We start from the raw sequence: 57,671 nt of genomic DNA, 5'->3' as shown, positions 1-57,671 counted from the left end.
TTACTCGGAGACCCGGCCGAGGTAATCGGAGGTGCGGGTATCGACCTTCACCTTGGTGCCCTGGTCCACGAAGAGCGGAACCTGGATCTCGTGGCCGGTCTCCAGGGTGGCGGGCTTAGTGCCTGCGTTGGAGCGGTCGCCCTGCAGACCCGGCTCGGTGTAGGTGATCTCCAGGATGACTGAGGGCGGCATATCCAGGTACAGCGGGGTGCCCTCGTGCATGGCGATGGTCACCTGCTGGGACTCCAGCATGAAGTTCGCGGCGTTGCCGACGACGGCGGCCGGGACGGTGATCTGGTCATAGTCGCGCAGATCCATGAAGACGAAGTCATCGCCGTCCTGGTAGAGGTACTGGTAGTCAGAGCGGTCCACCACAGCGAACTCCACTTTGGCACCAGCGTTGAAGGTCTTATCGACCACTTTGCCGGAGAGCACGTTCTTCAGCTTGGTGCGCACGAAGGCTCCGCCCTTGCCGGGCTTCACATGCTGGAACTCCAGAGTGTTCCAAAGCTGGCCCTCGAGTTTGAGGACAGAGCCGTTCTTGATGTCATTTGAAGTTGCCACGGAGAGGTTTTACCTTTGCGTCGAAAGTGGTGAACCGGATACCAGCGCTCTATCCTACAGGGTTACAGCGAGATGGTCGGGCTGGCTGCTTCCCCGATCTCCTGATAGGCGGCGAAGAGGATCGATGCGTCCGGGATCTCCACGGTGGCAGGCTGGCCCTGACCGTTGAGCAGAACGAAACGCAGAGTGTCCCCACGGTTCTTCTTATCTCGCCGGATGCCTTCCAGCAGCTGGTTCCATCGATCATCCCGGTAGGTGATCGGCAGCCCGAGGGAGGTGAGGATATTGCGGTGCCGGTCCACCAGATCGTCATCGATGCGCCCCAGGCTGCGGGCCAGCTCTGCAGCGAAGACCATACCCACGGAGATCGCAGCGCCGTGGCGCCACTGGTAGCGCTCGGCCAGCTCAATGGCGTGACCCAGCGTGTGACCGTAGTTGATGTGCTCGCGAACACCGGACTCGTAGGCATCTTTGCTGACCACATCAACCTTGACCTGGATGGCACGGATGATGAGTTCGCGCAGCTGCTCGGAATGCGGGTTCTGCGCCTGCTCCGGGGAAGATTCGATAATCTCCAGAATGCGCTCATCGGCGATGAAACCGCATTTGACCACCTCAGCCAGGCCGGCCACCAGCTCGTTGCGCGGCAGCGAGATCAGCGTATCCAGATCCGCAAGCACCCCGGCAGGTTGGTGGAAGGCTCCCACCAAATTCTTGCCCTCGGCGGTGTTGATTCCGGTCTTCCCGCCCACAGCGGCGTCCACCATGCCCAACAGGGTGGTGGGCATATGCACTACGCGCACACCGCGCAGCCACGTGGAGGCCACAAAACCGGCCAGATCAGAGACTGCGCCGCCACCCACTGAGACTACGGCGTCGCTGCGGGTGAAGTCGTTCTGTCCCAGAACCTGCCAGCAGAAGGCTGCCACTTGAATGTGCTTGCCTTCTTCTGCGTCGGGGATTTCAGCCACCATGGCCTGATAGCCGGCCTTCTCCAGGTCCTCGCGCACCACGTCTCCGGTGGCCCGCAGCGCACGCGGATGGATGACGAGCACCCGTTCGGCCTGGTGACCGATCAGCTGGGGCAGGCGAGCCAGCAGACCGTTACCGATCACGACGTCGTAACCCAGCTCCTGACCTCCAGTGCCAGCTCCCTCCCCCACGGTGATGATGGTCGGTTCAGTCTGGGTTGTCTCCTGCTCGGGGAAAGTCTCGGTGGTGTCGGGAAAATCTGTCATGAGCGCTCGCTCTGCTCCTTATGTATGGACGAAGCTTCAGGGGTGTTTGCATCGGTAGATAACGCAGCTGGCGCCGATGAGGCGCTGTGCAGGGCTTCGACGATGGTACCGACTCGCGCGTCAATAGTCGCCTCTTCGGCGCTGATCACCACGTTTGCGCATTGACGGTAGAGCGGCTCGCGTTCGGCGTAGATACGTGTCCAGATGCCCACTGGGTCTCCAGCGAGCATAGGGCGGGTACTGGCATCACCGATCCGTGCGGCCGCTTGATCAGCGGTGATATCGAGCATGACGGTGAAATGTCGTTTCAGGAGTTCGCGGGTACGCGGGCTCAGAATAGACCCGCCGCCCAGGCTGATGACAGAAGGCCGCGGTGCATCCAGCAGCTCCGCCACGATCTTCTCCTCTTCCGCCCGGAAGGCCTGCTGGCCGTGGACGGCGAAGTACTCCGGGATCGGTCCATTGCGGGCTACGAAGAAGTGATCGGTGTCCACATGCGGGCGTTCCAACCGGCGAGCAAGGGCTGCCCCCACAGTAGATTTCCCGGATCCCATGGGGCCGATCAGCACAATATTGCGGTGCTCACCACCCCGGATGTCAGTGCCGCGCGGTTCATTCCCACGCGGTTCAAGTCCGCTGGGCATAGCCGCTCATCCCATGGCAGCCGGAGGCTGGAGCGGATCGCCATCACTTCCGGCCAATGACGGGTCCCCGCCCAGCACCGGCAGGTTCTCCAGGTAGGTGGACAGGTTCCGCTGCAGCTCAGCGAGACTGTCGCCGCCGAATTTCTCGATCACAGCCTCGGCGATCACCAAAGCCACCATGGCCTCAGCCACCACACCGGCAGCGGGAACTGCGCAGACATCACTGCGCTGATGGTGGGCAGTGGTCGGCTCGCCGGTAGCGGTATCCACTGTTCGCAGGGCGCGTGGGACGGTGGCGATCGGTTTCATCGCCGCGCGTACCCGCACAGTGCCGCCGATGCTCATCCCGCCCTCAATGCCGCCGGCCCGGTTGGTGCTTCGGATCACGCGGCCCCCGGCGTCGCGCTCAATCTCATCATGGGCCTGCGAGCCGCGGCGGGCGGCAGTGCGGAAACCATCGCCGACTTCAACGCCTTTGATGGCCTGAATGCCCATGAGCGCGCCAGCCAGGCGTGCATCCAGGCGACGGTCCCAATGCACGTAGCTGCCCAACCCAGGAGGCAGCCCCTCAACCACCACTTCAACAACTCCGCCGAGGGTCTCCCCTGCCTTGTGTGCAGCGTCCACCTCAGCGACCATCGCTTGTGAGGTCTCCGGGTGGAAGCAGCGCAACGGGTCAGCGTCCAGGGCATCAACATCAACTGCACTGGGCAGTGCCGCATCCTCGGGGACACCTACTGTGCCCACTGCGGTGGTGTGGGATACGGTGCTGATGCCCAGCCCCGCCAGCAGTTTCTGCGCCGCAGTACCCAGGGCTACCCGGGTGGCGGTCTCTCGCGCTGAGGCCCGCTCCAAGACCGGACGTGCTTCGCTGAAACCGTACTTCTGCATCCCGGTGTAATCGGCGTGCCCGGGACGGGGTCGAGTCAGCGGAGCGTTGCGTGCCAACCCCTCAAGTTCGGTGGGATCCACCGGGTCGGCGGACATCACCTTGTCCCATTTGGGCCATTCGGTGTTGGCCACCTCGATAGCGACCGGCCCACCCATGGTGAGTCCGTGGCGCACACCGCCGAGAATCTGCACCTGATCTTGTTCGAACTTCATGCGAGCGCCACGACCGTAGCCCAGCCGCCGCCGGGCAAGGCGTTCCTGAATATCCTCAGTGGTCAGCTCCACCCCGGCGGGAAGGCCCTCGATGATGCCCACGAGGGATTTGCCGTGTGATTCTCCGGAAGTCAGCCAGCGCAACATGGATTCCATCCTAGTTGAGCGCAGCACCGCCACCGAGCGCGGCCCGCATGCTGTCCACCATCTGAGCGTGTGAACTCTCGCTCAGCGGCCCAGCCGGATGCGCTGTGTCCGCAGTGAAGAGCTCCACCTGGTGCACCGCCTGATGCAGCAGCATCGCTAGGCCACTGACGACGACGCCGCCGGAACGCTCCCAGCCAGTGGCCAGCGCCGAAGGCCAGGGATCATAAGCCACGTCCAGCAGCGCCGTGCCAGCTGGCAGGGTGGGAAGATCAGCTCCGAGCTGATCGGCGGCACGCGGCGGCAAGGTGCTGACCAGTGCCTGCGGTACCAATCCCTTGCTCAAGTCTTGATGGAACAGCTCCAGGGGGCGCAGCAGCAAGACCAGGCCAAGAGCGTCAGCGACTGGCTCCAAGGAAGCCGCCCGCTCGGGAGAGCGGGCATACACTACCGCGGAGCCGAAGCCCATTTCCGCTGCGGCTGCCAATGCTGCAGCAGCAGTGCCGCCGGCTCCTATGAGGCCGAAGATCCGCTCCGTAGCTGGCGGTGTTGGATTCGGCTCGTCCGCGCCGGCAGAGACCTCGGCGAAAGCCTTGATGATCCCATCAACATCAGTGTTCTCTCCGTGCAGGCGCCTCGCGCCATCCTCGCCGGTGCGATGCACCACGGTGTTCAGCACGCCGAGGGTTCGAACGCGGTCCGAGACTGTGGTCATGTGTCCTACCATGGCCGATTTCAGCGGCATCGTCACAGACCAGCCGAGCCAGTCCGGCCCTGTACCAGCTTCCTGGAGAAACTCTCCCAGGGTGGACTCATCCACCTGGACTCGGGTGTAGTCAACGTCCAACCCCAGGTGCCGGTAGGCAGCACCGTGCAGCTGCGGGGATTTCGAGTGGCTGATGGGTGAGCCGAGAACTGCAGCCCGCAGCTTTCCCGCAGCGGCCGGCACCGCGGTAGCGCCGCTCATTCGGAGAGTTCCTCCTCAGCGGACTCAACCTCCGCGGGACTGCAGACTCCCGGGTTATCAGCACAGTACTGGTTGAACTCCGCGACATCTGCGAGGTGCTCGTCATACCACTCGTTGAAGCGGGTCTCCCCCGTCTCGAGGTTGACGGTCACCCAGAAATAGGCGTTGGTGTCCAGGTTCGGATTTGCCGCAGCTCTTATGGTGTCGTGGATAGGCGCCGCGATCGGCCCCGGGGGCAGTCCCGGATGGGCGAAGGTGTTGTACTCATTCGACTCATCACGGCGCTCTTCGTCTGAGAAGTGAACATCGCCGGTGCGGTTGAGTCCGTAGTTGACCGCCGCATCAATCTGCAGGTGTCCCTCGGTGCCTTCATGCTCCGGATTCTCGATGCGGTTATGGATGGCGCCGGCCATAGTCCGGTAGTCGTCCATGCGCTCTTCCTGTGAACGCTCGGGGCTGATGGTGTTATTAGCCTCGGCAGTCAGCAACGACGCCACGATGATGGTTTCATACTGCTCGTCTGGATCTTCCACACCGGCTTCTTCGAGCAAATTGAAGGTGCGGTCCACTAGGGCCTGCAGAACAGTTTCCGGAGATTCAGCCTGTTCCGGAGTGAGTCTGTACTCACCGGCTCCGAGGAAGCCCTCGAGCGTGCGTGCTTCTTCCGGCAGGCCGTACTGCTGGGGATCCTGCGCCGCAGCTTCAAGTTCCTGATAGCTGAAGGGGATCTGACTGTTCTCGCCTTCGGCGACTTCACGCAGGGCATCCTGAATACGTGCGCCCGGCGTGACCGATGTATAGAAGTCCACTTCGCCCTCTCCGAAGAGGATGTTCACAGCATCAGCCGCGGGCATCTGCTCGCGCAGCTGGTACTCGCGCGGGTGGATCGCCGGTTCGCCCTCCATATCGGCAAGCGCGGTGTTGAAGGAATCCGCGCTGGCGATGATCTCTTCATCCACCAACCGGTTCCGCACGGACTCGAAACCTTCGCCTTCATTAATGACGAAGGTGATGGTCTCTCCGCTGGCAGCCTCGTAATCCTGCGGCCCACCGCGTCCCAGCAGGGAGTTGATAATGACGACGACGCCGATGACCATCACGGCGAAGCCCGCCAGTGCGAAGGTCAGTGTGATGTTTCGACGACGCCGCTTGGCCTGGCGCTGCTTCAGCACGCTGAGGCTCACCCGGCCATCCACTGGGGTCACAGTCTGGTAGCCACGGCCGAAGCCGGAAGCCCCCACGAGGACGGGGTGCCCATGCTCGTCATGTTCGATTTCTCCCTCATAGTCCTCGTCCCATTCGCTGTAGTCACCGAAAGGATCGAAGGCGCCCTGCCCATGGTGCTCGCTGTAGTACTCCGCACCGTCATCATGCCCAAACTCTGTGTCTGATGGCTCGGGCGAGATGGGGCTGCCTGCTACGACCTGTTCAAAAGGGGTAGAAGGACTGTTGGAGGCACGTGGCGCCGGTGAGTCTGACGGAATAGGCGCGGGAGTGGGGACTGTGCCCTCAGACGCGGCCGACTTCTGCTGCGAAGTCTGGTGCTGAGTGCGTCGGGAGAGGAATGAAGGCTTGCTCTTTGCTGAGGCCTTTGGAGTGTCCTGCTGGCCAGGAGGTGTTGCTGCTGCGCGGCGGGAAACTGCCGGCATACCGGGCGTCTTTGCTGCGGCGCCCTGCGCTGCACTGCTCTGGGCTGCGCTGTTCTGTGCTGTGCTGTTCTGGGCTGCGCGGTTTTGGGCTGCGCTGTTCTGTGCTGGGCCGTTGCGGCTTGTCCTGCGAGGGTCGGGCTCTTGCCCGCTGGTCTGCTTGGGATCTGAAGCCACCGGTCCGGTTGGGAGGCCCTGCGCTGCGTTGTCCAGATTTGCCGCTTTGCGCTGTGCTTCTTGGTCGAACAGCGGCGGAGAATCTGCGGCCGTCGAGGCGCTACTCAGTCGACGGACCGCGGATTCACGTTCGCGCGCGGCGGCGCGCTCGCGCTCGCGGGCCTCGCGAATCTCGCGGCGACGACGCCGAGAACCCGCCTCGGGGGTCTGTTCATCGCTCACGCAGATTCCTCACAGGACATATCGACGGCAAGTGCAGGTGCAGGTGAGCGCAGGGCCCATCCACAGCTTTCGCCAGTGTAATGCATTCGTTATCTTCAGGAGGACTTCAGCATCTCCAGCCAGCTCTGTCGAGCCGCCAGTGCATCTTCTGCTTCCTTTTGCGCGGTGGCATCACCTGCGGCACGCGCCTGCTCAAGATCCTGTTCCAACTGGGCGATAGTCTCTTCGAGCTGAGTGACCATATCGTTCTGGCGCTCATTCTTCACCGGGTCGGCCCGCTTCCACTGGGCACCCTCCGCCTCCCGGAACGCGTCCTGGATCTCAGTGATAGCCCGTTCCATGCGCTTGACATCGTTGCGCGGCACGCGTCCTGCGGCATCCCATTCATCGAGCAGCTTGAAGTACTGTTCTTTGATGGCCTGGGGCTTGGTGAACGGCATCAGATCGCGCAGTTTTTGAAGAATCTCTTCCTTCGCCACCAGGTTGTTGGCGTATTCGGCGTCGATCTGCTTATTGGCCTCGTCACGGGCGTTGAAGAACACATCCTGAGCGGCGCGGAAACGTGTCCACTGCGCGTCCTCAGTCTTCCGGGGTCCGCGCCCGAGCGCCTTCCAACTGTCCATCAGCCGGTGGTAGGCCTTGGTGGTAGCACCGTAGTCGGTGGAATTCTGCAGGGACTCGGCTTCAGCGATCAGTGCTTCTTTCGCCTTCTTGATCTCGGCTGCTTCCTTATCGCGGCGCACGAAGAAGGCCTTGCGGTGGCGCTCGAAGGTGCTGCGCGCCTCTCGGAATCGCTTCCACAGCGGGTCTTCCTGTGATTTGCTCAGCCGGGGCGGGGTGCGCTGCTCGGTCTTCCAGGTCTGGAAGAGTTCCTCCATACGTGCCTGTGCACTCTTCCAGTGCTGGCTCTCCGGGTCGGCAGCGGCGAGCTTTTCAGCCTCAGCCACAATGTTCTCCCGCACCTGAAGCTTCGCAGCCACGGCCTCGTCGTTCTGCTTCTTCTCGAGTCCGGCGATCTCGTCAATGCCAGCGCTGATCTCGCCCAGCAGGGTTTTCAGACCGTTGACGTCACCAAGCCAGGTGCCGCCGTCGAGTTCCTTCTCCAAAGACTTGAGACTGCCGCGCAGCGCGGAGGACGAGTCCGCCTGAGTGGCCACCCGGGCGCCCAGCAACAGGGCCCGGTTGTAGAGCTCATCGAACTTCCGGGTGAAGTACTGCAGGGCCTCATCTTCGCCACCGCCGGTGGAAAACTGGCCGATATAGGTCTCCTCCCCCTCGGCGGGCGTGAGGTAGACATGTCCTTCGGCATCCACTCGGGCCAGCTGGCGGGCTTCTTCCAGAGAGGTCTGGTGATAGGTGGGCTTCACTGCAGGGCTCATGGCACCAGGGTACCGCTTCACAGCCACCGGCTATGATGGTCAGGTTTGGGCTGCGCACATTTTCGCCCCGAACCCGCCGATCCAATCCCCACCACAGGAGTCCTGCACTTATGGCACGTTCAGCCTCGCTCTCCGGCTATCTTGAGCTTCTTCCCGAGGAGCGTCTTGTGGAGCTGCATGTGCTGGATACGCTGCGCCAGGTCTTCGAATCCCATGGTTTCGCCTCCATCGAGTCCCGGGCCGTCGAGACCATGGAGACCCTGCTGGGCAAGGGCGAAGTTGATAAAGAGGTGTACGCAGTCTCGCGCATTCACGCCGACGACGCCGCCAAAGAGTCGAAGCTGGCCCTGCACTTTGACCTGACCGTTCCCTTTGCCCGGTACGTGGTGGAGAACGCCGGATACTTGGCTTTCCCCTTCCGGCGCTACCAGATCCAGAAGGTCTGGCGCGGGGAACGACCGCAGGCCGGACGCTTTCGCGAGTTCACCCAAGCCGATGTGGACATCGTCGGCGACGGCGCCCTGCCTTTCCGCGCCGATGTGGAGTTGGCCGTCGTGATCGCACGGGCACTTGAGGCACTGAAGATCGGTGACTTCCAGCTGCGGATCAACAACCGAAAACTCTCCCAGGGCTTCTACACCGCGCTGGGGCTCCAGGACGCGCCAGCAGTGCTGCGCATAGTGGACAAGCTGGAGAAGATCGGTGCTGACCGGGTGAAGCAGGAGCTTGCTGAGACCCTGGGGGCCACTGCTGAACAGTCAGCGGCGGCCCTGGCCCTGGCGCAGATCCGCACTGAGGATGTCAGCTTCGCGGACAAAGTCCGAGCCCTTGTACCCGCTGAGGCGCCAACTGAGCTTATGGAAGAGGGTCTTGCTGAGCTCACAGAGGTGATCTCGGCTCTGAACGAGCGTGTTCCGGGGCGCGCGGTGGCCGACCTGTCCATTGCCCGCGGTCTGGACTACTACACCGGCACCGTCTATGAGACGGTGCTCTTCGGTCATGAAAGCCTGGGCTCCATCTGCTCTGGCGGACGCTATGAGTCCCTGGCAACTAAGGGCAAGAAGACCTACCCCGGCGTCGGGCTTTCTATTGGCGTGACCCGTCTGGTGTCGGCCCTGATCGGTTCTGGAGCATTGAGCGCTTCACGGTCTGTGCCTGCGGCTGTCTATGTCACTCTGCGCAGCGACGCCGACTGGAGCGCCGCTGAAGACGTGGCTGACCAGCTGCGGGCGCGGGGGATCAGTGCCGAAGTTGCCTTCAGCGCCGAGAAGTTCGGCAAGCAGATCAAATACGCCGACCGGCGCGGCATTCCCTTTGTTTGGTTCACTGACGACGAGGGCCGCCATCAGGTCAAGGACATCCGCACCGGCGAGCAGGTCGATGCCGATCCGGTGGCCTGGACTCCAGCGCCGGAGGATCTGGCACCTAGAATCATCGGTAACACTGACGCTGTCTGAACAGCTTCAGCACTAGAGTTTGTCCCGCGGGCGGCGAAAACCCGCCACGCTCTCGGCCGTTTGCAGCGGCCGCGGCCTTCACACCTGAAGAACATCACCAAAGTCTGAGAGGACACCGTGCTCCGCACACACACCACCGGCGAAATCAACGCCGAACTCATTGGCCAGACCGTCACTGTGAGCGGCTGGGTAGCACGCCGTCGTGATCACGGAGGCGTGGCGTTCTTGGACCTGCGCGATGCCGCCGGTGTTGCCCAGGTGGTAGTGCGTGAGGAAGAGGATTTTGATCCCCTGCGCAACGAGTTCGTGCTGAAGATCACCGGAACTGTGGAGCGCCGCCCAGAGGGCAACGAGAACCCGAATCTGCCCTCCGGCGAGGTGGAGATCATCGCCGATGAGGTCGTCGTCCTCAATACTGCCGCCCCGCTGCCCTTCCAGATCGACACCCACGTTGAGGTGGGCGAGGAAGCCCGACTGAAGCACCGCTATCTCGACCTGCGCCGCGAAGGTCCCGCTGCTGCGATGCGGCTGCGTTCCGAAGCCAACCGGATTGCACGCGAGGTGCTGCACGCCGAGGGTTTCACCGAAGTAGAGACCCCTACTCTGACCCGCTCGACTCCGGAGGGCGCCCGCGATTTCCTGGTGCCCGCACGCCTGGCGCCGGGATCCTGGTATGCCCTTCCGCAGTCCCCGCAGCTGTTCAAGCAGCTGCTGCAGGTCGGCGGAATTGAGAAGTACTACCAGATTGCCCGCTGCTACCGTGATGAGGACTTCCGCGCGGATCGTCAGCCCGAGTTCACCCAGTTGGACATTGAGGCCAGCTTCGTCGAGCAGGAAGACATCATCGCCCTGGCGGAAAAGATCGTCTCCAAGCTGTGGCAGCAGATCGGCGTGGAGATCACCACCCCGATCCCGCACATCACCTACCGCGAGGCCATGGCCAAGTACGGCTCGGATAAGCCGGATCTGCGCTTCGGCCTGGAGCTCACTGAGCTCACCGAGTATTTCAAGGACACCCCCTTCCGCGTCTTCAAGGCACCCTATGTGGGCGCCGTCGTCATGCCCGGCGGAGCTTCCCTGCCACGCCGCACACTGGACGCCTGGCAGGAGTGGGCCAAGCAGCGTGGCGCCAAAGGTCTGGCCTATGTCCTCATTCAGGAGGACGGCGAACTAGGCGGCCCCGTGGCCAAGAACCTTTCCGAGGCCGAGCGAGAGGGTCTGGCCGAGGCCGTGGGTGCCAAGCCCGGCGACTGCGTCTTCTTCGCCGCCGGTGAGACCACCCCCTCCCGTGCTCTGCTCGGCGCGGCCCGCAACGAGATCGCCTCCCGGGTGGGTCTCATCGAGGATGGCTCCTGGTCCTTCGTATGGGTGGTAGATGCCCCGATGTTCGAACCCGCCGCCGACGCCCAGGCAGCTGGCGACGTCGCCGTCGGATCCGGTGCCTGGACCGCGGTTCATCACGCGTTCACCGCGCCCAAGCCGGAGTTCGCGGAGACCTTCGACAGCGAACCCGGTGAAGCCCTTGCCTACGCCTACGACCTGGTGTGCAATGGCAACGAGATCGGTGGCGGCTCTATCCGTATCCATCGTCAGGATATGCAGGAGCGGGTCTTCAAGGTCATGGGCATCGCCGAGGAGGAGGCACGCGAGAAGTTCGGCTTCCTGCTCGATGCCATGAAGTTCGGGGCTCCCCCGCATGGCGGCATCGCCTTCGGTTGGGACCGCGTGGTTGCTCTGCTGGCTGGAGAGGATTCCATCCGCGAAGTCATCGCCTTCCCCAAGACCGGCGGCGGCTATGACCCGCTGACCGCCGCGCCGGCGCCTATTACAGAGCAGCAGCGCAAGGAAGCCGGCGTGGACGCCAAGCCGGAGGAGAAGCAGGCGTAACCACCGAGGGGCTGAGCAATGCACCCACTAGAGGAGGAATGGAACAACAATGCTCGATCAGGCGCTCTCCGCGCTCATCGCGTTCCTGGCCGGCACCATCCTGGCGCTGGTTCTATTCGTCCCCTTCGTCTTCATCAACTACCGCCGGCACGGCAGACTCAGTCCAACTCGGATCCTGCTGTGGGTGGCGTTCCTGGTCTACGCCATGGCGCTGTGGACCTACACGCTGCTGCCGCTGCCGGACCCGGAGCAGCTGCGCTGCACCACCGCGCAGCTACGTCCCTTCCAGTTCGTGCAGGACATCCAGGCTTATGACATCGCTGGCCCCTCAGCGGTTCTTCACAATCCGGCGGTTATTCAGGTGGCGCTGAATGTGCTGCTCTTTGTTCCCTTGGGGTTCTTCCTGAAGGCGCTATGGGGGCGGGGCATCATCACGACGACGGCGGTGGGATTCGGTCTCACGCTGTTGATCGAAACAACCCAGCTGACCGGGGTCTGGGGGATCTACCCGTGCTCCTATCGGCTCTTCGACGTTGACGATCTGCTGGCCAATACCGCAGGTGCGCTGCTGGGAGCGGCGCTAGCGGGGCTGCTGACCGCTCTGCGTCGCCGGATCTACCCGGACCGGCCCCAGAGCGTCAGCCCACGGATCACCGTTGCGCGGCGTCTGACTGGCATGGTCTGCGATGGACTGGCCATGGTCCTACTGGGCACGGCAGTGGCAGTGGCCAGCAATGCATGGCAACTCTATGTGTTGAGCAGGGACGCGGCTGAACTGGACCAAAATCTGACGCAGCAGCTCGGGCTATGGGTCCCCTTCGTCGTCGTCGGTGTTCTGACGGTGACCACCGGCAGGACGGTGGGAGATCACGCTGTACGGCTGCATTTCAGCGGAACCTGGACCGGTGCTGGGGTGCCGCTGCAGTACGCGCTGCGGTTCGTGGCCGGGATAGGAGGATTCCAGCTGCTGGGGCTGCTCTCGCCTGCGGATCTGCTGTTCGTGGTCCTCAGCGTGGTGGCCGTGTTCTTTACCCGAGATCGCAGAGGTCTCCCCGGGCTGCTCTCGGCCACCACGCTGAAGGATGACGCGGCGCAAGGTTCTTCAGAGCACGTCTAGACCTGGGTGCTGACTCTGCGCATGAATTGCTCAGCATGCAGCTTCAGCGCGGTGATCCGGTCGGCCATGAAGCGATCCGGATCGTGCTTGCCCTCGAAACTTGTGGGTTTGCGTCGTACATGCTGCGAACAGCTGAAATCAGCGTGCAGCAATGTTCCCACAGTATTGCCTGACCGCCCGGCTGCCCCTGCGCGCTTCGCTGTGAACATACGCACCCCGGTGGTCTCAGTGACATCCTCGCACCAGCTGCATAACGCTTGATTCCGACTGGCGGGGGTGACACGCAGTATCGCGCCGATGACCTGCTGGTCGACTGGCACGAATAGATACGCGCGCTGAGGTGATTTCGGGTCGCTGAAGCCCAGGTAGTCCAGCCGCTCCCATGGGACAGTTTCTAGGTCAAAGGGGACTTTGAGGCTGGTTGCTTCTTTTCGGGATGCGTTGATGAGTGCACGTGAAAGGTCTGCAGAGCGAAGTGGCTCCATGGTGGTTGTCTCCATTGTTGATTGGCTGAGTGAGGTGAAACTGGCAGTGGATAGCACAGTTCTTCAGGCATGCCGCCGGATCATTCCGGTCATGCCTGCGGGCCGTCGCTAAGGTGCGCGACGGTTCAGCCAGAGACAGTGGAGGCCATGGAGGCCGCAGACTCCTTTCAGGGCGGAGCGCCCGTCAGTACTTGTCGATGACTACAGGACATTGATACCTGCGGTCCGCTGGATATTCTAGCGCTGCCGTCAGGGATGGATCTACAATGTCAGTGCCCTGGACTACCCTTGAGTGCATGACTGCTGACCTCTTCTCTGCTGATCACGAGGATGATGATCAGCCCAGTGGCAACGCCTCTGACGCGGTAGGGCCATCCGGACGCCGTCATACCCCGCTAGCAGTGCGAATGCGGCCGCGAAGTCTTGATGAGGTAGTTGGGCAGCAGCATCTGATCAAACCTGGTTCGCCCCTACGGGTGCTCGCTGAAGGCACCTCCAGCCGGGCTGGTGCTTCCTCGGTGATCCTGTATGGCCCTCCCGGGACCGGTAAGACCACCCTGGCTCATGTCATCGCGCGCGGAGGAACACGGAAGTTCGTGGAGCTCTCCGCCATCCGCGCCGGCGTAAAGGATGTCCGCCAGGTGATGGATCAGGCTCTGACAGACCGAGACCTGCGCGGTATCACCACAGTGCTGTTTCTCGACGAGATCCATCGGTTCAATAAAGCTCAGCAGGACGCGTTGTTGCCGGGGGTGGAAAACGGCTGGGTGATCCTGGTTGCGGCCACCACAGAGAACCCGTCGTTCTCCGTAGTCGCGCCCTTGCTCTCCAGGTCCTTGCTCCTGACGCTGCAGCCGCTGACTGAAGAGGATCTTGCCTCCTTAATCGACCGGGCCATGGCTGATCCACGCGGACTCAATGATGAGTTCGAGCTCGACCACGAAGCCAAGGACCACATTCTGCGAGTCTCAGGTGGAGATGCCCGGCGAGTACTGACCACTTTGGAGGCCGCTGCCGCGGTGGCAGCAGGACGTGCTGCAGGCGCGGGGGACCTCGAGACTCGAGTCATCAGTATCACCGCAGCAGATGCCGAGCAAGCCGCCGACTTCGCCGTGCAACGCTACGACAAAGACGGTGATCAGCACTATGACATCGTCTCAGCATTCATCAAGTCCCTGCGCGGTTCAGATGTGGATGCCGCGTTGCACTATCTGGCCCGGATGATCGTGGCCGGTGAGGACCCGCGTTTCATCGCCCGACGTTTGGTGATTGCCGCCAGCGAAGAAGTCGCGATGGCGGACCCCACAGCTCTGCAGACTGCCGTCGCGGCGGCACAGGCCGTTCAGCTGATCGGAATGCCCGAGGGGCGCATCATTCTGGCCCAGGCCACGGTGCATATTGCCACAGCTCCGAAATCCAATGCCTCATATCAGGCACTAGATGCTGCCATAGCTGATGTCCGAGCAGGTAAGGGCGCGCCGGTACCGTCGCACCTGCGGGACGCCCACTATTCAGGTGCCCACCGACTGGGTCACGGCAAAGGCTATATCTACGCTCATGATGAGCCGCACCATGTGGCCACCCAGCAGTACGCCCCTGATGACCTCCAAGGCGTCAACTACTACTCCCCCTCACAGAACGGACAGGAGCGCGCCGTGGCCGAGCGTCTGGAGAAGCTGCGGCAGATCATCCGCGGCCGCTGAGCCACTATCGAAAGACAGGCTATACCCCCCCCTCAAGACGGCAACGGCCGCTCACCTGACTAGGTGAGCGGCCGTTCTCGTATAGCGGCGGGGTTTCCCCGCCCGCGGGACTAAGCGGGACTAACTCAGTGGCGTCCGGACTCGATCTCGCCTGCGCCTCCGGGAGCCGGTGCCAGACCCTTGGGTTCGTGGTGGCCGTGCTCGAGTGCTTCGAGGTACTCCTCGCGGGAGACGGGCTCCACGCGGTCCTCGAAGAACATCCGGTTCAGGCGTGCACGGGTCTTCTCTGCCAGAGTGATCTTGCCCTTGGCATTCGGACGTGCCGGAGATGGTGCCGGAGCCTCGTAGGACACCAGGCTCCATGCCTCGTACTCGCTCAGCGGCGTGTGACGCTCATGGAATTCACCATCTGCGCTGACTTCGATCACACCGGCCTCATGACCGTGGAGCACGGTCTCGCGGTCCTTGCGCTGCAGTGCCAGACAGATGCGCTTGGTGAGGATGTAGGCAATGACCGGGCCGACGAAGATCAGCACACGCGACCAGTAGGTGATGTCGTTCAGCGACAGCTGGAAGTGTGTAGCGATCAGGTCGTTGGAGCCCATGCCCCACATGATCATGTAGAAGGTCATCACTGCCATACCGACGGCGGTACGGGTGGGGGCGTTGCGCGGACGATCCAGAAGGTGGTGTTCCTTCTTATCACCGGTGATCCAGGCTTCGATCCAGGGCCAGACGAACAGGCCCAGGAACAGCAGCGCTACGGGGACCATGGGTATCAGCACCGGAAGTGCTAGGGAGTTGCCTCCCCACGGTGTCGGGATAACACGCTCCAGCGAGAAGTCCCCGATCCAGCCCGGCATCAGGCGCAGCACACCTTCGAAGGGACCGATATACCAGTCCGGCTGCGCACCGGCGGTCACTGGCGAAGGATCGTATGGCCCGTAGTTCCACAGCGCGTTGATCTGGAAGGTACCGGAGATCAGGCACAGGATGCCGAACACCACGAAGAAGAAGCCGCCGGCCTTTGCTGCGTAGACCGGTCCCACCGGGTAACCGACCACATTGCGCTCAGTACGACCGGGGCCGGGGTACTGGGTGTGCTTGTGGACGACGACCAGGAACAGGTGGACCGCGATCAGAATCAGGATCAGGGCCGGGATGATGAAGATATGCAGCGAGTACAGGCGAGGAATGACCTCGTTGCCCGGGAACTCACCACCGAAGAGGAAGAAGGAGATGTAGGTACCGACCACCGGGATGGCCTTCATCATGCCGTCGATGATTCTCAGACCGTTGCCGGAGAGCACCTCATCCGGCAGCGAGTAACCGGTGAATCCAGCTCCCAGGCCGAGAATCAGCAGAGCACAGCCGACTACCCAGTTGATCTCACGCGGCTTGCGGAACGCCCCGGTGAAGAACACGCGCAGCATGTGGACGCTCATCGCCAGGATGAACATCAGCGCGCCCCAGTGGTGCAGCTGGCGGACGAACAGACCACCGCGCACATCGAAGCTGAGCTCCAAGGCGGTGGCGTAGGCCATCGACATCTCCAGACCCTGCAGCGGCGCATAGGAGCCTGAGTAGCGGGTGGAGGCCATCGATGGATCGAACCAGAACGTCAAGAACGCTCCGGAAAGAACCACGATGATGAAGCTGTACAGGGCCACCTCACCGAACATGAAGGACCAGTGATCCGGGAAGACCTTGCGGCCGAACTCGCGGACGATACTGGTACCGCCTACGCGCTGATCGACGTAGTTGGCGATCTTGCCGGTGGGGGTTTTCGGCTGATACTTGCCGACCTCGAGGTACTGTTCCTCGGTGTACTTCTCTTTAGAGGCGCTCATGCGTTGCCACGCTCCCAGTAGGTCGGGCCGACAGGTTCAACGAAGTCACTGCGCGCCACGAGGAAGCCTTCCTCGTCCACGGTGATCGGCAGCTGCGGCAGGGGGCGTCCGGCGGGGCCGAAGACGACCTTGAACTCCTGCGAAGCGTCGAAGGTGGACTGATGGCAGGGGCACAGCAGGTGGTGGGTGTGACGCTCGTAGAGCGCCACGGGGCAGCCCACGTGGGTGCAGACCTTGGAGCATGCGATGATGCCTTCGTAGGTCCAGTCCTCGCGACCGGGAGAGACCTGCTTGAAGTCTGCAGGGTTCATACGCATCAGCAGAACGACCGATTTAGCCTTCTCCGAAAGACGCTGGCCGTGCGACTGGATCTCGCGCAGGTTCTCAGGGATCACGTGCATGGCTGAACCGATGGTGAGGTCAGCAGCGCGGATGGGAGTACCGGTGGGGTCGCGGACCAGGCGGACGCCTTCCTCCCAGATGGTGTGGCGCATCCGCTCAACACCGAAGTTCTCGCTGCGGTCGAGGTCGCGGAACATGATTACTGCCGGCAGCGGTGCCAGCAGTGCGGCGCCGATCAGCGTATTGCGCAGCAGCGGACGACGAGCGATCTGTGTCTCATCCACCACCTCGGTGAGGATCTTCTGCGCTTCTTCACGGTCAGCCTCAGCGCGCAGCGGCTTACGGTCTTCAACGACTTCGTGATCGGGCATCAGGGTCTTGGCCCAGTGGACCACACCCAGTCCGATACCCAGCATGGCGAAGGCGGAGCCCAGACCGAGCAGAGTGTTCTGCAGGCGGAGCAGCTGTAGGTCACCCTCGGTGACTCCCACGACGAAGTAGCCGATGAAGAAGACCACGGTGCCGATGATGGAGATGAGGAACAGGACTGAGACCTGGCGCTCAGCGCGCTTGGCCGCCTTCTCATCCACATCTGCGAGCCGCGGACGGTGCGGGGGCAGACCAGGGTTCTCCAGGGCGTATTTGCCTGACTCCCCCTCGCCGGCTGTGATGACGGCGCCCGACTTCGGGTCGCCGTTACCGTGCTCGCCCATATGGTTAACGTCCTTTGCTGTCATTCAGTGCGGTATTTGGTGCTTGTGATTTCTAGTGCTCAGGAGGAGCGCGAGGTCAGCCAGACCATGGAGCCGATCAGCAGTGCGAGGCCGAGAGTCCAGATCAGGAGCCCCTCTGCGACTGGTCCCATGAAGCCCAGAGAGAAACCGCCAGGAGTTCCTTGGGATTCGTAGGTCTTCAGGAAGGCGATGATGTCCCTCTTATCCTCCGGCGGAATGTTGGAGTCGTTGAAGACCGGCATGTTCTGCGGGCCGGTGGTCATAGCCTCGTAGATGTGCCGCTCCTCGACGCCGTGCAGGCTGGGGGCGTACTTACCTTCAGTCAGCGCACCGCCAGCTCCTGCTGCGTTGTGGCACATGGCGCAGTTGATGCGGAAGAGCTCTCCGCCGCGGGCTGGATCGCCCTGATCGATGTCGAGGTATTCGTCATCGGGAACTGCGGGGCCCGCGCCCAGAGAGGCAACGTAGGCAGCCAGCTGACCAGTCTGCTCATCGTTGAACTGACGAGGCTTCTGCTGGGCTTGGGGGCCCTGCATCTGCATGGGCATACGGCCGGTGCCGACCTGGAAGTCCACCGACGCTGCGCCCACGCCCACCAGGGACGGTCCGGCATCGGTACCTTCAGCGTTCATGCCGTGACATGTTGCACAGTTGGCAACGAACAGACGCTGACCCTCTTCAACATCCTCAGTGCTGTAGCCGGTGTGGACATTGGAGGCCTGCGCCTGGTTCACCGTGGTCGCTGCGGCGTAGAGCCCGCCGGTGACCAGCAGCCCCAGGAGCAGCAGTGCCACGAACGCGAACGGGTGGCGGCGCTTCTGTGAGAGTGCCTTCACGTGTGCCGGTTCCTTTTCTTCTCGGTGCGGTATTAAAGCTTGGATGGGTGCGTCGTCGAGTTAGACGAGCAGCGGCAGGATGTAGACCACGCCGAAGAGCGCAATCCACACCACGTCCACGAAGTGCCAGTAGTACGAGATGACGACGGCGGCATGCGCCTCACGGTGTGTGAACTTCACGCTGAAGTAGGCGCGTGCAATCACATAGAGGAACGCAATGAGACCACCGATCACGTGCAGGCCGTGGAAGCCAGTAGTGATGTAGAAGGCGGAGCCAAAAGCGTTGGTCTGAATAGCGACACCGTGGGAGACGAGCTCAGCAAACTCGAAGGACTGACCCGCGATGAAGATCGCTCCCATGATGAAGGACACGATGTACCACTCGACCATGCCCCAGTTCTTGAACTGCAGCAGCCCGCCAGTGCGCCGAGGCTGGTGACGCTCAGCAGCGAAGACGCCGAACTGCGCGGTCACCGAGCTGGCCACCAGGATCACGGTGATGATCGTGGCCAGAACCACGTCCAGTCGGCCGCTGTACTCTGCCCACATCTCCTGCTGAGTGGAGCGCAGAGTGAAGAACATTGCGAACAGTCCGGCGAAGAACATCAGCTCGCTGGTCAGCCACACCATGGTGCCTACGGACACCATGTTCGGCCGGTTCGGCAGCGTGCGTGCCGGTACGTTGGGGGCTTGGGTTGCAGTCGTCACAGAGACATTATGTCCTGAAATGAGACCGCTTTGCCATCGCACCGCCGGGGTGTGGCGCAACCATCGCAGCCTGTCATAGGGCTGTTCCCGCGTATTTATAAGGATGCGGCGACGGCGAGCCAGCTGAAAGTTGCACAAATATTTCTACACGTTGTCGAAGAACTCGACTCTCCCCCTCCTCCAGAGCCTGCTTCAACTGCTTATAGGCTTATGCCATGAGCGCTGAATCCTTCCCTGAGCATCTGAGCTGGCCACAACTTCTGGAGGACCTGCTGACAGGCCTCGACCTCTCTGTGGACACAGCCAGTTGGGCTATGGAACAGCTGATGAGCGGGGACCTCTCCGATGCGCAGATCGCAGGGTTCCTGCTGGCCTTGCGAGCCAAAGGTGAGACAGGTCAAGAGCTACTCGGGCTGAGCGAGACCATGATGTCGAAGGCCGAACCGATCACTGTGACCGGCCCGACATTGGACATTGTGGGTACCGGCGGGGATCGACTGGGGACTTTGAACATCTCCACTATGAGTTCTTTGGTGGCAGTGGGCGCCGGTGCTCGTGTGGTCAAACATGGCAACCGGGGCGCTTCAACCACTGCAGGCGCGGCAGATGTGATCGAGGCTTTGGGCGTGGACCTGAGCATACCCGTGGGCCGCGTTACCGAGGCCGCAGAGCAGGTGGGCATTACCTTCCTCTTCGCCCAGCAGTTCCATCCCTCGATGCGATACGTAGGGCCGGTTCGCAAGCAACTGGGAGTTCGCACGGTCTTCAACTTCTTAGGACCGCTGTCCAATCCTGCCGGGGTGTCCGCCCAGGCTCTGGGATGCGCAAGCGAAGATCTCGCGCCCAGGATGGCTGAGGCCCTTGCAGCTCGGGGTACCCGGGGCATGGTCTTCCGCGGACAGGATGGCCGGGACAAGATCACCACCTCTGCCAGCACTGATCTCTGGGAGGTCCGCGGCTCAGGGGTGACTCATCACGTCATCGATCCAGAGGACTTCGGCATCCCCCGCTGCGCCGTCGAAGATCTGCGTGGAGGTTCGGCGCAGCACAATGCCACGGTGGTTCGTTCCGTGTTAGCCGGTGAGACAGGACCGGTACGAGATGCGGTGCTGCTCAATGCCGCCGCAGGCCTCACCGCCTGGGACGAGACGGCAGAGGGCGATCTTCATCAGCGCCTGCGCCGCAATATGGCTCTGGCAGCACAGTCCCTCGATTCCGGTGCTGCTGCCGCTGTGCTGCAGCGGTGGATTGATTTCAGCCGCAGCTGATCGACACCGCAGTGATGTGACCTCAGTCTGCGTCCTCGCCGTGCCCGAAAGGATCTGGGTCTGTTCCAGGTAGCCAGGAGTTCCCCGGCACCGTCCAACCTTCCTTCTTCAGCGCTTTCTTCCAGCGTTTAGCCCATTTGGGATTTAGCCGGTTGATGTAGAGGTAGCCATCGAGGTGGTCGTACTCGTGCTGCATGATGCGCGCGAACCAGCCGGTCGCCTCAAACTGCAGCGGGTTTCCCTCCCGATCTAGGCCGATGATCTCGACATGGTCGCTACGTTTGAGCGGGTACCCGTAGCCCGGCGCGGACAGGCAGCCTTCGACTTCTTCATCCGGGTCAGGATCTTCCTGGGAGACCTTGCCGATCAGACGCAGGCGGGGATTGATCACCACGCCCCGATGAGGGACGCCGCCGGTGTCCCCGTCGTACTTCCAGTTGAAGATGCGCAGTCCCACGCCGATCTGCGGCGCAGCAAGACCCACCCCGTGCGAGGCATCAAGTGTGTCATCCATATCCGCAAGAAGTGCGCGGATCTCATCATCGATGCTCTGAACGTCCTGGGCACGGGTATGCAGCACGGGCTCGCCGTGGATCACGATCGGTCTGATGGCCATGTGTTGAATCCTATCTAGACAAGAAAGAAGCCCGCCGGTCCTCAAGACCTGGCGGGCTTCTTTCTTGGAGTCTCAGCTGATCAGTGCGCGTAGCGCTTCCGGTTGAACTCCATGACCCAACCGGTCACGAAGAAGAGACCGGGAATCAGGCCGAGGAAGAACACCCACCAGTCAATGGCCAGGCCAAAGAACAGGAAGGCAGCGGAGGCGCCGAGACCGATCGGCCACCAGCTCCAGGGAGCGAACTCCCCGTATGTGCCGGCCATATCGGCAATCTCGCCCTCAGGGTTATCACCGTCCATCACACCGTGGTGCTTGTCAGTGGAGCGCAGGTACCACCAGAGCATGAACCCCAGGCCCGCGGTCAGCAGCAGCAGCGGGAAACCCGCGAGCTCATCAAATCCGGTGACGAAACCGTAGATGAAGGCCACCACCAGACAGAACAGTCCGATGCCGCCGAAGAGTACAACGGAGGATTTCATCAGATACCTTCCTTGTCCTTCTGATCAGCCGGGCCGAAGATCTTACCGGCAGGTGAGTGCTCACTGTGACGCTCAGAGAGCTCAGGGTGGTGCAGATCCAGCGCGGGGCGCTCGGAACGGATCCGCGGCAGCGAGTAGAAGTTGTGGCGTGGCGGCGGGCAGCTGGTGGCCCACTCGAGCGATCCGCCGAAGCCCCATGGATCGTCCACAAGGACCTTCTTGCCCTTGCGGGCGGTGATCCAGACATTCCAGAAGAACGGAATCAGCGACGCACCAAGCAGCATGGAGAAGACGGTGGAGAACTGGTTCATTCCGGTGAATCCGTCCTCGACCATGTAGTCCGCGTAACGACGCGGCATACCCATCACGCCCAGCCAGTGCTGGATCATGAAGGTGCCGTGGAAGCCGATGAACAGCATCCAGAAGCTGATCTTGCCCAGCCGCTCGTTGAGCATCTTGCCGGTCCACTTCGGCCACCAGAAGTAGAAGCCAGCGAACATCGCGAAGACCACGGTGCCGAAGACCACGTAGTGGAAGTGCGCCACCACGAAGTAGGTGTCAGAGAGGTGGAAGTCCAGCGGCGGGCTGGAGAGGATGATGCCGGTGAGTCCGCCGAAGAGGAAGGTCACCAGGAAGCCGAGGCTCCAGAGCATCGGTGTCTCGAACGTCAGCGAGCCTCGCCAGAGCGTACCTATCCAGTTGAAGAATTTCACTCCCGTGGGAACGGCGATCAGCATGGTCATCAGCGCGAAGAACGGCAGCATGACGGCGCCGGTGACGTACATGTGGTGCGCCCACACGGTGACAGACAGCGCAGCAATGGCGATGGTTGCGTAGACCAGGCCCTTGTAGCCGAAGATCGGCTTGCGGCTGAAGACCGGCAGGATCTCGGAGACGATGCCGAAGAACGGCAGCGCGATGATGTACACCTCGGGGTGGCCGAAGAACCAGAACAGGTGCTGCCACAGAATGGCACCGCCGGACTCGGGATCAAAGATATGGCCGCCGAAACGACGATCAAGGGCCAAGCCGAAGAGCGCTGCAGCCAGCGGCGGGAAGGCCATGAGCACCAGGATCGAGGTGATCAGAGTGTTCCAGGTGAAGATCGGCATACGCCACATGGTCATACCGGGGGCACGCATACAGATGATGGTGGTGATGAAGTTGACGCCACCCATGATGGTGCCGAAACCGGTCAGCGCCAGGCCGAGCACCCAGAGGTCTCCACCAACACCCGGTGAATATGTGGTGTCCGATAGCGGCGCGTAGGCAAACCAGCCGAAGGAGGCTGCACCCTGAGGAGTGAGGAAGCCAGCAAGCGCCACCAGGGAGCCGAAGAGGAACAGCCAGAAGGCCAGCGCGTTCAGACGTGGGAAGGCCACATCGGGAGCACCGATCTGCAGCGGCATCATCACATTGGCGAAGCCTGCGAACAGCGGGGTGGCGAACATCAGCAGCATCACCGTGCCGTGCATGGTGAACAGCTGGTTGTACTGCTCCTTGGTCTGCAGGAACTGCATACCCGGCTCGAAGAGCTCGGCGCGAATGATCAGCGCCATCACGCCGCCAATGCAGAAGAACAGGAAGGAGCTGATCAGGTACATGTACCCGATGACCTTGTGGTCGGTAGTAGTCAGCCAGTTGACCACCACCTTGCCCTTTGAGACCGGGACAGCGCGGGAAACAGCCCGCGAATCCTCGGCGGTGTATTCAAGGGTCGTCATGCTCAGTGATCCCCTCCGGTCAGAGTCTCGCGGTCATGCAGGTTCGGGTTGCGGTTGTACTCGTCACCGAGGTGTCCCTCATCGAGAGTCTCGAGGTAGTCGACGAACTCGTCGGCTTCCACGACCTCGACGTTGAAGAGCATCTCAGAGTGGTACTCACCGCACAGCTCGGCACATTTGCCGTCGAAGCTGCCCAGCTCCTGCGGGTTCAGGTACATGTAGTTGGTACGTCCCGGGACCATGTCGCGCTTCTGCAGGAAGGCAGGCACCCAGAAGGAGTGGATGACATCACGAGACTTCAGCTCGAAAGTGATGTCATGATCCACCGGCAGATAAATAGTGGGCAGCGTCTCGCGCACGCCCTCCTCACCCGTCAGGTGGGCCTGAATGCCGGTGTCATGGACTTCGTATTCAGTGCCGTCATCGGCGGTGTAGGTGTAGTTCCAGTCCCAGGACCACTGCTTGCCGTAGACCTCGACGACGAGGTCCGGCTCGGCGTATGGCTCGTCCACTGAACGCTGGACCTGGTCGGTCCAGAAGAAGAGCACGCCCACCATGACCAGCGGCACGATGGTGTACATGATCTCCAGCGGGATGTTGTAGGCCAGCTGGCGCGGGTAGCCGGTCTCGCCCTTGCGACGGCGGTAGGCGATCATGCACCAGAGCATCAGCCCCCAGGTCAGCACGCCGACAACCAAGGCAGCGATCCAGGAATTGACCCACAGGTCGGTCAGCTCAGCGGTGTTGCTGGTGGTGTCCCGATCGCCTGGCAGCCAGCCGCGACGTGCGGGATGGTCCTCGGCGCAGGCGGTGAGCACCAGCAGCGCCACTCCGGCCAGGGCGGTTGCCTTGACCGCAGGACTGAAGCTGCCGGTTCGTTTCTGCGAACTCACAGACGGCCCTTCCTCTTCACAGATTTTGGTGTGCGAGCGATTCACGCACGTAACACTTGGGTACTGCCCCAAGACTACTACGTCTTGTAGTAGCCCGGCAGGACAGACACTCAGCGCGATCCGGGCCACACAGGCCGGTGATGAGGCACGGAAGGGCGTAGAAAACAGCGAAACCCCGCTTCTACACGCTGTAGAACAGCATGCAGAGCGGGGTTTCGCAGGAACGCGTCTCCACTGCGCCGTCGTCGTTTCATGTCACATTTGTGACGACGGCGGCCTGGCCGGCCAGGTCACTCCAGTTCGGTGGAGAGAACTCCGGCTTCAGGGCATTGTTATCAGTGGAAGGAGTCGCCGCAGGCGCAGGAGCCGCCGGCATTGGGGTTATCGATAGTGAAGCCCTGCTTGGAGATGGAGTCTTCGAAGTCGATGCTGGCACCATCGAGGTAGGGCACGCTCATCTTGTCGACGACGACCTGCACGCCGTCGAACTCGCGGAGCGCGTCGCCCTCGAGCAGGCGCTCGTCAAAGTAGAGCTGGTAGATCAGACCACTGCAGCCACCGGGCTGAACAGCCACGCGCAAGCGCAGGTCCTGACGGCCCTCCTGCTCAAGCAGGGAGGCGACCTTCTGAGCAGCCGTCTCTGACAGCTGAACCTGGTGGGTCTTGAAATCCTCCACGGCGTTGCCGCGGATCTCGGCGGTCTCGTTCACTTCCTGAGTGGGAGTGCTCATGCCTTCTTACCTTTCGCCGATGCGAATTGATGTCCTGTGCAGACTACCAACGCCTGCTGGCACAGCATCATTCCCATGCCCAGTAGACTGGCGTGGTGCTTGGACGTAGCAAAAAGACCCAGAACCAGATCCTCGACGCTGAGGCGCGCAGCGCTGCGCAGCCCGAAGCCCCCAGCCAGCCTGCCCGCAAGCTGCCGGAGAAGAAGGGGGTGCCAACACCCACCCGCCGACAGCAGGAAGCAGCGCGGAAGCGACCGCTGGTTCACAATGATCGCAAAGCAGCCCGCGCTGCCCAGCGCAAAGCCGTTCAGGACCAGCGCGCAAAGATGCGCATGGCCATGGAGACCGGCGATGAAAAGTATCTGCCTGCCCGTGACCGCGGTCCCCAGAAGCGCTTCGCGCGCGACTACGTGGACGCCCGTTGGGGCATCGGCGAGTGGCTGCTGATCGTTGTGCTGATTTTCCTCTTCGCATCCTTCCTGATGACCGAAGAAGCCCGCGCCTTGGTGGCCTTCTCCCTCTGGGCCTTGATGATCGCCGTCATCATCGAGTGCTGGTGGGTGGGCCGTCAGGTAGCCAAGCGGATTGATGCCAAGTTCGGGCGCGAGAACCGCGAACGCGGGCTGCGCTTCTACACTGCCATGCGTTCGCTGCAGATGCGCCGGCTTCGTCTGCCCAAGCCGCTGGTATCGCGCGGTCAGTACCCCAGCTAGACCCGGCCCTGCCGGCGCAGGGCTGCCAGTCCGCGGTTGATCCTGCGTACCCAGAAGGGGCCTTCATAGATCAGCGCGGTATAGCCCTGAACTAGATCTGCACCCAGCCTGAGCCGCTCAGCGACGTCTTCTGCTGTGCTGACTCCGCCTACGGAAATGATGGCGATGCTCTCCGGCAGCTTCTTTCGCAGCCGGACCAGGACTTGCTTGGAACGTTCTGCCAGCACCGGGCCGCTTAAGCCTCCCGCCCCCTTGGACTCAACATCTGCGGCGTCGGTGCGCAGACCGTCCCGGGAGATCGTGGTGTTGGTGGCGATGATGCCATCCAGTTTCAGCTCCAGGACAAGCTCGGCCACCGTATCGATATCCTCGTCGGCCAAGTCCGGGGCGATCTTCACCAGAAGCGGGACGTGTCGGCCCGCCGCGGCGTCAGCTTCCTCCCCGACGGCGCGCAGCAGCGGACGCAGCGCCTGAATATCCTGCAGCTGACGAAGCCCCGGGGTGTTCGGTGACGAGACGTTGACCACGAGATAGTCAGCTACCGGTGCCAGTGCCTTGGTCGAGACCAGATAGTCCTCAACCGCACCCTCCAGCGGCACGATCTTCGTCTTGCCGATATTGACTCCCACTACCGGCACGTGACGCCCGGCGCGCGTGAGTGCACGACGGCGTGCGCGGATCTGCTGAAGGCGCTGGCGAACAGCCGTTGCGCCGTCGTTGTTAAAACCCATCCGGTTGATCAGCGCTGCGTCCTGTACCAGGCGAAAGAGCCGAGGCTGTTCATTGCCTGGCTGAGCCTGACCGGTGACGGTGCCGATTTCAATATGCCCGAATCCCAGCTGCGCCAGCGGCAGCACTGCGGTGGCACCTTTGTCGAAGCCTGCAGCGAGCCCGAAGGGTGAGGGCCACTCCATGCCCAGCGCCTGCGTCTTCAGCACAGGATCGGGCTTGCTGAGCAGCTCAAGGACACGACCGGCACCGCTTTGGTGTGCTGCACGAAGTCCGGTCACCACAAGATGGTGGGCCCGCTCCGGGTCCATTCGAGAGAACACGTGCCGAAAGACGAACTGATAGACCGGAGCAGGGGTTGGCATGGTCTTCATCCTAGCTTGCAGATTTCGCTCAGGAGCAGTTCATAGACTGCTGCCTATGCCAGAATCTGCACCGCTCTCCCCCAGCACTGAAGCAGCGGAGTCGACGATCAGCCCGGACCACTCCAACGGGCAGCTCACAGAAGAGTTCCTGGAAGACTCACCGGCCAGGACGTGGGTGGCTGATTATCTGCCCGGATGCTCGCGCCAGTCCTTGCCCCTGGAAGCTGATGACGAGGGCCCGCTGAGTGCCACATTGGTGCGCCTTGACCAGCAGCCGGCCAGCCAAGGCGCTGCGCCAGTGCTGCAGATCCACGGCTGGTCAGACTACTTCTACAACCTGCCCATTGCCCAGAAATGGGTGGGAGCCGGACACCGCTTCTACGCCCTAGACCTGCGCAAATACGGCCGAAGTCTCCGCGCTTGGCAGAGCCCCGGGCATATTGAGGACCTGGCAGAATACGACGCCGAGATCAACGCAGCCCTGGAGGTCATCCGGGCAGAGAATCCCGATGCACCATCGCCTATTCTTCACGCTCATTCCACCGGCGGACTTATTGCCGCGCTCTATACGCAGCGCCATCCTGAATCGGTGGGGGCGCTGGTGCTTAACAGCCCGTGGCTGGAGGTTCCCGGTGATGTGGCAGCTCGGACGGCGGCCGAGGGTCTGGTTTCCCCGGTCAATGCCCTTAACCCCACCGCCACCTTGAAGCTCCCCAGGGTGGATACCTATTGGGAGTCGCTCTCGAGTCAGGCCTATGGCGAATGGCAGCTCCACCCGCTATGGCGTCCGCGCCAGCCCTTCCCTATGACAGTGGGTTGGCTGAAGGCAGTCTTCGCTGGTCATCGCCAGGTGCACAAGGGCTTGGACTTAGAGCTCCCGGTACTGGTGCTGATCTCCTCAGGCACCGTCTACCGCAGGCACTGGACTCCGGAGTACCAGGAGAACGACGGGGTGCTCGATGTGGAGCTGCTGGCCCGGCGGGCAGTGAAGCTGGGCCGCTGCGTCACAGTAGTCCGGGTGCCGCGAGCCATGCATGATGTCTTCGCCTCGGAGGAAAGCGTACGACTAAGCGCCTTTGCCGAAGTCACCCGCTGGCTGAAGGCTTACGCTCCGGTGACCTGATCGACGGCTCCACCGTAGCGACGGTCACGTTTGGCATAGATCTCAATCGCCTCCCACAGTGTGGTCCGATCAACATCTGGCCAGAGCACATCCAGGAAGACCAGCTCTGCATAGGCAGACTGCCAGAGCAGGAAATTGCTGATCCGCTGCTCCCCGGAGCTGCGCAGGAAGAGGTCGACGTCGGGCAGGTCCGGTTCATCCAGATACGCAGCGACTGTAGCTTCACGGATATGTTTGGGGTTGATCTCGCCGCGGGCCGCCCGCTCAGCGATCCGGCGGACCGCGTCGGTGATCTCGGCGCGTCCGCCGTAATTGACGCACATGGTCAGCGTGCAGCGGGTGTTCTCCTTGGTCAGCTCTTCTGCTGCTTCCAGCTCTTTGATCACTGATCGCCAGAGTTTAGGGCGGCGTCCGTTCCAGCGGATGCGCACTCCCCAGGAATGGAGCACATCGCGCTGGCGACGCAGCACATTGCGCGAGTAGCTCATAATGAAGCGCACCTCTTCCGGTGAACGCTTCCAGTTCTCAGTGGAGAATCCATAGACGCTGACATGCTTGACGCCGGCTTCGATGGCCCCGGCGACGACCTCCATCAGCGAATGCTCGCCTGCCCGGTGGCCTTCGGTCCGCGGAAGCCCACGCTGGTTGGCCCACCGTCCGTTTCCGTCCATCACTACCGCCACATGTCCTGGAATCAGTTCTGCGGGCAGTGCCGGCGGCTGCGCTCCCTCTGGGTGCGGCCAGGGATCGGCGTAGTTGTCGGGGCCAAAGCTGTGGTGCGTCATCGTCTTCATTCTCTCAGGCGGTGAGCATTGCGGAGCACTGGATCAGCGCAGCGTGTTCAGTGAGGTCAGCCGGCGCTCCAAGTGGTGCTGCGCGTAGTCAGATGCCACTGCTACGGCCTCATGTCTGATATCTGCTGAGACTCCGGTGGTGTGTTCCCATGCCCCGTGCTGCAGGGCATGGAGGAACTCTGCAGTTCCTGCCGGGATGGTGCGGCTGCCTGGTGGTCGACAGTCGGCGCATACGGGTCCCCCGGCTCCGGAATGGAATCCGAGGTGCCCGCCGGGTGCACCGCAGGAGACACAGGCCGACCAGGTCACCGCCCATCCGGCCGCGCTCAGGGAGCGCAACAGGTATGAGCTCAGGATCAGGTCCGGGGCATGGGCATCACGGGCCAGTGCCGCAAGAGCCCCGTGGAGCAGGTCGAACTGCGGTCCGCTGCTTCCTGCGTTGCGGTGGCCGCCCCGGCGCGGGTCCCCCGCAGTGGATCCGCTAGGCAGAACGACGTCGTGTTCAGCGATCCGTTCAGCAGCCTCGGCCATCGCGCTGGCCGCCATGTACTTCTCGTAGTCTGCTGCGATCACGGTCCCGTAGGCGGCCCGGCCTTGAGCCTGGGTGATGATCTCTAGGCTGCGTCCGTGGACGAACTGGACATCGGCCATCATGAACGGTTCAAGGGTGGCGCCGAACTTTGACGTTGTCCGGCGCACGCCCTTGGCAACCCCGCGGATTAGTCCGTTGAACGCGGTCAGCACGGTAATAATCCGGTCAGCCTCGCCCAACTTTTGGGTGCGCAGAACTATCGCAAGATCACGGTAGCTGCGCGAGGCGAAGGTGGAACCGGCCATGAGGCCTAAGACTACTCCTGGCAGTGCTTAAGCATCACGAATGGCGCGGTTGACCGCGGAGATCACCGCCTGCAGCGAAGCCAGAGTGGTGTTGTGATCAAGGCCCACACCCCAGAGAACACGTTCGCCGATGGCAAGCTCCACGAAGCTGGCTGCCTGGGCATCGCCGCCCTGGCTCATCGCATGCTCGGTGTAGTCCAGCAGTCGGACGTCCACACCTTCCTCGGCGAAGATCTGCAGCAGTGCTGCGATCGGACCATTGGCCTCGGCGTGCTTGGTGCGCACGCTGCCACCGGATTTCAGTTCCACCTCCATGGAGAACTCGCCAGCGGCAGTGGATGAGGTGTTGACCTCTCCCAGCCGGTAGTAGCCCCACTGGCGGTCCTCGGCATCCACCGGAAGGTATTCGTCCTGGAACATCCGCCAGATCTCTGCTGGGGAGACCTCTCCCCCGCCGTCGTCGGCCCGGCGCTGGATCACCCCGGAGAACTCCACCTGTGCCCGGCGCGGCAGATCAATGCCGTGTTCGGTCTTCAGCACATAAGCCACCCCGCCCTTGCCGGACTGGGAGTTCACACGGATCACCGCTTCATAGCTGCGCCCGATGTCTTTGGGATCGATGGGCAGGTACGGCACGGCCCAGGTGATCTCATCGCGGTCTGCGCCCAGTGCCTCGGCCCGGGCATCCATATGGTCGAAGCCCTTCTTGATGGCGTCCTGGTGGGAGCCGGAGAAGGCGGTGAAGACCAAATCCCCACCATAGGGTGAACGCTCGGGCACTGGCATCTGATTGCAGTACTCCACGGTGCGGCGGATCTCGTCCATATTGCGGAAGTCGATTTCCGGGTCGACTCCCTGGCTGAAGAGGTTCATGCCCAGGGTGATCAGGTCCACGTTACCGGTGCGTTCACCGTTGCCGAAGAGGCAGCCCTCAATCCGGTCTGCCCCGGCCAGGTAGCCCAGCTCGGCGGCCGCAACCCCGGTGCCGCGGTCATTATGCGGGTGCAGGGAGAGGATGATGGAGTCCCGGTTGCGCAGATTGCGATGCATCCACTCGATGGAATCGGCGTAGACGTTCGGGGTGGCCATCTCCACGGTGGCCGGCAGGTTGACGATCACCGGCTTCTCCGGGGTGGCCCCGAAGATCTCCACAACCTCATCAGAGATATGCGCGGCGAAGTCCAGCTCCGTGCCGGTGAATGACTCTGGCGAGTACTGATAGACGATCTGCGTGTTGTGGGTGAGGTTCTCCTCGAACTTCTTGCACAGCCTTGCCCCACTGGTGGCGATATCGACGATGCCGTCCTTGTCCTGTTTGAACACCACTTCCCGCTGCAGTACCGAAGTGGAGTTGTACAGGTGGACGATGGCGCGCGGGGCGCCGTCGATCGCTTCAAAAGTTCGCTCAATCAGGTGTTCGCGGGACTGCGTGAGCACCTGGATGTAGACATCCTCAGGGATCTTGTTCTGCTCGATGAGCTGACGCACGAAGTCGAAGTCAGTCTGCGAGGCCGAGGGGAAGCCCACTTCGATCTCTTTGTAGCCCATGGCTACCAACAGATCGAACATCCGGTGCTTGCGTTCAGGGCTCATCGGATCGATCAGTGCTTGGTTGCCGTCGCGCAGATCCACGGCGCACCAGCGCGGCGCTTTGCTGATGACCTTGTCCGGCCAGGTGCGGTCCGGCAGCGTGACGCTGATCTGGTCCTGGAAAGGGGTGTACCGCTGGTAGGACATCTGGGAGGGCTTCTGGAGCTTTCGCATGGATCTTCCTTCAGGTGAGAGGTGAAGTTCAGTGTCTGCGGGGCCGATGAACCGGTGAGTGACCGGTGACTCCGCAGCGGGGATTCGACCTGGAAGATTGCCCGCGGTGTGCTACTCGCGCACAAGCTCTTCCCCGCTGCGGCGGAGAAGCTCTAGTAGTAGTGCGCTGTGATGAATGCTCTGCACGTGTGAGAACCTAGCACGGGCGACGACGCCGAGAAACTCCCCTGCCCAGCCGGTCCAGGATGTGGACAGCCCCCGGCGGGACTAGCTCAGAACCCCAGGCGGTTGAGCTTCTTGGCATCGCGCTGCCACTCTTTGGTGACCTTGACATGCAGGTTCAAATACACCGGGGTGCCCAGGAGCTTCTTGATGCCTTCTCGCGCCTGACTGCCGATGGCCTTCAGCCGTGAGCCGCCGCGACCGATAATGATGGCCTTCTGCGAATCGCGCTCCACGTGGATGGTGGCGTGGACATCCAGCAATGGCTTGTCCTCGGGCCGGTCCTCACGCGGCAGCATTTCCTCCACGGTGACGGCTATGGAGTGCGGCAGCTCATCACGCACGTCTTCGAGGGCGGCTTCGCGGATCAGCTCAGCGATCATCACGGTTTCTGGTTCATCGGTGAGTTCGCCGGTGGGATACAGCGGCGGGGACTTCGGCATCATGGCAATGAGTTCCTCAGCCACCACCTCGACCTGCTTGCCTTCGACGGCGGAGACCGGAATGATCGCGGCGAAGCCTTCAGCCTGTTTTCCCTCTTTGGCCAGGTGTTCCCGCCCGAGCTGGTCTACGGCGATGAGTTGTTCAGGGAGTTGATCGCGTCCAACTTTGTCGGTTTTGGTCACCAGGGCCACCACCGGCTTATGCGAGACTTTGGCAAGTTGGGAGGCAATGAACTTGTCTCCGGGTCCGATCTTCTCATCGGCTGGGAGGCAGAAGCCCACGACGTCGACCTCGCTCAGGGTGTCGATGACCAAATCGTTGAGTCGGCTGCCCAGCAGGGTCCGCGGCCTATGCAGACCGGGGGTGTCCACCAGCACTAATTGGGCATTCTCACGGTGCACAATGCCACGGATGGTGTGCCGGGTGGTCTGCGGCTTGGAGGAGGTAATAGCAACCTTCTCGCCCACCAGGGCGTTAGTCAGCGTGGACTTCCCTGCATTGGGGCGACCCACAAAGCTGGCAAATCCCGCTCGGTAGTCCTCGCCGTATTCGGGGAACAGCGACGCCGCTGAAGCCGGATCGGTGGTCTCATACTCGCTCATGGGCGTACTCCTCATGCAGGGAAGGTTGTTCGTCTTCAGTGCCGACGCCGCCTCTGGCGCCGCGATACTCCTCTACTTCCCAGGCCAGCACATGGCTGACCCGGTTGCGCCGGCCGGTGAGACGGTCAGCGCGCAGCACCACGCTGCTGGACTCCTTGCGCCCGCGGATCTGGACCTCGGATCCGGCGATGGGCACTCGCCCTAGAGCTTTGGCCAGCAGTCCGCCAAGGGTATCTACTTCTTCCTCGTCCTGGAGATCGAGGTCGTAGAGTTCAGCAAAGTCATCAATGCTCATTCGTGCCGAAAGCCGACGCTGACCGTCCTCGAGGTCCTCGATCTCGGCGTCCTCGTGGTCATATTCATCCACGATTTCACCGACCAGCTCTTCGATCAGGTCCTCCAGTGTGACCAGGCCTGCGGTGCCGCCGTACTCGTCGATCACCACCGCCACATGGGTGGACTCGCGTTGAAGTTCGGAGAGCAGTTCGCTGACTGGTTTGGATTCGGGCACATAGCGAACATCACGCTGGAGCTCTTCAACGGCGATGGCGGTGGAGTCCCGACCGGCAAAGGCCTGTGGTGCCCTGCCGATGCGCATCATGTGCTCTAAGAAGGCCACGTCTTTGAGGTAGACCATTCCGGTGATGTCATCAGCAGACCCTCTGGTGACCGGCACCCGGGAGTAGCCGGAGCCGAGGAAGAGCATCATGGCCTCTTCCAGGCTGGCGTCGGCGGCTACGGTGACCATATCGGTGCGCGGGACCATCACCGCGCGCACACGGGTGGCGGAGAAATCGAAGACCGACTGCAGCAGCTCGGCTTCGCTGTCTTCAATCAGGTCCGATTCGTTGGCTCGGGCCACGAACTCGCGGAGCTCGTCGTCGTCGAAGAATCCCTGGTCCGCTCCTGCGGTCCCCGGCAGCAGCTTCGCCCCCATTCGGGACAGCCACTCCGGCAGGGGGCCTAGGCTCAGCCGCAAGCCGCGGACCATACGGGCGGTGGTTGCGGAAATCAGCAGATGGTGGGCACGCCCGATCTTCCGCGGGGAAATCGCAGCGCTGACCAGCCCAGAGACAGCGAGGGCGACGGCGGCCACCACCGCTCCGAGCACCAGCTCACCTATGGCAAGCACGGCAGTGACAGTGGTCAGCACCACCACGGCGGTAGTCAGCACCCATCGCCAGGACTGCAGCGCCAGGGTATGTGGCACCGGATCGGCCAGGATCCGTTCCACCGCGCGGGAACCGTGACGCTGGGCGATGTCCTCCGCCTCGCGTCGGCTCAGGCGGATGAAAGCGGCCTCAGCGGTGGACAGCAGGAAGGCAAGCACTGCAGCGGTCACCGCAGCCAAGATCAGTATCGTGATGGTCATGATCAGTCAGTAGTGGGCACAGGAGCTTCCCTGCCCAAAAACTGCTCGAGGAGCTGCTTCTGCAGCCCGAACATCTGCGCGCGCTCGGCGGCGTCGTCGTGATCATAGCCCAGCAGATGCAGTACCCCGTGGGTGGTCAGCAGGCATAGCTCATCGGTGATGGAGTGTCCTGCGGCTTCGGCCTGGGCCTGGGCCACTGCCAGGCAGAGCACGATATCGCCGAGGGTACCTTCGCTGACCGGAGCTTCGGGACTCCCCGGACGAAGTTCATCCATCGGGAAACTCATCACATCGGTGGCGCCGGGCAAGTCCATCCACTCCAGGTGGAGGCGCTCCATTTCTGCTTCGTCCACCAGGCTCAGAGACAGCTCCACGGCTGCGCTCAAGCCCAGCTGCGCGTAGAGGTAGGCGGTGAGATCGGTCAGCTCCGCAAGATCCTCAGCGCTGACCAGACCGGAGGCTGAGACATCTTCAATGCTGATGCTCACCGCCGACCTCCGTCCCGCCGGGGCCCGCGGGCTCCTCCGGAGGTCAAGGCCTGATGCTTCTCATAGGCATCCACAATCCGTCCCACCAGCGCGTGGCGGACAACGTCTTCACTGGTGAGGCGGCACACGCTGATGTCCTCGACGTCTTCAAGGATCTCCAAGACAGTGCGCAGCCCGGAATCGGTGCCGCGCGGTAGATCCACCTGAGTGATATCGCCGGTCACCACGATCTTGGAGTTGAATCCCAGTCGGGTCAGAAACATCTTCATCTGCTCAGCGGTGGTGTTCTGGGCCTCATCCAGAATGATGAAGGAGTCGTTGAGGGTACGTCCGCGCATATAGGCCAGCGGTGCCACCTCGATGGTGCCCGATTCCATCAGCCGCGGAATCGATTCGGGATCCAGCATGTCGTGCAGGGCGTCGTAGAGCGGCCGCAGATAGGGGTCGATCTTCTCGCTGAGTCCGCCGGGCAGGAAGCCCAGTTTCTCACCGGCCTCCACTGCCGGTCGGGTCAGAATGATCCGATTAATCTCCTTGGCCTGCAGGGCCTGAACGGCTTTGGCCATCGCCAGATAGGTCTTACCGGTACCTGCGGGGCCGATGCCAAAGACCACGGTGGACTCATCAATAGTGTCCACATAGCGCTGCTGATTGGCGGTCTTGGGGCGAATGCTGCGGCCGCGATGGGAAAGGATATTGGTGGCCACGATTCGCGCAGAGGCGCGGGCTGCCTGGGCGCGGACCATCATGGCGATCTGCTCGATGATCTCTTCGGTGGCGGTAGTGCCTGATGCCGCAAGGGTCTTCAGCTGGGTCAGGATCTCGACGATCTGAGAGACATCAGTGGCGGGACCGGAGACCGTGATGAGCTTTTCGCGCAGCCCGATGCTGGCATCGGGATAGAGCCCCGCGAGAATCCGCAGGGCCATGTCCTGGGCCCCGAGAGTGCGGAACATGGTCTCGGCGTCGGCGAAGTGGACTTCGCGCTCGGTGACGTTGGCAGTGGTTGCCTCAGTAATGAGAACCTCGCTAGTTCAGTGCGGATGGTGGTGTCAGTTTAGTCCCATTCCCAGCGACCTAGCAGCAGCTGGGTCCCGGCAATTGCAGCAGGCCCGGCAGTGGAGGATCTCAGCACGTGGGCTCCGAGCCGGGCGGGGTATGCCCCGGCGGCCGTCAGCTGCTCGATTTCCCGCTCACTGATCCCGCCTTCGGGTCCGACCACCAGGTGCAGTTCCTGCACTGCGGGGCTAGTCTCCAGTGCGCCTAGATCGGTGAGACAACTGCGTAGAGAGCGTTCCTGGACTTCATGAAGAACGACGACGCCGATCTCTTGTGTCCCAGCGATCTGCTGGCAGTACTGCGCTGTGGTGCAAAGCTGCCGGACTTCTGGGATGGAGGTGCGCCGGGTCTGTTTGGCCGAGGCAGTTACCAGGTTCACCCATTCGGCGTGCTTCTTCTCCTCGCGTCCGGGTTTCCAGCGCGCCACGGAACGCTCGGCCTGCCAAGGGATGATCGCATCCACCCCCAGCTCGGTGGCCGATTCTGCGGCTTGCAGGTCGCGTTTGTCCTTGGCCAGTGCCTGCACCAGCACCAGGCGCGGCAGCTGAGCAGGCTGAATCTCCAGTTCGCTGAGCTGGATGGTCAGTTCACCACTGCCCACTGCCACGACGACGCCGATCGCCTGGGTCTGCTGGGTATCGGAGAGCAGTACCTGCTCACCAACACCGAGGCGCATCACCGTGGCAGCGTGGTGTCCCTCTGCTCCAGTGAGGGTGATGGAGGATCCCACCGCAGCACCCTCGAGCGCTCCGGGACTTAAGTGGAACAGCGGTGCGGTCATACTCTGCTCAGAGCTCCCGCCAGGCTTCGCGCAGCTTGGAGAAGACTCCGCGGTGCTCAGTGGAGGATTCCCCCGGCTTCTCGCCGCGCTCCTCTGCCAGCATGCGCAGCAGTTCGCGCTGCTTATCGCTGAGCTTTGTGGGGGTCTCCACCTTCAAGTGGACTTTAAGGTCACCGCGGCCCATTCCGCGCAGGTGGGCCACGCCCTTGCCGCGCAGGGTGATGACCTCACCGGATTGCGTGCCTGGACGGACCTCGATCTCCTCGGTGCCGTCGAAGGTCTCCAGGGTTACCGTGGTGCCCAGGGCGGCTGAGGTCATCGGAATGGTGACTGTTGCGTGGAGGTCATTGCCGCGCCGGGTGAACACCGGGTGCTGGCGGATATCCACTTCGATGAACAGGTCACCGGCGGGGCCACCTGCCAGACCGGCTTCGCCTTCACCGGCGAGGTGGATGCGGTTGCCCTTGTCCACACCGGCAGGGATCTTGACCTTCAGGGTCTTGCGCTCGCGGACCCGCCCCTGGCCGTCGCACTCCTGGCAGGGGTCTTCGATGATGTTGCCGAAGCCAGCGCAGCGGGAGCAGGTCTGGGTCTGGATGACGGTGCCCAGGATTGAGCGCATGGGGCGCTGGATCTGGCCTTGACCGTGGCAGTCAGGGCACGTGGTGGGTGTGGTGCCGGGGCGCATGCAGGAGCCGTTGCACACACTGCAGGTCACCGCTGTTTCGACCTCGATCTCCTTGGTGGTGCCGAAAACGGCATCCTGGAGGTCGATGCGGACGCGGATCAGGGAGTCTTGACCTCGCCGGGTGCGGGAGGCCGGTCCACCTGCGGAACCGCCTCCGAAGAAGGTCTCGAAAATATCGCTGAAACCACCGAAACCGCCGCCACCTGCACCGCCGAAGCCTGCAGGGCGGCCATTCTCGTCGCCGGTGGTGTCATAGTTGCGACGCTTCTCCGGGTCAGAGAGCACCTCATAGGCCCGGCCCAGCATCTTGAACTGCTCAGCAGCATCATCGGAGGGGTTCACGTCGGGGTGAAGCTTGCGGGCCTTCTTACGGTAGGCCTTCTTGATCTCGTCAGTGGAGGCACTGCGCTCAACGCCCAGCACCGAGTAGTAGTCAGAGCTCATGCGAACTTTTTGGTCACCCTTCGGAGAGTATTCGGGACAGGTATCGGGCCATGGCGCGCACGGCGGACATCGTGGTGCCGTAGTCCATTCGGGTGGGTCCCACAACGCCGAGTTTGGCGCCGTCGGCCTCCCCGTAGGCGGCAGCCACTACGGCGGTTTCGGCCAGGGAGTCATGACTGGTTTCGCGGCCGATCCGCACCGAGAGTCCGTGATGTTCCTGCTGCATCTCATGCAGCAGTCTCAACAGCACCACTTGCTCCTCGAGCGCTTCGAGGATGGGAGCAATAGAGGGACCCAGGTCGCCGCCCGACTTGGCGAGGTTAGCAGTACCGGACATGATGATGCGATCTACGCGCCCTGCCTCCAGGGTGGCTTCCACGGCCTGAGCGATCACCGCCATAGCCGGCTGGGCGGCCGGCTCGATGGAGCCGATCAGCGAATCGATGGGCAGCGGAAGCGCTGAGACGGACCGGCTGTAGAGCTGCTCCGAGAGCCGCTGGCCGATCCTGGCCAACATTTCTTCCTCGACCTCGTCGGAGAGCGTGACCATACGCTGTTCCACTCTCCCCGAGGAGAGGATCACGATGGTCAGCGCCTTATGCGGGTGCATCTTCACTACATCGATATGCCGGATCTTGGCGGTGCTGTGCTGCGGATACTGGATCACCGCCACCTGATTGGTGAGCATCGCCAGCAGCCGCACCGTCTGCTCCAGCATGGCCTCGTGGTCATCTGCGGTCTCCAGCAGTGTGTCCATGGCGCGTCGCTCGGCGCGGGTCAGCGGGCGGACTTCGGTGATTTTGTCCACAAAGACGCGGTAGCCAGAATCAGTGGGGATGCGGCCGGCAGAGGTATGCGGGGCTGCGATGAGCCCTTCCTCTTCCAGGTGGGCCATGTCATTGCGGATGGTAGCTGGTGAGACTTCCAGATTGTGGCGCTCTACCAGGGCCTTTGAGCCCACCGGCTCCCTGGTGTGGACATAGTCCTCCACAATCGCGCGCAGCACCTGCAGCCGCCGGGTATCCGACATCCTCGCACCTCCCCTGGCTGATGGATCAAGCACCGGGACTCCCGGTGCTTAGCACTCACGATCTTCGACTGCTAATTCTACAAGGTGCTGATGGCACCAGAGGCGAGGATTGAGCTGTCCACGGTGTTTCTCAGCCCATAGCTGAGCCCACGGTTGCTAGGCTCCGGTGCTTGTGACGCCCAACTTCCCCACAGACTATTCCTCCTGGGGTGCCCAGGACCTCTCGGCACGACGACGCCAGCAGATTCGGCAGGTGCGCCAGGCCCCCGCAGAAGCAGGCACTGTAGTAGAAGAGCGAGCAAGCGGCTGGGTGGGGGCTGTGATCGGCGTCGAGGCCTCCGGCGGCATGAAAGTGGTGCGCCTGGAGGACCGCCGGGGCAAAGTGCGCGCCTTCCCGCTGGGCTTCGGTTTTCTGATCGACGGCGAACCCGTGGAGCTCGTGCCTCCGGTGCCGAAGAAGCCGGAACCAGGCCTGCGCCGCACCGCTTCTGGCTCCGTGGCAGTGGAGCGCCAGCGGGCCCGCACCGCACGGGCCTCGCGCATCTGGGTGGAGGGCACCCATGACGCAGAACTGGTGGAGAAAGTCTGGGGCGAAGATCTGCGCCACGAGGGCATAGTGGTGGAGCCGCTGCACGGTGCTGATGATCTGGTGGCTGCCATCGCAGAGTTCCAGCCCGGTCCGCAGCGGCGCATCGGGGTGCTGTTGGATCATCTGGTCCCCGGTTCCAAGGAGAGCCGGATCGCGCAGCAGGCGATGTCCCTTCCCGGGGCGCCGGGCAATGTTCTGGTCCTGGGTCATCCCTATGTGGATGTCTGGCAGGCGGTGAAGCCTCAGCGGGTTGGTCTGCAGCGTTGGCCGGATATCCCACGCGGCACGGACATCAAGGTCGGGACGCTGCGGGCACTGGGGCTTCCGCATGCCAACCAGCGCGATATCGCCCATGGTTGGAAGCAGATTCTGGGGCGGGTTCGCAGCTATGCGGATCTGGAGCCAACGCTGCTGGGGCGCGTGGAGGAACTGATCGATTTCGTCACCGTGGACTAGCCCTGACGGCCGGCCCCACCGGGGGCGTGTTCACTGACACACCGCGCCGGGCCAGGGTATTTCAAGCTACCTTGCGTAAAATCTAGAGGCGTAGGCGGAGCGTCTCCGCATAATCCACCCCCGGAACCAGCAGAAAGCGCAGGTGTCAGTTGGCTCAGTCGCACGGCAAGCAAGGGTCCGCAGGTCGCGACCCGCGCCCAACCTCATCTGCGCAGTTGAGGGGTTCGGATGCTGCTGCGCCCCCGCTGACACCGGCTGAGGACCGCCGCTGGGCTACTCTGGCGCATTTTGGCGGCGTTTCTGGGTGCGTGCCGGCACTAGTGATTTGGCTGGTGTTCCGGGATCGCGGGCCATTCACCGCGCAGGAATCGAAGGAAGCGCTGAACTACACGCTTCCGCTGACCATCATCATGCTGTTGTTCTACGGGCTGGCTTTTATTCCGGTGATCGACTGGATCGGCGGCTTAGGCGCCGTCTTCATCTGGGCTTTCATGGCGATCTCCGGGCTGATCGGCGGTATTGAGTGCAATAAGGGCCGCCCCTACCGCTACGCCATGAACTTCCGCTTCATCCGTTAGCCCAGCAGCCGCCGGGTCACCGCGTCGGCTAACAGCCTGCCTTTCAGCGTCAAGACGGCCCGGCCTTCGGGGGCCGACGACGACGGGCGCGCCGGCTCCTGTTCGATGAGCCCCTCGCGCACCAGGTTCTGCAGGTCAGCTGCGCTGATCGCCGCGGTCCCGGACGCAGTTCGTGCAGGCAGCCCGTTGTACTCAGCAATATCCAGCCCCTCTGCGATGCGTAGCCGAAGCATTAGGTGCTCGAGGACTTTGGCTTCAGCATCGAGAATCTCCCGCCCATGCCCGGGAGAGGTATCCGCATGCAGACGCTGAGCGTAGGCGGCCGGGTGTTTGACGTTCCACCAGCGCAGCCCGGCTACGTGCGAATGCGCCCCGGGGCCGGCGCCCCACCAGTCCGAGTCCAGCCAGTAATTGAGATTGTGCTGGGAACGGGTAGCCCGTGCGGTGGAGAAGTTGGACACTTCGTACCAGTGGTAGCCGGCCTGCTGGAGCAGTTCGTCGGTGAGAAGGTATTTGTCCGCCTGGTCATCGGGGTCAATATCGGGCAGTTCGCCGCGGCGGATCTTGGCGGCCATGGCAGTACCGTCTTCCACAATCAGCGAATACGCCGAGATGTGGTCTGGCTGCAGGGCAATCGCGGCTTCGAGGCTGCTGCGCCAATCCTGCAGGGACTCCCCCGGGGTGCCGTAGATCAGATCTACTGAGGTCTGCAGACCTGCCGCACGGGCGGCGTCGTGGGCAGCGGGCACATTCTGCGGATTATGTGTACGGTCCAGGGTGGCCAGCACACTGGGCACCGCAGACTGCATCCCTAGGCTGACCCGGGTGAATCCCGCCTGAGCCAGCACTTCAGCTGAGTGCTCAGTCACCGTATCCGGGTTGGCCTCGGTAGTGATCTCAGCACCTGGTACGAATCCGAAGAGCCGTTGCGCGGTCCCCAGGATTCGGGCCAGCTCTTCTGCTGGCAGCAGGGTGGGTGTGCCGCCTCCGAAGAACACCGTGGAAAGCTGTCTGGCGGGTGCACCGGAGGCCTCGAGCACACTGGCGGCGAACTCCAGTTCGGCAATCAGGGTGTCGGGATATGACTGTCGGGAGGCACCAGGGCCGAGGTCTGAAGCCGTATAGGTATTGAAGTCGCAGTAGCCGCAGCGTACCGAGCAGAACGGAATATGAACGTAGAGCCCTAGGGGCTTGTCCGCGCGGGTCGGCAGTTCCTGCAGCACCGAGGGCGGAAAGCCGCCGTCGGCAGGAACAGGGTCACCCAGGGGCAGGACAGAAGGCATGGATCTCGTTCTCTGCCGGTGAGTCGAATCTCACCGACGGACTCATTTCTTGGCTTTTTCCTTGCCGTTGCCCTCGTCAGAGCTCAGTGCGGCGATGAATGCTTCCTGCGGAACCTCTACAGTTCCGACCATCTTCATCCGCTTCTTACCTTCCTTCTGCTTCTCCAGCAGCTTGCGCTTGCGGCTGATGTCACCGCCGTAGCACTTGGAAAGCACATCCTTTCGGATGGCGCGAATGTTCTCACGCGCGATGATCCGCGAACCGATGGCAGCCTGGATGGGCACTTCGAACTGCTGGCGCGGGATGAGCTCTTTAAGCTTCGAGGCCATCCGCACACCGTAGGCATAGGCGTGGTCACGGTGGGTGATGGCACTGAAGGCATCAACCTTGTCACCCTGCAGCAGGATGTCCACCTTCACCAGATCGGCTGCCTGATCACCTGCAGCCTGCCAGTTCAGCGAGGCATATCCCTTAGTTCGGGATTTCAGCTGGTCAAAGAAGTCAAAGACGATTTCGGCCAGCGGCATCTTATAGCGGATCTCCACCCGGTCCTCGGAGAGGTAGTCCATGCCTTCCATGGTGCCGCGCCGGGACTGACACAGTTCCATCACTGCACCGATGTAGTCGGCGGGGACGATGATGGTGGCATCCACAACTGGTTCACGGATCTCGTTGATCTTGCCCTCGGGGAACTCGGAGGGGTTGGTCACGGTATGCAGGCCGCCGTCCTCAGCGGTGACTTGGTAGATCACATTAGGTGCGGTGGAGATCAGGTCGAGGTTGTACTCGGATTCCAGCCGTTCGCGGGTGATCTCCAGGTGCAGAAGCCCCAGGAAGCCCACCCGGAAGCCAAAGCCCAGGGCCGTGGAGGTTTCGGGTTCGAAGTTCAGGGCGGCGTCGTTGAGCTGGAGCTTCTCCAGCGCTTCGCGCAGCACCGGGAAATCGCTGCCATCAATGGGGAACAGCCCGGAGAAGACCATGGGCTTGGGTTCTTCATAGCCACCGATGAGATCAGCAGCGGGTTTGGCCGCGGTGGTGACGGTATCGCCCACTTTGGACTGCCGGACATCCTTCACACCGGTGATCAGGTAGCCCACCTCACCCACACTGAGCCCCTTGGTGGCCTCCGGCTCCGGTGAGGACACCCCGATTTCCAGCAGCTCATGAGTGGCGCCGGTGGACATCATCTGGATCTTCTCGCGGTGTCCGAGCCTGCCGTCCACCACACGGACATAGGTCACCACTCCGCGGTAGGTGTCGTAGACGGAGTCAAAAATCATGGCGCGGGCGGGGGCGTCGACGTCGCCTACTGGGGCGGGGATCTCCTCGACGATCCGGTCGAGAAGTGCCTCAACGCCTTCTCCGGTCTTTCCGGACACACGGAGTACATCGTCTGGGTCGCAGCCGATGAGACCGGCGAGTTCGGCAGCGTATTTCTCCGGCTGCGCTGCCGGCAAGTCGATCTTGTTGAGCACCGGAATGATAGCCAGGTCGTGCTCCATGGCCAGGTAGAGGTTCGCCAGCGTCTGGGCTTCGATGCCCTGAGCAGCGTCGACAAGCAGCAGGGCGCCTTCACAGGCGGCCAGCGATCGAGAGACCTCGTAGGAGAAGTCCACGTGACCAGGGGTGTCGATCATGTGGAAGGCGAAGGTCTGATCTTCCTTCTCCCAGGGCATGCGCACCGCCTGGGACTTGATGGTGATGCCGCGCTCGCGCTCGATATCCATCCGGTCCAGGTACTGGGCCTTCATATCCCGCGGTGTGACCACCCCGGTGAGCTGCAGCATGCGGTCCGCGAGTGTGGACTTGCCGTGGTCGATGTGGGCGATGATGCAGAAATTGCGGATCGCGCCAGGATCAGTCTTGGCGGGCACCAGCGGGGTGCGGGCCTTTGGTGACACGGTGGAGAACGTCCTTTGCTCGCGTACAGACTTGTTGACCCTCAATACTACGACGAAGGTCCCGCACGTTTTATCGTGCGGGACCTTCGTGCCGTCTGAGCTTGCCGCGGGTGGGCCTTCCCCGTCCACGGAACTACCTTCAGTCGTGAGGGCGGGCAACACCTTGCCCGCCGAGGGTGGACGGGGTTTCCCCGTCCAGGGAACTAACTCAGAGGGAGTTGACGAGGTTAGCGATGCCCGACTTGCGGTTCGCTGCCTGGTTCTTGTGGATGACTCCCTTGGAGACAGCCTTTTCCAGCTTGCGTGCTGCCTCACGGTTTGCGGCAACTGCAGCGTCCTTATCACCTGCGGCCACGGCGTTGCGGACCTTCTTCACGGCGGTCTTCAGCTCAGACTTCACAGCCTGGTTGCGCTGACGGGCCTTCTCGTTGGTGAGGATGCGCTTCTTCTGGGACTTAATGTTTGCCACGTGTTGTCTTTCCTTGTCTCGGGTTCACTGGTGAGAGCTCTCCCTTATGACGCGGCGACGTCAGAGACTTCAGTGGCGTGGGGTGCCATGGCGATTCGCTCGGCTCGTCGGGTAGAGGGCCCCATAAGCTTCGCGCTGTATTTGCCGCCGCAGGGAGTGCATGGTCCTTCACAGACCAATAGACACTGCGTGCAAGTCTAGCATCTGCAGCAGTTATCTGCCCACGCCGGCGGCGATCAGGGCGATGGCCTTCTCCACTGCGTACTCCGGTGTCCGGGAGACGCCTTTGACCTCAGCATCGGCCTGCGCCACGGCCTCCACGGCGTCAGCCGCCCGAGAAGGTGTCCAGCGGCGCGCGGTCTCGGCGGCCTGCTTCAACTGCCACGGCGGAACCCCCAACGCTGAGGCTAACTGGTCGTGACGGCCGCGGTGATCTACTAGGGCAGCGATCTGGCGGGCTTTGCGCGCCAGAGCCGCCGTGATGGCCACCGGGGAGACACCTGTCGCCACGGCGTGACGGTAGAGTCGGGCCGCTGCTTCAGCTCTGCCCTCAAAGGCCGCATCAGCAACCTTGAATGCGCTGGCTTCGACCCGTCCGCCAAAGTAGCGGTCGACCTGTTCAGCAGTGATATCTCCGGGCACATCTCGCATCAGCTGCTGACTCGCGCTACCCAGGTCGGACAGGCTGCCACCTGCTGCTGCCACCAGGGCACGTGCGGCATCGGGCAGGATAGTGCGGCCAGCAGCACGGAACTCCTGGCGGAGGAAGTTCAGCTTGTCAGAATCGCTCTTCACCGGGGAGCAGTCAACGACGACGGCTCGTCGACTCAACGCGTCCAGCAGCTTCTTTCCCCGGTTCCCCCCGGTATGCCGCATCACCAGTGTCACATCCGGATCCCCGCCTTCCTCCAGATAACGCAGCGCGTCAGCGAGGAAAGCCTCGCTCATCTGGGCCAGATCCTCGGCGAGAATAAGCCGCGGCTCGCCAAACAGTGAGGGCGAGGCGAGGGTGGACAGCTCTCCCGGACCAGCCTCGGCGACGTCGAGGCGGGTGTATTCCAGGTCTGCGTGCTCAGCGCGCAGCGCGGCTTTGATCCGGTCCAGTGCCCGGGCCGCCACATAGTCCTCCGAGCCTTTGAGCAGCATCAGCGGGGCAGGCTCTACTGAGCGGAAGTCAGCTCCGGACTCGGCCGGAGAACCCTTTGCCCGCGACGCACCGCGCGGCGGATTCATCGCTTCTCCTGGGCAGCCAGGTGCACGCCAGCAGGCGGCTGAGGGGGCGTCATCGTCATAGGTCCAAACCTAGCAAGTCGCAGGGACATTGATCTGCCGGGCATGCAGTCCAACGCACAACTTCAGTCCAGCCGGATGCTGCGGCCGGCCAGCAACCCCATCCCGGCCTGTGCCAAGCACAGCCCCAGGGCCGCCCACAGCACCGGTGTCCAGGACCCGGCGGCTTGGAACAGCGCACCTGCCAGCACCGGACCGGCGGCGGCAAAAAGATAGCCGACTCCTTGCGCCATTCCCGAAAGCTGTCCCACTTGGGCGGTGGTGCGTGCTCGCAGCGAAATAAAGGTCAGCGCCAGCAGCAGTGCCGAGCCCGTGGAGATTCCTGCTAACAGGGCCCACAGCGGCATGAGCGAGGGCGCGAAGATCATACCCAGCAGGCCAACCACCATGAACAGCGCGACCACGGAGGAGACCCGTCGCTGGTCGGGGGCGCGCTGCATGATTTGACCGATGATCAGGCTGGCGAGGATTCCTACCGCTTGAAAGGCCCCTAGCCACAGTCCGGCAGCTGCCTCGTGGGCACCATGTGAGGTCTGGATTGCCGGCAGCCAGGTCAGCAGCATGTAGAACAGCCCGGACTGCAATCCGAAGTAGGCGGTGACCTGCCAGGCCAGCCGGGAACGCCATACGTTCACCGGGGCAGCGGCGGGCACCCCGGTCAGCAGCGCAGCCGGTTTCACCGCGGCACGTGCCGGGGCACCAGTGCTGGGCAGCAGCCGCAGGGACCAGATCGCCGCAGCCAGGATCGCCAGCACTGCTGCTGAGCCCAGGGCCGTCTGCCAGCCGGTCCACTGGGCCAGCGGCACAGCTGCTGCGGAGAAGACGGCAGCCGAGCCCACAAGCGCAGCCGTGTAGAGACCGGTCATCATCGGCACATGGTCGGGGAAGTCCCGCTTGACCACCGCAGGGACCAGCACATTACCCACACCAATGGCTGCCGAGAGCAGAGCGGTCCCCAGATACAGGCCGACTTCATGCGGAATCAACGAGCGTAGCGCGGTGCCCACGGCAAGGACCGTCAGTGCCATAGCAATAGTGAGATCAGGTCCCCACCGGGTCCCCAGCCGGTGAACGAAAGGGGCAACAACCCCGAAGGCCAGCACCGGCACCGCACCGAGAACTCCCAGCGCGGTGGGACTGAGTCCCGTCTCGGCGCCGATCTGTTCGATCAACGGTCCGACCACGGTGATGGCTGGCCGCAGGTTCGCGGCCACCACCATGACCGTGAGGATCAGCAGCAAGCCCTGTGGCCGCTGACCGCGCTGGGACCAGGCTCCATGCCCGTTCATCCGCGCTCAGTCATCGCTGCTGGTCTGCGGGTGCGGACGTGCAGATTTGATGATCTTCATCGGGAAGGCAGAGTTAGTCTCGCTGACTCCGGGGATAGTCAGCAGCTTCTTGGTCAGGAAGCGCTCATAGGCGTTGAGATCAGCCACCGCCACGCGAGCGTAGTAGTCCGGGGTGCCGAAAAGGCGCAGCAGCTCCAGGACTTCCTCGAAACCGGCCATAGTGGACTCGAAGCGCTCCACGGTCTCCTGGTCCCCCTGCTTCAGCTCGATGGAAACACCGACTTCAAAGGACTGCCCCAGGATCGCCGGATTGATCTGAGCGGCATAGCCGAGAATGACGCCGTCGGCTTCAAGTCTCTGGACCCGACGCAGGCACGGTCCAGGGGTCAGGCCAACGCGCTGAGCCAGCGCAGCATTAGAAATACGCCCCTCAGTCCGCAGTACCTCGATGATTGCACGGTCCACACTGTCCACGTTCAGATTCTTTCATCGGCTGCCGTCACCGGCCCACTCCGGCGCGAAGATCTTCCACATGATGGACCGCACGGGAGGGGGTCTTCACTCCAAACGGCGCAACCGGTGCAGGATCTGGTCAAAATCTCTGGCGTCGCCGTCGTCAGCTTCGATCACCTCACGCACCACCAGCTGGTCATCCAACAGGTAGCTCACCCGCGACGGCGCCCCCGTCACCGGGTTGAATACACCGTAGTTCTGCGCGATCTGACCGTGGGGCCAGAAGTCACTGAGCAGGCTCAGCTCTGCCCTGCCGGGCCCGCCTGAGCTCGCAGCTGCAGGGAGGCTGCCTAACTGCAGATGCTCCGCATAGGCGCGCAGAGTGTGCACCGCATCGCAGGAGATGGCCAGGACACGTACTCCAGTGGGTTCCAGCTCAGACCAGCGGCTGACCATTTCATGCAGCTCGGAACCGCAGACTCGACTGAAGGCGAAGGGATAGAACATCACCAGCACCGGTCCTGCAGCCAGCGCAGAAAGCTGCAGGTGCTCCCCGTGGTGGGTGCGCGCGGTGAAGTCGGGCGCAGGTGCCCCGTGCGCCGGGCGCAACCCCAACGGTCGCGGCGGTACCGGCTGAGGCAGCCCGGGAACCGCCACGCTTAGGACTTCCGGGGAACCAGACGGGTCGCAGCCCAATGCGGGCTGACTCCCGCCGAGCTGGTCACGTGCAGTCCCGCATTGGGCGCAGCATCCTGGATCTCCACCGGAGGCACGTAACCATCACGCCCCGAACGCGGGGTCAGCAGCCACACCACTCCGCCGTCGTCCAGGGTGGTCAGCGCGTCCACCAGTGCGTCGGTGAGATCGTCATCCCCGGCGCGGAACCACAGCAGCACCGCGTCGACTACCTCTTGCTCGTCCTCATCAATGAGCGGTTCATCGAGCTGGTCTTCCAGGGCATCACGCAGATCGTCGTCGACGTCGTCGTCCACTCCGATCTCCTGCACCAAGGCATCGGGTTTCAGCCCGAGCTCACTGAGCAGGTTGGAGAAGTTCACTACATTCTTGGCGCCGTCGTACTTCTGCGCCGTCGCCGTGCCGCTGGCTTCTCGGCCGGCTGTTGTTTGGCTCACCGCCGGTTCCCTTCCTTTCGTCTGTGACTCTGCCACAGAGCCAACGTTACGTGGATTTGCACGTCAGCGGGAAGTGCCACACCCTCCCGAAGCGTTTGAACCCGGTAGAGTTGGGGCGAAACGCAGGCCTCTACCACCCCATAAGAGGGCTGTCTTGACCGCGAAAGGCCCGGCAACACCCGGGACCTGCACGATTAGAACCTTCAGAAAGGTGCCCACCGTGAGCGCTGGCGAAGAGAACTCCCACATCCGCAGTGTGCTGACTAATCAGCTGCCGGACCGTGACCCCGAAGAGACACAGGAATGGCTGGAATCCTTCGACCAGCTCGTCGAGGCCCACGGCACTGAGCGTGCCGAATACATCATCCGCAGTCTGCTCCAGCGCGCCGGCGCCAAGTCCATCGGCGTACCTATGGTCACCACCACTGACTACGTCAACACCATCCCGGTGGACCAGGAACCGGAGTTCCCCGGGGATGAAGAGATGGAGCGCCGCTACCGCCGCATCCTGCGCTGGAACGCCGCGGTGATGGTCCACCGTGCTCAGAAGGAGAGCATCTCTGTGGGCGGCCACATCTCCTCCTACGCGGGTGTGGCAACCCTCTACGAGGTGGGCTTCAACCACTTCTTCCGCGGTCAGGACCACCCGGGCGGTGGAGATCAGGTCTTCTTCCAGGGGCACTCCTCCCCCGGCAACTATGCCCGCGCCTACCTCGAGGGCCGGCTGACCGAGGAGCACCTCGACGGCTTCCGCCAGGAAGTCTCCAAGGCTCCCTATGGTCTGAGCTCCTACCCGCATCCGCGGCTGATGCCTGATTTCTGGCAGTTCCCCACGGTCTCCATGGGCCTGGGCCCGATGAACGCCATCTATCAGGCCCAGTTCAACCGCTATCTGCACAACCGCGGCATCAAGGACACCTCTGACCAGAATGTCTGGGCCTTCCTCGGCGATGGCGAGATGGATGAGCCGGAATCGCGTGGTCTGCTGCAGCTGGCTGCCAACGAGAAGTTGGACAACCTGAACTTCGTAATCAACTGCAACCTGCAGCGCCTGGACGGCCCGGTGCGCGGCAACGGCAAGATCGTCCAGGAGCTGGAGGCCTTCTTCCGCGGCGCCGGCTGGAACGTCATCAAGGTCCTCTGGGGCCGCGAATGGGACGACTTGCTGGAGAAGGACGACGACGGCGAGCTCGTGCGCATCATGAACGAGACCCTCGACGGCGACTACCAGACCTATAAGGCCGAGTCCGGCGCTTTCGTGCGCGAGCACTTCTTCGGCCGCTCCGAGAAGACCAAAGAGATGGTCGCGGAGATGTCCGACGACGAGATCTGGGGCCTCAAGCGCGGCGGCCACGACTACCAGAAGGTCTATGCCGCCTATAAGTCGGCAGTGGAGACCAAGGACAAGCCCACGGTCATCCTCGCCCAGACCATTAAGGGCTACGGCCTGGGTCCCAGCTTCGAGGGACGCAATGCGACCCACCAGATGAAGAAGCTGACAGTGGAGGACCTCAAGCGCTTCCGCGACACACTGCGCATCCCGATCACCGATGAGCAGATCGAAGCCGATCCGTACAACGTCCCCTACTACCACCCCGGTGAGGACGCTGAAGAGATCAAGTACATGCGCAAGCGCCGTCAGGAGCTCGGCGGATCGCTGCCACTGCGCCGCACTGACGGCACTAAGCTGCAGCTGCCCGGCGAGAAGACCTACGCGGTGGCCAAGAAGGGCTCAGGTAAGCAGAAGGCCGCCACCACTATGGCGTTCGTGCGTCTGCTCAAGGACCTGATGCGGGATAAGGAGTTCGGCAAGCGCATTGTGCCGATCGTCCCCGATGAGTCCCGCACCTTCGGTATGGACTCCTTCTTCCCCACTGCGAAGATCTACAACCCCAAGGGCCAGAACTACCTCTCGGTGGACCGTGAGCTGATGCTGGCATATAAGGAGTCACCGCAGGGTCAGCTGCTGCATCCGGGGATCAATGAGGCCGGTGCGACCTCCGCCTTCACCGCCGCGGGCACCAGCTACTCCACCCACGGTGAGCCGATGATCCCGTTCTACGTCTTCTACTCGATGTTCGGCTTCCAGCGCACCGGCGATTCCTTCTGGGCTGCAGCTGACCAGATGGCCCGCGGGTTCATCATCGGCGCAACAGCCGGACGCACCACGCTGACCGGTGAAGGCCTGCAGCATGCTGACGGGCACTCCCCCATCCTGGCGGGCACCAACCCGGCGGTGAAGCACTTCGACCCGGCCTTCGGCTACGAGATCGCCCACATCATCGAGAACGGCCTGTTCGAGATGTACGGAGATCACGACGGCGACCACAACGTCATGTACTACCTGACCGTCTACAACGAGCCGGTGTTCCAGCTGCCCGAGCCGGAGAACGTGGACGTCGAGGGCATCAAGCGCGGCATCTACAAGCTCAAGGCCTCTGAGGCTGAGGGCGAGAAGGTTCAGCTGCTGGCCTCCGGCGTCTCCGTACCCTGGGCGTTGGAAGCGCAGGAGATTCTCGCTGAAGACTGGGGTGTCTCCGCCGATGTGTGGTCGGTGACCAGCTGGAACGAGCTGCGCCGTCAGGCCCTGCATGTGGAGCAGTCCGCCATGCTGGATCCTGAGCGCGAGCCTGAGGTCCCGTTTGTGACCAAGCAGCTTGAGGGAGCCGAAGGCCCGATCATCGCCTCCACCGACTACACCACCTCGGTGCCGGATCAGATCCGCCAGTTTGTGCCCAATGAGTTCGCCACCCTGGGCGCAGACAGCTTCGGCTTCTCCGATACCCGCGCAGCAGCTCGGCGTCACTTCAAGATCGATGCCCACTCCATGGTGGTTCGCGCCCTGCAGATGCTGGGCAAGAAGGACAAGGCCGCCGAGGCGATCAAGAAGTACGACCTGCTCAATGCCAACGCTGGAACCTCAGGCACCGCAGGTGGCGACGCCTGAGCGATCTGAGGCTGATGAGCTAGTCCCGCGGGCGGGGAAACCCCGCCACGGCAATGACGTGGCCCGCACACCCGCAGAGCGGACGCACGGGTCCCTGACGTCACGGCTCCACTCGGCGGGCAAAGTGTTGCCCGCCTTCACACCTAAAGAGTCCCGCGGCATAGCTGAGTATCAACGACGGTGGTCCCCACATCCGGGGGCCGCCGTCGTCGGCATTGTAGGAACTCTCCAAAACCTCATAGAGTGAAGCCCATGAGTGTTGATAGCGGTCGGCTTCCTGACGCTGTGGCAGTGTCAGCTGAGGCGCTGGAGGTTCTTCGCAGCAACTCCGGGCCGCTGACCACACTGGTCGGTCGCCATCTGGAGGAGAAGCTGAGCTGGTACCGGCAGCTGAGCACAGAGGAACGCGCTTCACTGCGGCTGATCGCCCAGCGCGGTATCCAAGGGCTGGTCAACTGGCTCCAGGACCCCCGTTCGCGCTCGCTCCCACTGGTCAATGAGCTCTTGGGCCCCGCGCCCACTGACCTCATGCGGACCATCTCCCTGCAGCGTGCGCTGCAGTTGATCCGCACCATTGTCGAAGCTGTCGAGCAACGCCTGCCGGGACTGATGCCCGACGCAGACCGCCAGCTGATGCTGGAGGCGGTGCTGCGCTACTCGCGCGAGGTCGCCTTCGCTATCGCAGATGTCTACGCCCGTGCAGCCGAGTCACGAGGCGCCTGGGACTCTCGCCTGGAAGCACTGCTGGTGGATGCTGTCCTGCGCGCCGAGCCCACGGAACAGATTGCCTCCCGGGCAGCTGCCGTGGGATGGCAGAGTCCCACCGGCGTCGTCGTCATAGTGGGTTCAGCCCCAGAACAGGCAGACGCGGTCTTCATGTCACATCTGCGGCGGCAATGCATCCGGTTCTCAGCCGACGCTGTGGTGGGTGTTCAAGGCGACCGACTGATCCTCCTCTTGGGCGGGGCCACCGGTCTCCAGGACGGGTTGGAGCGGATCTTGCCAGCCTTTGGCGAAGGCCAGGTGGTCTACAGCGAGCATGACGGGCCCATCGCCTACGCCTCGCGTGCCGCCGCTGCAGCCTTCTCCGGTTTCACAGCGGCCCCGGCGTGGAGCCAAGCGCCGCGGCCGGTGGCAGCAGAGGATCTCCTGCCAGAACGTGTCCTGGCAGGTGACCCACAGGCCAAGGAAGTGCTGGTCTCCGGTATCTACAGGCTTCTGGACGAAGCCGGCCATGGGCTGCTTGAGACCGTCGAGGCCTATGTCAGCACCGGGCATTCCCTGGAAGCCACCGCTCGGGAACTCTTCGTGCACACCAACACCGTGCGCTACCGGCTCAAGCGCGTGACTGAAGTCACCGGCTGGGACCCGATGACTCCGCGCGATGCCTATGTGCTGCAGACCGCCCTGGCGCTGGGCAAACTCTGAGCTCAAACCTCGCTGAGTTGTAGGTTCTCTACAAGGGCACCCGGTGAGCTTGGTCCACGGATATCCCTGCACTATGAGGTCGAAGATGGAAAGGTGGAGGTGTGCTAGCGATCGTATGCCCAGGACAGGGCTCTCAGACCCCCGGCCTGCTTTCCCCGTGGCTGGAAGACCCGCAGAGCAAGGCTCTTGTACAGCAGTACTCCGAGTACTCCCAGACTGACCTGCTGACCCACGGCACCATCTCTGATGAGGAGACCATCCGGGACACCGCCGTGGCCCAGCCGCTCATCGTGGCGGCCTCGCTGTTGGCCGCCCATCGTCTTGGCCTCACTGCCGAGCGCTTGGCAGGTTTTGGTGACAAGGTGCTTCTTTCCGGCCACTCGGTGGGTGAGATTCCCGCCGCAGCACTGGCTGGCGCCCTCACCGAGGAGCAGGCGCTGCAACTGATTTCCGTTCGCGCCGCCGCGATGGCCGATGCTGCCGCCGCGGAGCCCACCGGTATGGCCGCCGTGCTGGGCGGAGTGGAGGATCAGGTTCTGGAGGCCATTGAGACGGCGGGCCTCTCCCCCGCCAACATCAACGGCGGTGGCCAGATAGTTGCCGCCGGCGCTACCGGTGCCATTGAGCAGCTGGTGCAGAACCCCCCGGCACGAGCCCGGGTCATCCCGCTGAAGGTGGCGGGCGCATTCCATACTTCGTATATGGCCAGCGCGGGTGAAACTCTCTCCGCTGCTGCCGCGCAGATGACACCGCAGGATGCGCAGGTAACCCTGTTCTCCAACCGCGACGGCGCCGCCGTCGTCGAAGGCTCCCAGGTGCTGACTCAGCTGGTGGATCAGGTCACCCGTCCAGTGCGATGGGACGCATGCATGGAATCCATGCGTGAAGCCGGGGTGACCGGTGTCCTGGAGCTGCTGCCGGGCGGTACGCTGGTGGGACTGGCCAAGCGTGGACTCCGCGGGGTGGCCAGTTTCGCAGTCAAGAGCCCCGAGGATCTCGAGGCCGCCGGCGAGTTCATCGCCGAGCACACCGGCTGAGTCCGGAGCCCGCACAGCAATCCGGAGCCCCTTCTTGAAAGGCACAGACAGACACGTGACCGCAGCACTGAAGCAGCCCACCCCCATCTCAGGTACAGCCGTTCTGGGACTCGGCGTCCATCGCCCGGATGTGGTGATCGACAATGAGCAGATCTGCCAGTGGATCGATTCCTCCGACGAGTGGATCAGGCAGCGCACCGGGATTGTGACCCGGCACCGGGCCCGTGCGGAGGTCTCCGTGGTGGATATGGCACTCGACGCCGCGCAGGAAGCTCTTGCCGACGCCGGCATTGAGGCTTCCCAGCTGGGCGCTGTGGTGGTCTCTACGGTCACGCATCCTTACTCCACTCCCTCTGCAGCGGCTGACGTGGCTGGTCGGCTGGGCATCACCGCACCGGCCTTTGACATTTCCGCCGCCTGCGCCGGCTACTGCTATGGCATCGGCCAGGCAGATGCCCTGGTGCGTTCAGGACTGGCCGAGTACGTACTGGTGGTGGGTGTGGAGAAGCTCAGCGACTTCATCGACAACCACGAACGCACCATCTCCTTCTTGCTGGGCGATGGTGCCGGAGCTGCCGTGATTGGCCCCTCCGAGACTCCTGGCATCTCGCCTTCCGTGCTTGGCTCCAATGGGGAGAAGTGGGGCACAGTCTCCATGGATAACTCCCTGTTGCGCCTACGTGATGCGCTCACCGAGGCCCAGCGCAGCGGTGACGCGTCCCGGCTGCTCGATGCTGAGGAACGCCTGTGGCCCACTCTGCGCCAGGATGGCCAGACCGTTTTCCGCTGGGCAGTCTGGGAGATGGCCAAGGTCGCACAGCAGGCACTGGATACCGCCGGCATCACCGCTGAAGACCTCACCGCATTTGTCCCCCACCAGGCGAATATCCGCATTATCGATGAGCTCGCCAAGCAGCTGAAACTGCCTGAGAGCGTATTGATCGGCCGCGACATTGCCGATGCAGGAAACACGTCCGCCGCCTCGATTCCGCTGGCGCTGCACCGCCTGCGCGCTGAAAACCCGGAAATCTCCGGAGGGCTCGCCCTGCAGATCGGTTTCGGAGCTGGCCTGGTGTTCGGCGCCCAGGTCATCCGTATCCCCTAAGCTTTCCCACCACCGAATCACCCAACCCACCGAAAGGAGCCCACAGTGGCTGATAAGAACGAGATCCTCGCTGGCCTGGCCGAGATCGTCAACGAAGAGACCGGCCTGGAGACCGAAGAGGTCCAGCTGGAGAAGTCCTTCACCGAGGACCTGGACATCGACTCCATCTCGATGATGACCATCGTGGTCAACGCCGAAGAGAAGTTCGATGTGAAGATCCCCGATGAGGAGGTCAAGAACCTGGCCACCGTCGGCGACGCCGTCGAATACATCGCTAACGCCCAGGGCTAAAAACCGCCAGGGCTCACGCCCTGTCAAGCCTTGAAGACGCAGGCTGCCAGTGCGCCGCGTGGCTCACCCCACGCGGCGCGGGCGCCAGCTTCGAGCTGTACCCCTACTGTGCAGGAGAAGGACACCATGTCACGCCTTGTCATCACCGGTCTCGGTGCCACCACCCCTATCGGCGGGGATGTGCCCACAACCTGGGCCAATGCCCTGGCAGGGACCGCCGGCCCCAAGACGCTTGAGCACGACTGGGTCGAGCAGTACCAGCTGCCGGTCACCTTTGCCGCTGAGGTCGCCGTCGAGCCGGCTGAGGTTCTGACCCGTCCGGAGACCAAGCGCATGGACCGCTCCACTCAGCTCGGTATGGTCGCAGCCCGTGAGGCGTGGAAGGACTCCGGTCTGGATCAGCAGGACGTTGATGCAGACCGCTTCGCGGTCAGCTTCGCCACTGGTATCGGCGGTGTCTGGACTCTGTTGGACTCTTGGGACACCCTTCGCGAGAAGGGCCCCCGCCGGGTTCTTCCGATGACGGTTCCGATGCTGATGCCTAATGGTGCTGCTGGTGCCATCAGCCTGGACCTGGGCGCCCGCGCAGGTGCCCGGACAGCTGTCTCTGCCTGCGCCTCTGGTGTGGAGGCCCTGGCGCTGGCTATCGATCTGCTGCGCTCCGGTGAGGCGGATGTGGTCCTGGCCGGCGGCGCCGAGGCTGCTATCCATCCGCTGCCACTTGCCGCTTTTGCCAATATGCAGGCCCTGTCACGCCGCAATGATGACCCTGCCGCGGCTTCGCGGCCCTACGACATTGACCGAGACGGTTTTGTCATGGGCGAGGGTGCAGGAGCGCTGGTCATCGAAACCGAAGAGCACGCCAAAGCACGTGGCGCACATATCTATGCAGAGCTGGCAGGCGGCGGAGTCACCTCCGACGCTCACCACATCACCGCGCCCGATCCTGAGGGACTTGGCGCAACCCGGGCACTGCGTAAGGCCCTCGACGCTTCCCAGGCATCTGCTGAAGACGTTACCCATGTGAACGCCCACGCGACCTCCACGCCTAAGGGCGATGAGCCGGAGTACACCGCAATGAAGGCAGCTTTCGGCGCTCATGTAGACAATGTGTGCGTATCTGCCACGAAGTCCCAGACCGGTCACCTGCTTGGTGCCGCCGGAGCCGTGGAATCTGTGCTCACCGTGAAAGCACTTGCTGACCGCCTGGCTCCTGTGACCATCAACTTGGAGAACCAGGATCCCAGCATTCCGCTGGATGTGGTGACCGGCACCCCGCGCACCCTCCCCGCCGGGGACCAGGTCGCAGTGTGCAGTTCCTTCGGATTCGGTGGCCACAACGCTGTGGCGGCGTTCCGAACTGTGTAACGCGCCTGGCATCTCACGTGCCGAGTGAGATCAGCCGAGAACATAAAGATGCGGCCCCAGCTAGAGTGCTGGGGCCGCATCTTTATTGCTGGGCGTTCGCTCAGCCCACGCGGCTGAGCCAGCGGACCGGGGCACCTTCTGCCGCGTGCCGGAAAGGCTCGAGTTCTTCATCCCAGGCCTCGCCCAGAGCCAGCGAGAGTTCTTGGTAGACGATGCTGGGGTCTCCCGCGCCCAGCTCGTAGGCGTAGCGGATCCGGTCCTCGGAGACCATGATGTTGCCGTGGGTATCGATAGTCGCGTGGAAGATCCCCAACTCCGGAGTGTGGGACCAGCGTGAACCATCACAGCCCGGAGAGGCTTCTTCCGTGACTTCAAAACGCAGATGCGAGAGGCTGCGCAGCGTGGAGGTCAACTTTGCGCCCAAACCTTGGCTGCCCGTCCAGCTCAGCTCTGCGCGGTAGCTTCCAGGCTCAGCAGGCTGCGGGGACCAGGAGAAGTCCACCCGGGCATTGATAAGCGACGCTACCGCCCATTCGATGTGCGGGCAGAGCGCTGCAGGGGCTGAGTGGATGTGCAGGACACCACGAGCCCCGTGCTCGTTGACGAGCGTGTATTCAGACATATCCATCCTCCACAGTGCGTCATCGGTACGTCTTCCCCTACGACCGGTGTGCAGCTGATTGAGAATGCGCCTTTAGGGTACCACCTTGTCTCTGGTGTGCAGTCCAGGCTCAAGCCCGCGGATGTGCCTGCACATAGGCTTGCTTAAGCCGTTCGGCCGAGACATGGGTATAGATCTGCGTGGTGGCCAGGGATGAATGTCCCAGCAGCTCCTGGACCGCTCGAAGATCCGCTCCGCCATCCAGCAGGTGTGTGGCGGCGCTGTGTCGCAGGGCGTGGGGGCCGCGGGCAGAGGTGGTGCCTAGTTGCTCCAGGGAATCGTCAACAGCTTTGCGGACCACCCGTACATCTATTCTCTTTCCGCGGACACCGAGAAAGAGTGCTTGGCCGGACGCCGCGGTGCTGAGCAGTGGTCGGCCAAGCTGCACCCATTTCTCCAGTGCGGCTTCAGCCGGGCGCCCGAAGGGAACCATGCGCTCTTTATTGCCTTTGCCCAGGACCTTCAGCAGGCGAGACCGGGGCTGGACAGATGTCAGATCAAGACCGGCGAGCTCGGAGACCCGGATACCTGTGGCATAGAGAAGTTCCACCAGTGCGGCATCTCGAAGCGCTACAGCCCATGCCTGCGGGTTCTCATGTGCTGAGTGCTTGGTCTGATTGATCTGCTTCTGCAGCTGGTCGGTGAGCTCCTGCACGTGGCCTTTCTGAAGCACTTCGGGCAGGTGGGCGCTGCGTTTTGCGGTGCGCAGGCGTACCGATGGATCCTCTGCCAGGTGTCCGCGGGTGTGTGCCCAGCTGGTGAAGGCTCGCGCGGAGGCCGTTTTGCGGTTCAGCGTGGCCCGGTTGAGGCCCTTTCCGTGCAGGGCTGCCAACCATTCCCGGAGCTTGCTCAGGTCGAGGGACAGTAAACCGCCGGCGTGCTGGGCGAGCTGTTCAACGTCGCTGCGGTAGCCCCGGCACGTGTGTTCTGAGAGTCCGCGTTCGTAGTGGAGGTAGGCGCCGAATTCATCAAGCAGGGCAGCGCTCTGGGCATCCAGTGTCAGTGAAGCCTCGGCTGCA

At 62.8% G+C, this 57,671-nt stretch carries 53 protein-coding genes (1 of these 53 only partly in view); 15 read left to right on the top strand and 38 right to left on the bottom strand.

Going from position 1 to position 57,671, the window contains the following annotated elements:
- The 7 genes from efp to ABEA23_RS11990 all read right to left on the bottom strand — a co-directional run bounded on the left by efp (position 1) and on the right by ABEA23_RS11990 (position 8,085).
- A complete protein-coding gene (efp, locus tag ABEA23_RS12020; protein ID WP_044492729.1) occupies positions 1-564 on the bottom strand; it encodes an elongation factor P in 564 nt (187 codons plus the stop codon).
- Positions 565-626: 62 nt separating this feature from the next.
- Positions 627-1,802 carry a 3-dehydroquinate synthase gene (aroB, locus tag ABEA23_RS12015; RefSeq protein ID WP_345478246.1) on the bottom strand — a complete coding sequence of 392 codons (1,176 nt, stop codon included), beginning with the start codon at positions 1,800-1,802 and terminating at the stop codon, positions 627-629.
- Positions 1,799-2,446, bottom strand: coding sequence for a shikimate kinase (locus ABEA23_RS12010; RefSeq protein ID WP_260072369.1), 648 nt, complete (start codon positions 2,444-2,446; stop codon positions 1,799-1,801). Before ABEA23_RS12010 ends, aroB begins: the two co-directional genes overlap by 4 nt.
- Positions 2,447-2,452: 6 nt before the next feature.
- Positions 2,453-3,697 (bottom strand): chorismate synthase, encoded by a 1,245-nt coding sequence (aroC, locus tag ABEA23_RS12005; protein ID WP_345478245.1) that lies wholly within the window; start codon positions 3,695-3,697, stop codon positions 2,453-2,455.
- Between the two features lie 10 nt (positions 3,698-3,707).
- A complete protein-coding gene (locus tag ABEA23_RS12000) occupies positions 3,708-4,661 on the bottom strand; it encodes a shikimate dehydrogenase family protein (RefSeq protein ID WP_345478244.1) in 954 nt (317 codons plus the stop codon).
- Positions 4,658-6,706 (bottom strand): endolytic transglycosylase MltG, encoded by a 2,049-nt coding sequence (locus ABEA23_RS11995; RefSeq protein WP_345478243.1) that lies wholly within the window; start codon positions 6,704-6,706, stop codon positions 4,658-4,660. The genes ABEA23_RS12000 and ABEA23_RS11995 overlap by 4 nt, the downstream gene beginning before the upstream one ends.
- Before the next feature lie 95 nt (positions 6,707-6,801).
- Positions 6,802-8,085, bottom strand: a complete 1,284-nt coding sequence (locus ABEA23_RS11990) for a DUF349 domain-containing protein (protein ID WP_345478242.1) — start codon at positions 8,083-8,085, stop codon at positions 6,802-6,804.
- A gap of 110 nt (positions 8,086-8,195) precedes the next feature.
- Between ABEA23_RS11990 and hisS the strand changes: the two genes are divergently transcribed.
- The 3 genes from hisS (at position 8,196) to ABEA23_RS11975 (ending at position 12,546) form a co-directional block, all read left to right on the top strand.
- Positions 8,196-9,542: a histidine--tRNA ligase gene (hisS, locus tag ABEA23_RS11985; RefSeq protein WP_345478241.1), complete on the top strand. Its 1,347-nt coding sequence runs from the start codon at positions 8,196-8,198 to the stop codon at positions 9,540-9,542.
- Positions 9,543-9,659: 117 nt separating this feature from the next.
- Positions 9,660-11,429 carry an aspartate--tRNA ligase gene (aspS, locus tag ABEA23_RS11980; protein WP_345478240.1) on the top strand — a complete coding sequence of 590 codons (1,770 nt, stop codon included), beginning with the start codon at positions 9,660-9,662 and terminating at the stop codon, positions 11,427-11,429.
- Positions 11,430-11,478: 49 nt separating this feature from the next.
- Entirely contained in the window at positions 11,479-12,546 is a 1,068-nt protein-coding gene (locus ABEA23_RS11975) for a VanZ family protein (RefSeq protein ID WP_345478239.1), read from the top strand.
- Here ABEA23_RS11975 and ABEA23_RS11970 read toward each other — a convergent pair.
- A complete protein-coding gene (locus ABEA23_RS11970; protein ID WP_345478238.1) occupies positions 12,543-13,046 on the bottom strand; it encodes an FBP domain-containing protein in 504 nt (167 codons plus the stop codon). The two genes, ABEA23_RS11975 and ABEA23_RS11970, sit on opposite strands and share 4 nt — an antisense overlap.
- Positions 13,047-13,327: 281 nt before the next feature.
- Here ABEA23_RS11970 and ABEA23_RS11965 point away from each other — a divergent pair, with 281 nt between their 5' ends.
- Positions 13,328-14,734: a replication-associated recombination protein A gene (locus ABEA23_RS11965; RefSeq protein ID WP_345478237.1), complete on the top strand. Its 1,407-nt coding sequence runs from the start codon at positions 13,328-13,330 to the stop codon at positions 14,732-14,734.
- A 125-nt stretch (positions 14,735-14,859) separates the two neighbouring features.
- Here ABEA23_RS11965 and qcrB read toward each other — a convergent pair whose 3' ends face one another.
- Genes qcrB through ctaE form a run of 4 tightly spaced genes read right to left on the bottom strand, consistent with a single transcriptional unit; the run spans position 14,860 to position 19,204 of the window.
- Positions 14,860-16,584, bottom strand: coding sequence for a cytochrome bc1 complex cytochrome b subunit (qcrB, locus tag ABEA23_RS11960; protein ID WP_345478236.1), 1,725 nt, complete (start codon positions 16,582-16,584; stop codon positions 14,860-14,862).
- Entirely contained in the window at positions 16,581-17,639 is a 1,059-nt protein-coding gene (qcrA, locus tag ABEA23_RS11955; protein WP_345478235.1) for a cytochrome bc1 complex Rieske iron-sulfur subunit, read from the bottom strand. Before qcrA ends, qcrB begins: the two co-directional genes overlap by 4 nt.
- A gap of 59 nt (positions 17,640-17,698) precedes the next feature.
- Entirely contained in the window at positions 17,699-18,496 is a 798-nt protein-coding gene (gene qcrC / locus ABEA23_RS11950; RefSeq protein WP_345478234.1) for a cytochrome bc1 complex diheme cytochrome c subunit, read from the bottom strand.
- A 60-nt stretch (positions 18,497-18,556) separates the two neighbouring features.
- The gene (ctaE, locus tag ABEA23_RS11945; RefSeq protein WP_345478233.1) at positions 18,557-19,204 is read right to left on the bottom strand and encodes an aa3-type cytochrome oxidase subunit III; all 648 of its coding nucleotides are present in this window, start codon (positions 19,202-19,204) and stop codon (positions 18,557-18,559) included.
- A gap of 215 nt (positions 19,205-19,419) precedes the next feature.
- Between ctaE and trpD the strand changes: the two genes are divergently transcribed.
- Positions 19,420-20,472: an anthranilate phosphoribosyltransferase gene (trpD, locus tag ABEA23_RS11940; RefSeq protein WP_345478232.1), complete on the top strand. Its 1,053-nt coding sequence runs from the start codon at positions 19,420-19,422 to the stop codon at positions 20,470-20,472.
- 22 nt (positions 20,473-20,494) lie between these two features.
- Here trpD and def read toward each other — a convergent pair whose 3' ends face one another.
- From def to ABEA23_RS11915, 5 genes are all read right to left on the bottom strand, one after another.
- Entirely contained in the window at positions 20,495-21,088 is a 594-nt protein-coding gene (gene def, locus ABEA23_RS11935; RefSeq protein WP_345478231.1) for a peptide deformylase, read from the bottom strand.
- An 80-nt stretch (positions 21,089-21,168) separates the two neighbouring features.
- A complete protein-coding gene (locus ABEA23_RS11930; RefSeq protein ID WP_345478230.1) occupies positions 21,169-21,570 on the bottom strand; it encodes a cytochrome c oxidase subunit 4 in 402 nt (133 codons plus the stop codon).
- Entirely contained in the window at positions 21,570-23,294 is a 1,725-nt protein-coding gene (ctaD, locus tag ABEA23_RS11925) for an aa3-type cytochrome oxidase subunit I (protein ID WP_345478229.1), read from the bottom strand. Before ctaD ends, ABEA23_RS11930 begins: the two co-directional genes overlap by 1 nt.
- Positions 23,295-23,296: 2 nt before the next feature.
- Entirely contained in the window at positions 23,297-24,187 is an 891-nt protein-coding gene (gene ctaC, locus ABEA23_RS11920) for an aa3-type cytochrome oxidase subunit II (protein WP_345478228.1), read from the bottom strand.
- A 335-nt stretch (positions 24,188-24,522) separates the two neighbouring features.
- A complete protein-coding gene (locus ABEA23_RS11915) occupies positions 24,523-24,918 on the bottom strand; it encodes a HesB/IscA family protein (RefSeq protein WP_044492753.1) in 396 nt (131 codons plus the stop codon).
- 95 nt (positions 24,919-25,013) lie between these two features.
- Between ABEA23_RS11915 and ABEA23_RS11910 the strand changes: the two genes are divergently transcribed.
- The gene (locus tag ABEA23_RS11910; protein ID WP_345478227.1) at positions 25,014-25,631 is read left to right on the top strand and encodes a DUF3043 domain-containing protein; all 618 of its coding nucleotides are present in this window, start codon (positions 25,014-25,016) and stop codon (positions 25,629-25,631) included.
- Here the strand turns inward: ABEA23_RS11910 and ABEA23_RS11905 are convergent.
- Positions 25,628-26,725, bottom strand: coding sequence for a quinone-dependent dihydroorotate dehydrogenase (locus ABEA23_RS11905; protein ID WP_345478226.1), 1,098 nt, complete (start codon positions 26,723-26,725; stop codon positions 25,628-25,630). The two genes, ABEA23_RS11910 and ABEA23_RS11905, sit on opposite strands and share 4 nt — an antisense overlap.
- A gap of 55 nt (positions 26,726-26,780) precedes the next feature.
- Between ABEA23_RS11905 and ABEA23_RS11900 the strand changes: the two genes are divergently transcribed.
- Complete coding sequence (locus ABEA23_RS11900) at positions 26,781-27,848, top strand: alpha/beta hydrolase (protein ID WP_345478225.1); 1,068 nt, start codon at positions 26,781-26,783, stop codon at positions 27,846-27,848.
- Here the strand turns inward: ABEA23_RS11900 and ABEA23_RS11895 are convergent.
- The 10 genes from ABEA23_RS11895 to hrcA all read right to left on the bottom strand — a co-directional run bounded on the left by ABEA23_RS11895 (position 27,830) and on the right by hrcA (position 38,373).
- A complete protein-coding gene (locus ABEA23_RS11895) occupies positions 27,830-28,633 on the bottom strand; it encodes an isoprenyl transferase (protein ID WP_345478224.1) in 804 nt (267 codons plus the stop codon). The two genes, ABEA23_RS11900 and ABEA23_RS11895, sit on opposite strands and share 19 nt — an antisense overlap.
- A gap of 42 nt (positions 28,634-28,675) precedes the next feature.
- Entirely contained in the window at positions 28,676-29,479 is an 804-nt protein-coding gene (gene recO / locus ABEA23_RS11890) for a DNA repair protein RecO (RefSeq protein WP_345478223.1), read from the bottom strand.
- A 27-nt stretch (positions 29,480-29,506) separates the two neighbouring features.
- On the bottom strand, positions 29,507-31,243 hold the full coding sequence (gene leuA, locus ABEA23_RS11885; protein ID WP_345478222.1) for a 2-isopropylmalate synthase: 1,737 nt from the start codon (positions 31,241-31,243) through the stop codon (positions 29,507-29,509).
- A 272-nt stretch (positions 31,244-31,515) separates the two neighbouring features.
- Positions 31,516-32,511, bottom strand: a complete 996-nt coding sequence (era, locus tag ABEA23_RS11880; RefSeq protein WP_345478221.1) for a GTPase Era — start codon at positions 32,509-32,511, stop codon at positions 31,516-31,518.
- A complete protein-coding gene (locus tag ABEA23_RS11875; protein ID WP_345478220.1) occupies positions 32,498-33,883 on the bottom strand; it encodes a CBS domain-containing protein in 1,386 nt (461 codons plus the stop codon). Before ABEA23_RS11875 ends, era begins: the two co-directional genes overlap by 14 nt.
- 2 nt (positions 33,884-33,885) lie before the next feature.
- Positions 33,886-34,365: an rRNA maturation RNase YbeY gene (gene ybeY / locus ABEA23_RS11870; protein ID WP_345478672.1), complete on the bottom strand. Its 480-nt coding sequence runs from the start codon at positions 34,363-34,365 to the stop codon at positions 33,886-33,888.
- A 2-nt stretch (positions 34,366-34,367) separates the two neighbouring features.
- On the bottom strand, positions 34,368-35,390 hold the full coding sequence (locus tag ABEA23_RS11865; RefSeq protein WP_425577215.1) for a PhoH family protein: 1,023 nt from the start codon (positions 35,388-35,390) through the stop codon (positions 34,368-34,370).
- 38 nt (positions 35,391-35,428) lie between these two features.
- Positions 35,429-36,211: a 16S rRNA (uracil(1498)-N(3))-methyltransferase gene (locus tag ABEA23_RS11860; protein WP_345478218.1), complete on the bottom strand. Its 783-nt coding sequence runs from the start codon at positions 36,209-36,211 to the stop codon at positions 35,429-35,431.
- 7 nt (positions 36,212-36,218) lie between these two features.
- Positions 36,219-37,343: a molecular chaperone DnaJ gene (dnaJ, locus tag ABEA23_RS11855; protein WP_345478217.1), complete on the bottom strand. Its 1,125-nt coding sequence runs from the start codon at positions 37,341-37,343 to the stop codon at positions 36,219-36,221.
- 13 nt (positions 37,344-37,356) lie between these two features.
- Positions 37,357-38,373 carry a heat-inducible transcriptional repressor HrcA gene (gene hrcA / locus ABEA23_RS11850; RefSeq protein WP_345478216.1) on the bottom strand — a complete coding sequence of 339 codons (1,017 nt, stop codon included), beginning with the start codon at positions 38,371-38,373 and terminating at the stop codon, positions 37,357-37,359.
- A 172-nt stretch (positions 38,374-38,545) separates the two neighbouring features.
- On the opposite strand from hrcA, the gene ABEA23_RS11845 reads away from it, so the two are divergent.
- Positions 38,546-39,418, top strand: a complete 873-nt coding sequence (locus ABEA23_RS11845) for a DUF3097 domain-containing protein (protein ID WP_345478215.1) — start codon at positions 38,546-38,548, stop codon at positions 39,416-39,418.
- 149 nt (positions 39,419-39,567) lie between these two features.
- Complete coding sequence (locus tag ABEA23_RS11840) at positions 39,568-39,996, top strand: DUF4870 domain-containing protein (RefSeq protein WP_345478214.1); 429 nt, start codon at positions 39,568-39,570, stop codon at positions 39,994-39,996.
- Here ABEA23_RS11840 and hemW read toward each other — a convergent pair.
- The 8 genes from hemW to ABEA23_RS11800 all read right to left on the bottom strand — a co-directional run bounded on the left by hemW (position 39,993) and on the right by ABEA23_RS11800 (position 47,740).
- On the bottom strand, positions 39,993-41,279 hold the full coding sequence (gene hemW, locus ABEA23_RS11835; RefSeq protein ID WP_345478213.1) for a radical SAM family heme chaperone HemW: 1,287 nt from the start codon (positions 41,277-41,279) through the stop codon (positions 39,993-39,995). The two genes, ABEA23_RS11840 and hemW, sit on opposite strands and share 4 nt — an antisense overlap.
- Positions 41,280-41,321: 42 nt before the next feature.
- Entirely contained in the window at positions 41,322-43,181 is a 1,860-nt protein-coding gene (lepA, locus tag ABEA23_RS11830; RefSeq protein WP_345478212.1) for a translation elongation factor 4, read from the bottom strand.
- A gap of 208 nt (positions 43,182-43,389) precedes the next feature.
- Complete coding sequence (gene rpsT / locus ABEA23_RS11825; RefSeq protein ID WP_345478211.1) at positions 43,390-43,650, bottom strand: 30S ribosomal protein S20; 261 nt, start codon at positions 43,648-43,650, stop codon at positions 43,390-43,392.
- Between the two features lie 213 nt (positions 43,651-43,863).
- Positions 43,864-44,883 carry a DNA polymerase III subunit delta gene (gene holA, locus ABEA23_RS11820; RefSeq protein WP_345478210.1) on the bottom strand — a complete coding sequence of 340 codons (1,020 nt, stop codon included), beginning with the start codon at positions 44,881-44,883 and terminating at the stop codon, positions 43,864-43,866.
- Positions 44,884-45,005: 122 nt separating this feature from the next.
- The gene (locus ABEA23_RS11815) at positions 45,006-46,229 is read right to left on the bottom strand and encodes a CynX/NimT family MFS transporter (RefSeq protein WP_345478209.1); all 1,224 of its coding nucleotides are present in this window, start codon (positions 46,227-46,229) and stop codon (positions 45,006-45,008) included.
- 6 nt (positions 46,230-46,235) lie between these two features.
- Positions 46,236-46,703 carry an Lrp/AsnC family transcriptional regulator gene (locus tag ABEA23_RS11810; protein WP_345478208.1) on the bottom strand — a complete coding sequence of 156 codons (468 nt, stop codon included), beginning with the start codon at positions 46,701-46,703 and terminating at the stop codon, positions 46,236-46,238.
- Between the two features lie 84 nt (positions 46,704-46,787).
- The gene (locus ABEA23_RS11805) at positions 46,788-47,339 is read right to left on the bottom strand and encodes a redoxin domain-containing protein (protein WP_345478207.1); all 552 of its coding nucleotides are present in this window, start codon (positions 47,337-47,339) and stop codon (positions 46,788-46,790) included.
- Positions 47,340-47,341: 2 nt separating this feature from the next.
- Positions 47,342-47,740, bottom strand: coding sequence for a DUF3052 domain-containing protein (locus ABEA23_RS11800; RefSeq protein WP_044493441.1), 399 nt, complete (start codon positions 47,738-47,740; stop codon positions 47,342-47,344).
- A gap of 295 nt (positions 47,741-48,035) precedes the next feature.
- On the opposite strand from ABEA23_RS11800, the gene aceE reads away from it, so the two are divergent.
- The 6 genes from aceE to fabF all read left to right on the top strand — a co-directional run bounded on the left by aceE (position 48,036) and on the right by fabF (position 55,991).
- Complete coding sequence (gene aceE, locus ABEA23_RS11795) at positions 48,036-50,762, top strand: pyruvate dehydrogenase (acetyl-transferring), homodimeric type (RefSeq protein WP_345478206.1); 2,727 nt, start codon at positions 48,036-48,038, stop codon at positions 50,760-50,762.
- A gap of 252 nt (positions 50,763-51,014) precedes the next feature.
- The gene (locus ABEA23_RS11790; RefSeq protein ID WP_345478205.1) at positions 51,015-52,190 is read left to right on the top strand and encodes a PucR family transcriptional regulator; all 1,176 of its coding nucleotides are present in this window, start codon (positions 51,015-51,017) and stop codon (positions 52,188-52,190) included.
- A gap of 101 nt (positions 52,191-52,291) precedes the next feature.
- On the top strand, positions 52,292-53,227 hold the full coding sequence (locus ABEA23_RS11785; protein ID WP_345478204.1) for an ACP S-malonyltransferase: 936 nt from the start codon (positions 52,292-52,294) through the stop codon (positions 53,225-53,227).
- A gap of 55 nt (positions 53,228-53,282) precedes the next feature.
- The gene (locus ABEA23_RS11780; protein ID WP_345478203.1) at positions 53,283-54,332 is read left to right on the top strand and encodes a beta-ketoacyl-ACP synthase III; all 1,050 of its coding nucleotides are present in this window, start codon (positions 53,283-53,285) and stop codon (positions 54,330-54,332) included.
- 45 nt (positions 54,333-54,377) lie between these two features.
- Entirely contained in the window at positions 54,378-54,623 is a 246-nt protein-coding gene (locus ABEA23_RS11775) for an acyl carrier protein (protein ID WP_044492780.1), read from the top strand.
- A gap of 126 nt (positions 54,624-54,749) precedes the next feature.
- Positions 54,750-55,991 (top strand): beta-ketoacyl-ACP synthase II, encoded by a 1,242-nt coding sequence (gene fabF, locus ABEA23_RS11770; RefSeq protein WP_345478202.1) that lies wholly within the window; start codon positions 54,750-54,752, stop codon positions 55,989-55,991.
- 100 nt (positions 55,992-56,091) lie between these two features.
- Here the strand turns inward: fabF and ABEA23_RS11765 are convergent, their stop codons facing one another.
- Both ABEA23_RS11765 and ABEA23_RS11760 read right to left on the bottom strand, forming a co-directional pair.
- Positions 56,092-56,613, bottom strand: a complete 522-nt coding sequence (locus tag ABEA23_RS11765) for a DUF3145 domain-containing protein (protein WP_345478201.1) — start codon at positions 56,611-56,613, stop codon at positions 56,092-56,094.
- 109 nt (positions 56,614-56,722) lie between these two features.
- Positions 56,723-57,671 carry the 3' portion of a tyrosine recombinase XerC gene (locus ABEA23_RS11760; protein WP_345478199.1) on the bottom strand. The gene runs 53 nt beyond the window's last position, so only the last 949 of its 1,002 coding nucleotides appear in the window; its start codon lies beyond the right edge, outside the window; its stop codon occupies positions 56,723-56,725.

Origin of the sequence: Nesterenkonia rhizosphaerae, from assembly GCF_039544555.1 — a bacterium.
Classification (GTDB): domain Bacteria; phylum Actinomycetota; class Actinomycetes; order Actinomycetales; family Micrococcaceae; genus Nesterenkonia; species Nesterenkonia rhizosphaerae.
The sequence above is the reverse complement of the archived record's forward strand: the minus strand, read 5'-3'. Positions and strand labels throughout refer to the sequence as shown.

Bases quoted from the DNA above. Each gene is read 5' to 3' on its own strand.
- aroB (WP_345478246.1), bottom strand. From the start codon at position 1,802: ATGACAGATTTTCCCGACACCACCGAGACTTTCCCCGAGCAGGAGACA.
- ABEA23_RS12010 (WP_260072369.1), bottom strand. From the start codon at position 2,446: ATGCCCAGCGGACTTGAACCGCGTGGGAATGAACCGCGCGGCACTGAC.
- aroC (WP_345478245.1), bottom strand. From the start codon at position 3,697: ATGTTGCGCTGGCTGACTTCCGGAGAATCACACGGCAAATCCCTCGTG.
- ABEA23_RS12000 (WP_345478244.1), bottom strand. From the start codon at position 4,661: ATGAGCGGCGCTACCGCGGTGCCGGCCGCTGCGGGAAAGCTGCGGGCT.
- ABEA23_RS11990 (WP_345478242.1), bottom strand. From the start codon at position 8,085: ATGAGCCCTGCAGTGAAGCCCACCTATCACCAGACCTCTCTGGAAGAA.
- hisS (WP_345478241.1), top strand. From the start codon at position 8,196: ATGGCACGTTCAGCCTCGCTCTCCGGCTATCTTGAGCTTCTTCCCGAG.
- ABEA23_RS11975 (WP_345478239.1), top strand. From the start codon at position 11,479: ATGCTCGATCAGGCGCTCTCCGCGCTCATCGCGTTCCTGGCCGGCACC.
- ABEA23_RS11970 (WP_345478238.1), bottom strand. From the start codon at position 13,046: ATGGAGACAACCACCATGGAGCCACTTCGCTCTGCAGACCTTTCACGT.
- ABEA23_RS11965 (WP_345478237.1), top strand. From the start codon at position 13,328: ATGACTGCTGACCTCTTCTCTGCTGATCACGAGGATGATGATCAGCCC.
- qcrB (WP_345478236.1), bottom strand. From the start codon at position 16,584: ATGAGCGCCTCTAAAGAGAAGTACACCGAGGAACAGTACCTCGAGGTC.
- qcrA (WP_345478235.1), bottom strand. From the start codon at position 17,639: ATGGGCGAGCACGGTAACGGCGACCCGAAGTCGGGCGCCGTCATCACA.
- trpD (WP_345478232.1), top strand. From the start codon at position 19,420: ATGAGCGCTGAATCCTTCCCTGAGCATCTGAGCTGGCCACAACTTCTG.
- def (WP_345478231.1), bottom strand. From the start codon at position 21,088: ATGGCCATCAGACCGATCGTGATCCACGGCGAGCCCGTGCTGCATACC.
- ABEA23_RS11930 (WP_345478230.1), bottom strand. From the start codon at position 21,570: ATGAAATCCTCCGTTGTACTCTTCGGCGGCATCGGACTGTTCTGTCTG.
- ctaD (WP_345478229.1), bottom strand. From the start codon at position 23,294: ATGACGACCCTTGAATACACCGCCGAGGATTCGCGGGCTGTTTCCCGC.
- ABEA23_RS11915 (WP_044492753.1), bottom strand. From the start codon at position 24,918: ATGAGCACTCCCACTCAGGAAGTGAACGAGACCGCCGAGATCCGCGGC.
- ABEA23_RS11905 (WP_345478226.1), bottom strand. From the start codon at position 26,725: ATGCCAACCCCTGCTCCGGTCTATCAGTTCGTCTTTCGGCACGTGTTC.
- ABEA23_RS11900 (WP_345478225.1), top strand. From the start codon at position 26,781: ATGCCAGAATCTGCACCGCTCTCCCCCAGCACTGAAGCAGCGGAGTCG.
- ABEA23_RS11895 (WP_345478224.1), bottom strand. From the start codon at position 28,633: ATGACGCACCACAGCTTTGGCCCCGACAACTACGCCGATCCCTGGCCG.
- recO (WP_345478223.1), bottom strand. From the start codon at position 29,479: ATGGCCGGTTCCACCTTCGCCTCGCGCAGCTACCGTGATCTTGCGATA.
- leuA (WP_345478222.1), bottom strand. From the start codon at position 31,243: ATGCGAAAGCTCCAGAAGCCCTCCCAGATGTCCTACCAGCGGTACACC.
- era (WP_345478221.1), bottom strand. From the start codon at position 32,511: ATGAGCGAGTATGAGACCACCGATCCGGCTTCAGCGGCGTCGCTGTTC.
- ABEA23_RS11875 (WP_345478220.1), bottom strand. From the start codon at position 33,883: ATGACCATCACGATACTGATCTTGGCTGCGGTGACCGCTGCAGTGCTT.
- ABEA23_RS11860 (WP_345478218.1), bottom strand. From the start codon at position 36,211: ATGACCGCACCGCTGTTCCACTTAAGTCCCGGAGCGCTCGAGGGTGCT.
- dnaJ (WP_345478217.1), bottom strand. From the start codon at position 37,343: ATGAGCTCTGACTACTACTCGGTGCTGGGCGTTGAGCGCAGTGCCTCC.
- hrcA (WP_345478216.1), bottom strand. From the start codon at position 38,373: ATGTCGGATACCCGGCGGCTGCAGGTGCTGCGCGCGATTGTGGAGGAC.
- hemW (WP_345478213.1), bottom strand. From the start codon at position 41,279: ATGCCTTCTGTCCTGCCCCTGGGTGACCCTGTTCCTGCCGACGGCGGC.
- holA (WP_345478210.1), bottom strand. From the start codon at position 44,883: ATGAATCCGCCGCGCGGTGCGTCGCGGGCAAAGGGTTCTCCGGCCGAG.
- ABEA23_RS11815 (WP_345478209.1), bottom strand. From the start codon at position 46,229: ATGAACGGGCATGGAGCCTGGTCCCAGCGCGGTCAGCGGCCACAGGGC.
- ABEA23_RS11790 (WP_345478205.1), top strand. From the start codon at position 51,015: ATGAGTGTTGATAGCGGTCGGCTTCCTGACGCTGTGGCAGTGTCAGCT.
- fabF (WP_345478202.1), top strand. From the start codon at position 54,750: ATGTCACGCCTTGTCATCACCGGTCTCGGTGCCACCACCCCTATCGGC.
- ABEA23_RS11765 (WP_345478201.1), bottom strand. From the start codon at position 56,613: ATGTCTGAATACACGCTCGTCAACGAGCACGGGGCTCGTGGTGTCCTG.